The organism is Streptomyces sp. B6B3, from assembly GCF_039871525.1.
Taxonomy (GTDB): Bacteria; Actinomycetota; Actinomycetes; order Streptomycetales; family Streptomycetaceae; genus Streptomyces.
The window spans coordinates 1-56,764 of record NZ_JBDPLU010000011.1 but is presented as its reverse complement, the minus strand read 5'-3'; the positions used below and the strand labels follow the sequence as shown (position 1 = coordinate 56,764).

The following is a 56,764-nucleotide window of genomic DNA, read 5'->3' as shown; positions in this document are numbered from 1 at the left end:
GGCTCGCTTGAGGATGGTCTGCCGCACCGTCGTCGCCAACTGCGTGGCGTGTTCCAGGCAGGCCATGGCCAGCAGGTGCAGGCGGATCCGGTATCGCTCTTCCCGGTCGCCGCGTTCGACGAGCTGTGTCAGCAGGTCGCCCCGCTGGATCGGCTGGGCGTGGGCCACGGCCATTCGCACCACGTCCTCCCACTGGTCCTCATGGGCCCGCTCGACCAGCATCGGGAAGTGCTGCCACTCCACGATCTCCCGGGCGCCGAGGTAGTCCTGGAAGGTGCGGTGAACGAAGTCCACGGCCCCGGGCCCCGGCTCGCGCAGCACGCCCGACCGCTCGAGCAGATGCCGGAGCACCTCGTGCGCGGAGCCAAGCTCCGCGCCGCGATGGATGAGCGGTAGTGCTCGATCGAGAACCGAGGTCGCCACGTCGGCGGTCATCTCCGACCTACCGTTGGTGATCAGCCAGAAGGCGAGCTTCTGGAGCAACGAGATCTGCGTCTCCGCGTCCAGCTCCACCCGACCGCGCGGCGGGTCAGGACGCTCCCGGTCGCGCCGCTCCAGCAGCATCGACAGCGCCGCGTCGTACAACGCCTTGCGCCCGTGTGGCAGGTGACCGTTCCGCTCCCGGTGCAGGGCGCAGATCATCGCGCACATCAGCGGGTTGGTCGCGAGCGTGCTGAGGTCGTTCCGCCGGTGCACGAGGTCCAGCAGGGCCCGTTCCACCTCATCTTTCACACCGGCTGCCCGATGCCAGCGGTGCACGAACGCCCGCACGTCGGCGCCGTTCATCGGCGCCAGCGAGTACTCCGCGAAGCCTTCCCTGGCCAGCCAGTCGTCCGGCACGGCGGACGGGCGGGCGGTGACCAACCACAGGCTGCCCGGGTAGGCGTTCTTCAGGCCGCGCAGCCAGCGTCGCGCGGCGTCGCGTTCGTTCTCCGGAATCTCGTCGATGCCGTCCACGAGCAGCAGCGCCCGGCCGGCCGTGAGGATCCTGTCCATCCAGCCGTCGGGCTGCCCGGCGGCTAGTGGGCAGTCCATGGCGGTCAGGAACCGGTCCGGCGTGGGCAGCCGGGCACCGTCCCGGGTCAGGGTGCGCAACGCCAGCACGAGCGGGACACGCCCGATCAGGTGCGTCATGCCCTCCCGAACGTCCGCACGCGCGGCTGTCACGGCCAGCCTCTGCACCAGCGTCGTCTTGCCCGACCCGGCCAGGCCGCGCAGCAGCACCCGCTCCTGCCCGCTGAGCGCCCGCTCCGCCCGCTGCGGCGCTGGCTCGTCGGCACGCTCCGGGTCCCGGCCGCGCACCTCCAGGCTGAGGTACGCGTCGTCGAGCGGCCACTCCCGCTCCTGGCGGAGGTCGAGACCGTAGATGGTGAGCCGGCCGTGCTCCTGCTGGACGTACGCGGCGTACCGGCTCTCGAAGGCGGCGTCCTCGGCGGACCGTAGCGGCACGCGTTCGAGCAGCAGATCCATCCGGGCGGTCAGGTCGTTGAGCTGCCGGCTCTGCTCGACGAGGGTGCGGGCGACGAACGTGGAGCGCTGGGTGAAGAAGTTCAGCACGTGCAGACAGGCCAACTCCAGCAGCCGGTCGTGCAGGTGTCTCGCGGCGGCGGACACGTACCGGTCGCCGCGCCGCTGGAGCCGCCGCGCTAGCTCCTCGTGCCCGAGCCGCACCGCTTGGACGTCGTCCATGTCCAGCTCGCCGAGACACATCAGGGAGCGGGCCAGCAGGCCGGCCGCCTCCCGCTGATGGTCGGGCGAGGGGGCGTCGTGCGGCCCCATCTCGCGGAGGGCCCGGTGGACCAGTTCCTCACTGAGCTTGTGCACATCTCGCTCGACCAGTTCGCGCTTTTCGGCCCCGAATGACACCAGCTTTGACAGCTTCACGGGCTGCTCCACGAGCCCGGCCCCCGCCCCGTCCTGCCGGAACAGCCGCTTGACCAACGGCACGAACGCACCCGACGCGACCCGCAGCCCGACTCCCCCAAAGTCCATGCCAGCCAGGGTAGATGCGGGCCGCCGAACGGCGCCGGGTTCGCGTGGGGTCAGTCACCCGTCACCTCTGCTCAGGCGGTTCGTCTCGCTCAGCCGGTTCGCCTCGCGGACCTTCCGCCGCAGCTCCCCGTCGGCCAAGGCGTCGACGAGTCGGCGGGCGTCGGCGACCGGGAGAGGTTGGATCACCACGGTGGGGCGGAGGCCGACCGTCGCCGGCTGGACGTTGGCGTCGATGCCGAGCGTCGCGAGCAGGTCGCGCAGCCGTGCCGCCGTGTCCTCCTGGGTGTGGCCGGTGCTTGTCATGAGGGGTGGCCTCCCGTTCGTCCGCTCTACGCGGCGTGCTGGCGCAGTCACTAGCTGAACAGGGAGCAGGTAGAATCGTCACCTTTGAACGGCGTTTCTTCACGTCGGGGGGCGAAGGCGTCGGACATCGCGTGCAGGGTGGGAGGTCAGCGGGTGGGGACGAGTGTGTCCGAGGAGAACTTGAACGACCTGGCGCACTTCGGTGTGGAGGTCAGGGAGGCCAGGAAGGGGCGGAAGCTCACGCAGCGGCAGTTGGGGAGGTCTGCCGGGAAGTACACCGAGAGCTACGTCAGCAAGGTTGAGGCTGGCGCGATTCTGTGCAGCGAGAGGTTCGCGTGCGGCTGCGATCTGGTCTTCACCACGAACGGGCTCTTCGCGCGCATGCGGGAGCGGATCGTGAAGCGCGGCGATCCTTCGTGGTTCCGGCCGTACGCCCGGATGGAGCGCGAGGCTGTTTCGATCCTCGACTACAGCGCGGGGCTGATCATGGGCCTGCTGCAGACCGCCGAATATGCAGAGGCCGTCTTCCGTGCCCAGAATCCGCGTCTGAGTGATGAGGAGGTGAGCGTGCGAGTCGCCTCTCGGCTGCGTCGTCGGGAGGTGATGTCCCGCGAGGTGCCCCCGCTCCTGTGGGTCATCCTGCACGAGAGCTGTCTCCGCACGAGAGTCGGAGGTGACGAGGTCATGGCCGAGCAGCTCAGGCACCTCCTGGCCGAGGTCCAGTCGCCTCACGTCACCGTCCAGGTGCTGCGCTTCGGCGCCACGCCCCCGGCGGCGGACAGCTTCACGCTGCTCCGGTTCAAGGACCGCAGCACGATGGCGTATGCCGACACCCTGATGTCCGGGCAGATGACCGATGAAATCGGGTCGGTCACCATGGCTGACGAAGTCTATGATCGGCTCAGAGCGGAGGCCCTGCCTCCTGCCGAATCCCTTGCCCTGATCGGCGAGTACGTGGAGGGCTACACCCGATGAGCGTCATATTCGACTTCTCACAACGGGAATGGGAGAAGTCCAGCTACAGCAATGGCAGCGGCGGCCAGTGCCTGGAGTTCGTCCGCAACGACTCCGGGCTCGTCCCGGTTCGGGACAGCAAGAATCCGACCACGGCCCTGGTGATCCCCGCCGCCGCCTGGTCCGCGTTCGTCGACGGCCTCAGGCACGTCGTTCCGCCGCGTTCGTGATCAGCCGCCACAGCTCACCGGGGTCTGCGGTCACCCCCAGCGCGCCCAATTCCCTGGCTCGTGTCACGCGAGCCGGGGTGACCCGGCCGGTGTAGAAGATCACGGGCCCGGTGTAGCGGTGCTCGTTCCTGAGGCGTTCGACGTTGGTGAATCCGGCCTCGGGATCCGTCCCCCGACCGATGTCGGAGATGACGAGGTCACGGCGTTCGAGGGCCAGGTACTCGTCCGCCGACGCTTCGTCACGAACGATGACCACGCTTGCCCCGACCGTGCGCAGGGCATGGGCCTCGCCCTCGACGCTGTCGGGGTTGTCGTCGATCCACAGGATGCGCAGGCCTCGCAGTTGTGGATGCGAGGGTCGTGGCCTGGCGGTCTCGTCCGGGACCGTTCGCCCCGCCGCCGCGCCGACGGGGGGCGAGATCGCTGAGGACAGGGGCTGCTGGCGCAGGCGCTGGATGAGATCCGCGGCGCCGGGTAGTTCCAGGAGGTCATCGACCAGCGAGGTGAACCCACGGTCGGCGGCCAGCGCTGGGAAGACCTCTGGAAGCTGCGATTCCAACTCCTCCAGGTTCTCGGCCCACGTCTCGGGGTCCGTGGACGACGGCGGCCGCACCTCGTGGTCGGCGAAGAAGCGCACGACGCCCGCCTTCCCGAAGTCCGGTTCCGCGAGCTGCCGCAGGACGCGCCGGACTTCGCGGTAGGCGACGAACTCGGTGAGCACGTCTCCGTACCCGGCGCCGCCGCCGGCCATCATCCGGTAGAACTCCGGGTACAGATGCTGGAGCAGTAAGGTCCGGACCACGGCATCCACGGCCCGGGCGCCCACGCCTCGCCACACGGGGTTGAGGCTCACCTCCAGGACGAGGCCGTTGATGAGTTTCTTGATGCGGCGCGGGTTGCGTTCGCTGCGCTCGGCGATGAGTGAGACGAGGTTCGTGTTGAGCAGCGCGTGGATGCCGGAGTCGTGTGCGCAGCGACGGACGAAGTGCTCGATGCCCATCTCGTCCGGCACGGGGATGCGGTAGCTGGTCTGGAAGATCTTCTCCATGAACGCCGAGCCCGCCGGGGACAGGTCGCTCAGCAGGCCGTTGGCGGCCAGCGCCGACCGGTCGCAGCCGATGACGAACGCCAGCCCCGGCACGTCCAGGTAGACCTTCACCGCCTCGCACACGGCGAGCACGGTCTCGGCGGAGCACCGGTCCAGGTCGTCGACGAACACCACCAGCAGTCGGCGCGTCCCGGAGGCGCCCGACCGCGCCCACTCCTGGGCGAGTTGCCTGAGCGCGTCGCGCATCTCGTTGCGCCGCTGCGGGTCCTCGGAGAGGTTCCGCCACAGCTCGTCCACCGTCCCAGCCGCCCCGAGCGGGCCAGCCACCAGTGTGGACAGGGCGCGAGCGAGCCCGACCAGGGCCGTGTTCTCGGAGACCCGGCGCAGGGCCCGGCGCAGGATGCGGCGGTCGAAGCGCAGCAGTACGGACTTGATCAGCCCTTCCAGCACGTCCCCGCCGGTGGAGGTCCAGGCGTTGTACCAGACGGTCTGGGTCTCCGGGGCCCGTCTCAGGTGCGCGTCGACGAGCCGCATCAGGCTGCTCTTGCCCGTGCCCCAGCCGGCGTCCACCGCCAGCGTGAAGGGTGTCGCCTCCCGGGAGGCGAGCAGCAGGCCGGCGAGTTGGTCCGCCACGCGGCCGGCGCCCAGCAGATCGGAGGTGGCGTCGCCGACCGGTTCGTCGTTCAGTAACGAGACCCGCTGTGCCTCCGGCTCGGTCATGGCCGCCCCCGTCCCCCGCGTGCCGACGAAACGTGGCCCATCGTAGGGCCGGGTGTGCGGAGTGAGGGGTGGCCTAGGATCCGCTGCATGGACTGGGGGACGCTGATCGGGACGGCGCTCGGTGCCGTGGTCGGGGTGGGGTCCGCCGTGGTGGCCGAGCGGTCGCGGTGGAAGCGGGAGTTCGTCACGCGCGAGCGGGCCGTCCGGCGGGAGCTCTACGGCGAGTACCTCGCCGCCTTGTCCCGCACCCGTAACGAGCTGCGGAGCGTGGCGCGGTCGCCGTCCACGCCGGCCGCCGAGCGGGCCCGGCTGGCGAGCGAGAGCTTCCGTTCCGGCGGCGCGTACGAGCTGCGCTACCAGATGGCGATCACCGCGCCGGAGTCCGTGGCCGGGCCGTCCGAGCGGGCGCTGCTCGCGTTGCGCACCCTGAACGACCGGCTCGAAGCCGGCGACGACCACACCGACGCGACCTGGTCCGACGCCCACGAGGCGTTCACGGAGGCGTTGGCCGCCCTCCGCACCGCGATGCGCGCCGATCTCGGCACCGACACGGGAGGGGACGGCTAGGGCGCCCAGCGCCCGGGTCTCACTCCAGGGTCAGCGCCACCTCGTCGATCTCGTCGCCGCGCGCCTGCGCGAAGATCCGGCCGCGCCCGGTGATGGTGAAGCCGCACTTCTCCAGCACCCGAAGGGAGCCGGCGTTGTCCGCCGCCGCGTGTGCGTGCAGTGGCCGCGCCGGCTCCAGAGCGATGAGCTCTCTCAGCGCCGCACTGGCAACCCCGCGCCCCCAGTACGCGGAAGCGATCCAGTAGGTGACCTCGCGCTCGTCGGGCGGCCCGAACACCGCCGCATGCCCGGCCACCGCGTCGTCCGCCAGCACGGTCCGCACCGTGACCGCGGAATTGGCACGCACCTTCGCCCAATGCGCGTCGAACAACTCTCGGTCGTAGTGGTACGTGCGGGTGACCGCGGCCATTCGCTGTGCTGTCGGTTCACTGATGTGCGCCCAGAAGAGGGCCACGTCGCTGTCCAACACCTCGCGCAGAGTGATCTTCATATCGCCTGGCCCTCCGCTGACTGCCGCCGCTCGCTCCGTCGAACCTACCGGCGATGAGTTTCGCCGTCGGCTCCGGTTCGCCGGCCTGACGGACCGTCTCCACCTGACGCCGGGCGCGGTGACCGTCTTCCGTTCGGGGAACGTCCTGCTGCGCTACCGCCCACCCGGCCGCGACGAGGCGTAGCCGGGCGGTGGGGTCACGTCCGGTTCGGCGTCCTCGTCGAAACGGCCCAGGAAACGCGGACCGGCGCCGCTGGCCGGGCCGACGCTCAGCAGATCGTTGAGCAGCTGCCCGACGCCCCTGGGCCGCACCGTCTCCGCGGTGGTCGCCAGAGCGCCGCGCGACCACCAGCGGTGGCCGTGGCACGCCTCCACCTGCTCGAACCGCATCGCGGCCGCCTCCTCGGGCAGCACCCGGACCGGCCGGTACTCCTCGTACTGGTCGAAGCGGTGGCCGTCGACCGTGAAGAGCGCCTCCCGCGTCCAGACGACGGGCCCCAGCCGGTGCGCCGGCAGGCGCAGGCCCGTCTCCTCGCGCACCTCCCGCAGCGCCGCCGTCACGTAGTCCTCCCCGGCCTCGACGCCTCCGCCCACGGTGAACCACCACCGTGCCCCGGGAGCGCGCGGGTCGCGCCCGCACAGCAGGAGCAGCCGGTCGTCCTCGTCGAGCATCAGGAGCCGGGAGGTCCGTCGCCGCGTCACCATGCCCAACGACCCTACGCGCGCTCTGGCGTCACCTGTCCGTCGACCTGGGGTGTCGGGGCGAGGCGAACGTGATCCAGAGCGTGTGCTTGTCCTCGTCCAGCGCGTACCAGACAGCGGCCGCCGGCGGTCACCTCGAACTGGTACTGCGGTAGGGCACGCCCGCCGACTCGGGCGCTGGCCAGGTCCCCGCGCAGCGGGTGGTGCCGTCCCGTACGCGAGGCCGGGTGCGGGCCGGCGCGAAGACGGTCGAAGCAGTCCCGGGTGTTGCTCGCGGCCTGGCGGCAGAGTTCTTCCCAGCCGGTGGCCGCTGCCTGACTGGCGAAGCGCACGTCCCATTCATCGTGGACGGGTGGTGGTGAGACCCGGTCCCCCCTCTTGGGCGTCACGCAGTCTCCTCCGCAGGCGTCACCGGCGGAAGGTCGGGGTCAGGCTCAAAGCTCTGGCTGAGCTGGGCGTGCAGTTCGGGGTCGGAGTGGATCTCCGCCGTGTGCTTCCATTCCACGATCACCTGGTGCAGCGCCGTGAAGCGCTGGATCTCGGCGCAGGCTCGTGCGGTCTCGACGAACTCGACCAGGAACTCGCGCACCGCGTCCTCTGGGAGGAACCGCACCCAGGGGAAGATTTCCGGCAGCGTCAGCAGCAGGCCACGCGCCGCCTCGTCCCGCTTGACGAGCGCGGCGAACGTGCGTGTCAGCAGGTCAGCGTCGTCGCTCTGCGCCCTGTCCCTGCCCGCGGTGGTCAGTATGAGGTCCTCGGCACCACGTCTCGCCAGTCGCACGGCGTCGTTCGTGGCCAGCTCCGCCGTGACCTGGTTCGGCTGCTGTAGGAGCTTCGACCAGGGGACGGTGACGGTAGTCATACTCTGAGTGTGCTTTGAAGTAGTTAGCAAGTCAAGCGGCACTCTGTCTCGGCTGGCCCGACCTTCGTTGCCGGCCGGTTCTGCCCGCGGCGGGCCGATGAGATCGCGCGGGGCGGCGGGTCTACCCGTCAGGTAGGGCTCGTCAGGTGTGGAGGTCGGTCATGGGACAGGTTGTCGTGGACATCACGGTGTCGGTGGACGGGTACGTCACGGCTCCGGGGGCGGATCTGGAGCACGGGCTCGGGGTGGGGGGTGAGCCGCTGCACGACTGGGTGATGGACGGGACGGACGCCGACCGTCGGGTGCTGGACACGGCGTTCCACGGCACGGGCGCCGTCGTGATGGGGCGCCGGCTCTTCGACATCGTCGACGGGCCGCACGGCTGGCGCGACGACCTGGGGTACGGCGGCGAGCAGGACCAGTCGAACCCGCCGCCGTACTTCGTCGTCACCCACCGGGCGCCGGAGACGATGCGGCTCAGGGGCGACTTCACCTTCGTCACCGACGGCGTGGCGGCCGCCGTGCGGCAGGCCAGGGCCGCCGCCGGCGAGAAGACGGTCGTGGTGATGGGCGGTGCCGACGTGTGCACCCAGGTCGTGGACGCGGGCCTGGCCGACGTGGTCCACCTGCACGTCGCGCCGCTCCTCCTCGGCGGCGGCACCCGGCTCTTCGACCACCTGCCGAATGCGCCGGTCTCCCTGCGGATCGCCGACGTGGTCAGCACCCCGCACGCGACCCACATCAGCTACGAGGTGCGCAACCGCTAGCCGAGCGAGGCCGTGTCGCGGCCAGCGCGCCCGCCGGCGTAAGAATCGGCGTTCCCGAGGCACAGGTCCCTGCGACAGGAGGGCCTTCGGGTGCCGACGGATCGCGACCGGACCGAGTGGTTCGAGGAGACGTACGACGCGACGCGGCACGCCGTGGCCGGCACCCTGCGCCGCACCACGGCCGAGCGGAGGCGGACGGCGGCCGAGCGGGAGGCGGTGCGACTCGTCGCCGGGGGGCCGTGACGGTGGGGGCCGCGGGGGTCTGGGGCGGGCTCCAGGGCGTCGGGGCGTCGGGCGGCGGGACCGACGCGGCGGGTCGGCAACCTTTCCCGCGGTGGCGGCGACGAACGGGATGAGGAGTAACACCGGCCGCCGTGAGGCGTGGAAGGGAGCGGTTCGCTGTGCACAGGCTCTGGGCACGGAGTTCGCTGACGTTCGCCCTCGCGGTGGTCGGGGCGGTCGGTCTGGGCGGGGTGGTCGACACCGGGGCCGCCCAGGCCGCCGCCGATCCCTGGCAGGACGAGCCGATCGGCTGGGCCACGGCGAACGGCGGCACCACGGGCGGCGCGGGCGCCGCCGAGGACGCCGTACACGTCGTGGACACCCGTGCGGAACTCGTCACCGCGCTGGACAACGGCGGGTCCCCGGACGAGCCCAAGATCATCTACGTCGACGGCGCGATCCACGGCAACGAGACCGACGACGGCGAGCTGCTCGACGACCAGGACTACGCGCCCGGCTGGGACCTCGACCGCTACATGGCCTGCTTCGGGCCCGATGGCACGGAGTGGAGCGACGACCGGCACGAGTGGTGCGAGGAACAGGCCGCGTTGCGGGTCGACGGCTCGGGAGCGCAGAAGCAGCAGATCCAGCTGGAGGTGCCGAGCAACACCACGCTGGTCGGCATCGGCGACGACGCCCAACTGCTCGGCGTCTACCTGTCCGTCCGGCTCGGCCAGAACATCGTCGTGCGCAACCTCGAACTGGAGGCGCCCACCGACCACTTTCCCTCCTGGGACCCGTGGGACGGCGACAACGGCTCGTGGAACGCCCGGTTCGACGCGCTGTCGATCGTGACCGGATCGAACATCTGGATCGACCACTGCACCTTCACGGACGGACGGTTCCCGAACAGCGAGGCGCCCGAGGGCTTCCACGGCGAGCCGGTGGAGCGGCACGACGGGCTGCTGGACATCGAGGACGGCACGGACTACGTCACCGTCTCGTACAGCGAGTTCGTCGACCACGCCAAGACGGCGCTGATCGGCTCGGGCGACGGACAGGGCGACAAGGACCGGGGCCACCTCAAGGTCACCCTCCACCACAACCTCTTCGACGACAGCGCCCAGCGCAGCCCGCGGGTCCGCTTCGGCCCGGTCCACTCGTTCAACAACTACTTCACCGGCAGCACCGACGACCCCGACTATCCGATGGTCAGCGAGGAACTCGGCGGCAGCGACTACTTCCTCGGCATGGGCCTGGAGTCGATGATCGTGTCGGAGTACAACGCCTTCGAGTACGCCGGCGAGGGCGCCAGCGCCGACATCGTGCTGGACAACCTGAACGGCCACCAGTTCCGCGACTCGGGATCCTGGTTCAACGGCGATCCGGTGGACGTCAGCGCCGTCGCGGAGCGGAAGTTCGAGGCGGCCTCGGCCGAGGCGATCGCGGCGGCCGAGCAGGCCGGCACCGAACCGCCGGCGTGGGCGCTGGAGGAGTTCACCACGGACGTGGGCTGGGACCCGGCCGCGGAGTACGCCTACCAGCCGCAGACCACCTCGGCGGACGAGGTCCGCGACACCGTGCTGGCCGAGGCGGGCGCCGGGGTGCTGCCGATCACGGAGCCCTGACGCCGGCGCGATGTGATGATGTCGGGATGGCACGAAACGAGCGGGCGGCCGAGGCCCTGATCATCGTCGACGCGCAGGTGGCGTTCGTCGTGGGCGTCACGGGCGCGGCGGAGCACGATCCTGTCCCGGGCGCGGAGGCGCTCCTGGAACGGCTCGGCGAGCTGCGCGCGCGGGCGCGGCAGGCGCGGGCGCTGGTGGTGCAGCTGCAGAACGACGGCCCGCTCGGCGCGCCCGACGAGCCGAACACGCCCGGGTGGGACCTGGGCCTGCCGGCCGAGGAGGGTCCCGACGAGGTCGTGGTCCGCAAGACCGCCGACGACGGTTTCCAGGGCACGGGCCTGGCGGAGCTGCTGGCCGCGCGCGGCGTGCGCCGGCTCGCGATCTGCGGCGTGATGTCCGACATGTGCGTCGCCGCGACCGCCCGCGGCGCCCTGGCCCGTGGCTTCGAGGTGCTGCTGCCGCACGACGCGCACGGCACCTACGATGTCCCGGCCGCACCGGAGCTCGACGAGCCGCCCGTCCCGGCCCGCACCGTCTCCCGGGTGGCGGAGTGGTCCCTCGGCGACCAGATCGAGCTCGTACGGCGGGCGGCGGACGTGGCGTTCGAGCCGGCCGCGATCCCAGACGGTCAGTAGCGGCTGATCGGGGGGACCGTGACGGCGACATGCTCCGGCAGCCGTTCGGCGTTCGTGTCTCCTTCGCCCAGCACTCGCACCTCGCGCAGTTCGTCGAGCGACGCCAGCGGCGTCAGGTCGGTGAACGAGATGCGTGGCGCGTTGAGCGTCACCCGTCGTAGCCCCGGGAAGATTCTCGGCACATCGGACAGGTCGGCGTCGCCGCGGCGCGTCGTGGCGTGGAGAGTCTCCAGTTCAGGCAGCGCCTCGCCGTGCGTGGCCAGCGCGCGGAGCTGAGCCGGGTTGAGGGTGAGCTCCGCGAGGTGGGGAAGCTCCGCGACGGCGCGCCAGTCCGCCGCGCCCGGCACGTGCTCCAGTCGCTGAAGGCCCAGATGACGCAACGAGGGCCAGTCGTCGAGCCCGGTCAGCTTCCTGGTCTGCGGCGGAAGGTGGAGTCCGGTCAGCGGGGCAGCTACGGGAAGGAAGTTCAGATCATCACCGAAGGCGCCACTGACCAGGTCGAGCGAGTGCAGTCCCGGCAACGCGTCGAGGCCGGAGAGGTCGCGCAGCCCCACGTTGTCCGTGAGGCGCAGCCGATGCAGCGGCAGTCCGACGAGTGGTGACAGGTCAGAGACCAGCGGGACGTCGGAGAGATGCAGGATGCCGAGGGCTGGGAAGGACTGGAGAAAGCCGACGCTCGCGACGCGGTGGTTCCACAGCAGGGCCACGGAGGTGAGGGGCTTCCCCTCCAGAGCCGCCGCGATGTCATCCACAGCATGGTGGCCGTGCAGCCACACGAAGGGATGGCCCGGCAGGTTCCGGAGCAGGCGGAGCTGCTCCGGCGTCTGCGCGGACAGGCAGGAGCCGGATTCCACCGGCAACTGGGCGAGCACCTCCGCCATGTAGCGGGCCGGGTCGACGTCGGGCCATCGCAGCGCGAGGTGTTCGCGCACCACGAAGGACGGATGCCGGCTGAACCCCGCGAGTCGGGCGACGGCGGCATCCGTCCCGATCTGGAGCGTGGTCTGCACCACGGCGCCTGCCTCGTCGTCCGTCAGCCCGTCTGGTCCCGGCAGCAGCTCCAGCACGATCGGGCCGAGTGCGGCGAGCGCCACCGACTCCCTCGTCGTCCGGGGCGGCAGCACGGCCGCCGCCCGCCGTTCCACCGCCTCCCGCACCTCCGGCTCCAGCCGCGTCGCGTGCTCCAGACAGGCCATCGCCAGCAGGTGGAGCCGGACGCGGTGTTTCGCGTGACGGTCGCCACGTTCGACCAGGGCCGTGAGCAGCGACGCCCGCTCGTCGGGGCGGGCGTGGGCCACCGCCATCCGGATCACGTCTTCCCACTGGTCCAGATGCGCGTTGTCCACCAGCAGCGGCAGGTCGCGCTCCTCCACCGCCTCCAACGCACCCAGGTAGTCCTGGAAGGTGCGGTGCACGAACTCCACCGCGCCGGGGCCCGGCTCGCGCAGTAGGCCGGAGCGTTCCACCAGGTGGCGCAGCACCGCCGCTGGCGTGCCCTGGTCCGCCACGAACCGCATCGAGGGCAGCACCCGGGCGAGCAGGTCGTGCGCCACCTCCTGGTCCAGCTCGGCGCGGCCGTTGCGGATCAGCCAGTACGCCAGCTTCTGCAGCAGCAGCGTCTGGGCCTCCGCGTCCAGCTCCAGGTCGCCCGGGTCCACGCCCCGCTCCCGGTCGCGGCGTTCCAGGAGCATCAGCAGCGCCGCGTCGTACAGCGCCTTCCGGCCGCGCGGCAGATAGCCGCGGCGCTCCCGGTGCAGGGCGCAGATCAGGCCGCACATGAGCGGGTTGGTGGCCAGCCGGCCCAGGTCCGGCTTGGTGCGGATCGCGTCCAGCAGCGCCGTCTCGTCCGGGCCCTCGGCGTCCGAAACGCCCGCCGCCCGGTGCCAGCGGTGCACGAACGCCGCGACGTCGTCCCCGCCCATCCGGGCCAGCGACAGCTCCGCGAAGCCGTCGCGGGCCAGCCAGTCGTCGCGGACGGCGGACGGGCGGGCGGTGACCAGGCACGGATTGCCGGGGTAGGCGGCGAGCAGCTCACGCAGCCAGCGGCGGGCCGGCTCCCGTTCCGGCTCGGGGATCTCGTCGATGCCGTCGATCAGCAGCACGCCGCGCCCCGCGGCCAGCACCCGGTCCGGCCAGCCGGTCGGCTGCGCGCCCGCGATCGGGCAGGACACGGCCGACAGGAACGCGTCGGGCGCCGGTAGCTCCCGGCCGCCGCGGGTGAGCGTGCGCAGCGGCAGCACGAACGGCACCCGGCCCAGCAGGTGGGTCTGGCCGCCGTCGAGGGTGTCTTGCCGGGCGGTGGTGATGGCCAGCCACTGGACCAGCGTCGTCTTGCCCGAGCCCGCCTCGCCGCGCAGCAGCACCCGTTCCCGGCCGGCCAGCGCCCGTTCCGCCGGTTCCGGCTGGGGCGCGCCCCGGGGCGCGTCGGGGTCCGCGCCGGCGTGCACGTTCGGCTCGCGCTCCGTGGCCTGGAGCGTGAGGTACGCGGCGTTCAGCGGCCATTCCCGGGCCGCGTGCAGGTCGACGCCGTAGATGGTCAGCTGGCTGTGCCGGTTCAGGACGTAGCGGGCGTAGCGGCCCTCGAAGGTGGTGTCGGCGGCCGACAGCGGCGGCACCCGCTCCACCAGCAGGTCGACGCGCCGGACCAGCTCGTCGAGCTGCCGGGTCTGCTCCACCAGGGTGCGGGCGACGAACGTGGACCGCTGGGTGAAGAAGTTCAGGATGTGCACGCAGACGCTGTGCAGCAGCGACTGGTAGAGCGCGTCCGCCGCCGCGGAGAGGTGCGCCGGGTACACCAGGCGCTCCGCCAGGCCCCAGGCGCCGAGCCGGACCGCCTGCACGTCGTCCATGGTCAGTGTCCCGAGGGTGCCGAACGAGGCGGCGAGGGCGTCCGCCACCTCCCGCTGCTCCTCGGTGCCGGGAGCGTCGTGCGGGCCGGCGGCGCGCACCGCGCGGGCCACCAGCTCGGTGCTCAGCCTCCGCAGGTCGTCGTCGCTCAGCGTCCGCTGTTCGCCCCGGAACGTGACCAGCGCGGAGATCCGGACCGGCCGGTCCACCAGTCCTGCGCCCGGTCCCTCGGGCCGGAAGAGCCGCTTGACCAGCGGTACGACGGCGCTGGACGCGAGCCGCAGCCCGATGCCCCCCATCTCCATGACGTCAGCGTAGGACAACGGGCCCACGCGCCGGGCGCGTTCGCCGCTGCGGTCGCGGAGTCGGGGAGGGCCGCGCAGGATGGGGAGGGAGGTGAGTGGCCGATGCGGCACCAGATACGCGCCGAGTACGCGGACACCGAGACGCGCGCGGAGGACGACCCGGGGCGGCGCGGCCGTGACGAGGGCCCCGCGGTGAAGACCTGGCACATGGTGCGCGAGGACGAGCCGGCGGCGATGTGCGGGCGGGCGTTGACGCCCGACGCCGCGGTGCTGTCCGAGGAGGAGTGGGGCCGCACCGACGAGTCGTTCTGCCACACCTGCGGCGCCCTCTACCTGCGCGAGGTGCCCTGACCGGGCTTTGTCATACTGCGCCGATGACCGCAGAGAACACCATGGGTCCCGGGGACAGGGCCGGGGACAGGGCCGACTGGGAGCGCCGCGTCGTGGAGCTGTGGGACTCCCTCGACGACGACACTGACGAGGCCGCGTTCCGCGCCGCCATGGCCGGGCTGGTCGCCGAGCTGCCGGCGGACGATCCGGTGGGGCACTTCGAGATGGCCTCGGCCTACGACTCGACGGGCGGCGAGGCGGAGGCGGCCGAGCACTACCGGCGGGCGCTGGACGGCGGCCTGGGGGACGTCGACCCGTACCGGCGGAGCCGCACCGCCGTGCAGTACGCCAGCACCCTGCGCAACCTCGGCCGCGTCGAGGAGGGCATCGCGCTGCTCCGGGCGGAGCCGCCGGGCGGCGAGCTGGGCGACGCGGTGGCCGCGGTGCTGGCGCTGTCGCTGACCGACGCGGGGCGGGAGCGGGAGGCCGTGGTCCTGCTGCTGCACGCGCTGAGCGACCACCTGCCGCGCTACCAGCGCTCCATGCACCGTTACGCGGACGCGCTGCTCGCCGACTGACCGGCGGGTGCGGGTCGCGGCCCGCGGTCCGGCCCGTTGTCAGTGCCCTCCGGCACACTGCCTGGCATGGACCAGAACGACCAGCAGCCGGGACGGCCCGGAGACGTTGTCCTCGGGGCCGACGGGCTGCCGCGCTGCCCGTGGGGCGTCACGCCCGACGACTACCGCGAGTATCACGACACGGAGTGGGGCCGGCCGGTGCGCGGCGACGACGCCCTGTTCGAGCGGCTGTGCCTGGAGGCGTTCCAGTCGGGCCTGTCGTGGCTGACGATCCTGCGCCGCAGGGAGGGCTTCCGCGCCGCCTTCGCCGGTTTCGAGATCGCCAAGGTCGCGACCTTCGACGACGAGGACGCCGCCCGGCTGCTCACCGACCCCGGCATCATCAGGAACCGCCTGAAGATCCAGGCCACCCTCGCCAACGCCCGGGTCGCCGCCGAATGGCCCGAGGGGGAGCTGACCGAGCTGATCTGGTCCCACGCCCCGGCCGCCGGCCAGGACCGGCCGGCGCCGCGCCGGATGTCCGACATCCCGCCGACCACGCCGGAGTCGATAGCGCTCTCCAAGGAGCTGAAGCGGCGCGGCCTCCGCTTCGTCGGCCCGACCACGGCGTACGCGCTGATGCAGGCCTGCGGCCTGGTCAACGACCACCTCGCCGACTGCCACGCCCGCGAGCTGTCCTGACGGACGGTCCACCGGCGACGGACCTGCGGTCCCTCCCGCCCGGGCGAGGCGCTGCGCCCCCACCACCTGCCGGCGCTTCCCGGCGCCGCCGGCGGAACGACAACGCGGGTGCGGCTGGGCGGCCCGATCTGTGGAAACTTTCCGCCGTCGGGGGCGGACCGACACCCGGGCGGCCGGGTGCCGGCCGCGGGTCCCCGCCGGTGCCGAGCCGGGAAGGCTACCGCGTGCCGGGGAGGCGGTAGCGGCCGTCGGGGAGGCGTTCGGCGAGGCCGTCGGTGACCAGGCCGGCCAGCGCCCGGGTCCGCTGCTCCGGGTCGTGCCACACGCGGTCGAGCACGGACTGCGGGACCGGCGCCGGGGCGGTGCGCAGCACGGCGAGCAGCTTCCCGCGCACCTGGCGGTCCGTGCCGGCGTAGGTCTGGCCGCGACGCGGCGGGCCCTGGTGCGCCGGGGAGCCGGCGCGCCGCCAGGCGCAGGCGGAGGCGATGGGGCACCCCTCGCACTTCGGGTTCCGCGCGGTGCACAGCAGCGCGCCCAGTTCCATGGTGGCCGCCGCCCAACTGGCCGCCGTGGCCTCGTCCTCCGGCAGCAGCATCCGGGCCAGTTTCCGTTCGGCCGCGGTCGAGGCGTTCGGCGGGTACTCGCTGCCGGTGACCGCGCGGGCGAACACCCGGCGGACGTTGGTGTCGAGCACCGCGTGCCGCTGCCCGTAGGCGAACGACGCCACCGCGGCGGCCGTGTACTCGCCGACGCCGGGCAGCGCCAGCAGCTGGTGGTGGTCGCGGGGCACCTCGCCGCCGTGCCGCTCCACCATCGCGGCGGCGGCGCCGTGCAGGCGCAGTGCCCGCCGCGGATAGCCGAGCCGGCCCCAGGCGCGCACCGCCTCGCCCGGCGCCTCCGCGGCCAGGTCGGCCGGCCGCGGCCAGCGGGCGAGCCACTCCTGATAGACCGGCAGCACCCGGCTGACCGGCGTCTGCTGAAGCATGAACTCGCTGACCATGACGCCCCACGCGCCGGCCTCGGGCCGCCGCCACGGGAGGTCCCGGGCGTGCGCGGCGAACCAGTCGATGACGGGGGCGTGCAGGGTGGCGGGCTCGACCGGCTGCTGGGCGTCGGGCGCCGCCCCGGTCGGCTCGGGCGTCGCCGCGTTCGAGGCCGCGGTCGCAGTGGCGCTGGTGGTCGCAGTCGTGGTAGTCATCGCATGGCGATCCTGGCATGTTCGGCCCACGGCACAAAGCCGCACGGACCGCATGTTGGTATGAGAACGTGCCCTGTTAACCGGCAGGCGGGGCCTGGCGCCCCGGCTGAAGTCTCGTAAGGTTTCCGCGTGGGATCTCTGCGCACTCCGGTCGGGCCTCTGCCGTCGTCGATCTACTGGCGTCGCAGGCTCGTGGTGCTGCTGCTGATCGCGGTGATCGTGCTGCTCGTCCTCTGGGCGCTGCGCCCGGGCGGCGACTCCGGGTCCTCGGACGGGGACGGCGACGCGAACGGCCCCGCCGAGTCGATCACCCCTGGTCCCACTCCCTCGGAGTCCTTCATAGACGAACGGCCCGGCGGCCGGGAGACGCCGACGGACGACGCGTCCGGCGATCCGGGCGGCGCGGAGGGCGGGGACGAGGGCGCCGATGGCGGCAGCGGCGGCGGCTCCACCGGCGGAGACGGCGGGACGGGCGAGGAGGACGGCGCCACCGGCGGCGCCGGCACGGCCGGCGGGGGCGGTTCCGGCGGCGAGTCCGTCACCGGGCTGCCGGAGTGCGGCCAGGACGACGTGACGCTGGCCCTCAGCACCGACGAGAACGAGTACGCCCTGGACGAGAAGCCGGAGATAAGGCTCACCGTGACCAGCGCGGCGGGCGTCTCCTGTCGGGTGGACTTCGGCTACGGCGGGCTGACCATCACCCTCACCGACGCCGAGAACGAGCAGGTGTGGTCCTCCGCCGAATGCCCGTCCGGCGACGCCTCGGCGCCGGCGGCCGTGCCCGCGGGCGGCAGCACCACCCACACCCTGACCTGGGACCGCCGCCACAGCACGGACGACTGCGCGGATCCCTCAGGCCCGGCCGCGGCGGCCGGCACCTATCTGGCCGAGGCGCAGCTCGCCGGCTTCTCGACGGTGCCGCAGGTTCCGTTCAGCCTCGACAACGACTGAGCCGCCCCGGGCGGCCCGGGGAGCGCGACGGCGGGGTCAGACGTACCGTTCGAGGATCGAGGACTCGGCCAGCCGGGAGAGGCCCTCCCTGACCGAACGGGCCCGCGTCTCGCCGACCCCGTCCACCGCCTGGAGATCGTCCACGCTGGCCGCGAGCAGCTTCTGCAGCCCGCCGAAGTGGTCCACCAGCCGGTCGATGACCAGCCCGGGCAGCCGCGGCACCTTGGCCAGCAGGCGGAAGCCGCGCGGCGAGACCGAGGAGTCCATCGACTCGGGCGTCGCGCTGTACCCGAGGGCGCGGGCCACCGTGGGCAGTTCGAGCAGCTCGGGGTGGCTGAGCCCGTCCAGCTCGGCCAGCGCGGTGCCGACCCGGCGGGACCGCTTGCCGCCGGAGTCCGGGAGGTAGTCCCTGACGATCAGCTGCCGCTCCGGCTCCACCCCCGCGATCAGCTCGTCCAGCTGCAACGACAGCAGCCGTCCGTCGGTGCCGAGCTCCACCACGTACTCGGCGATCTCGGCGGCGATCCGGCGCACCATCTCCAGCCGCTGCGCCACCGCCGCGACGTCGCGGACGGTCACCAGGTCCTCGATCTCCAGGGCGGAGAGCGTGCCGGTCACCTCGTCCAGGCGCAGCTTGTACCGCTCCAGGGTGGCCAGGGCCTGGTTCGCGCGGGACAGGATGGCGCCCGAGTCCTCCAGCACCCGGCGCTGGCCGTCCAGGTAGAGCGCGACCAGCCGCATCGAGCGGCTGACCGACACCACGGGGAAGCCGGTCTGGATCGACACCCGCTGCGCCGTGCGGTGCCGGGTGCCGGTCTCCTCGGTCGGGATGGTCGGATCGGGCACCAGCTGCACCCCGGCCCTGACGATCTTGGCGATGTCCCGGTCGACGATCACCGCGCCGTCCAGCTTGCACAGCTCACGCAGCCGGGTCGCGGTGAACTCCACGTCCAGCACGAAGCCGCCGGTACACAGCGACTCCACGGTGCGGTCGACGCCGAGGACGATCAGGCCACCGGTGTTCCCCCGCAGGACCCGCTCCAGGCCGTCCCGCAGCTGGGTGCCCGGGGCGACGGCGCTCAGCGCGGCGCGCACCGCCGGACGGTCGCTGGCTGCCATGCGATCCTCCGGTACCGATTCCAGTGGGCACCCAGTGGACGATATCCAATGGACGAATCTGCCCTTTGTGCCCATGAGTCTACCGGCGCATCTCAGCCAGCCGTTCGACTTCCGCCCTCGGCCGTCCCGGCAGCACCCGCAGGGCCTCGCCTATGTCGGCCACCTCGAGTACCCGCATCCCAGGCGGAATCTCGCCGGAGTCGGCCGGCACCAGCGCGTGCGTGAAGCCGAGCCGGGAGGCCTCCGCCAGCCGCCGCTGCACGCCGGTGACCCGTCGCACCTCCCCGGCCAGGCCCACCTCGCCGATCGCCACCAGGTTCTTCGGCAGCGGGGTGTCGCTGGCCGCGCTGGCCAGCGCCAGCGCCACGGCGAGGTCCGCCGCCGGCTCGGTGAGCCGCACCCCGCCCACCGTCGCGGTGTAGATGTCGTTCTTGCCGAGCGCCGAGATCTGGCCACGCTGCTCCAGCACCGCGAGCATCATCGACACCCGGGACGTCTCCAGGCCCGAGGTGGTGCGCCGGGGCGACGGGATCTGGCTGTCCACGGTCAGCGACTGCACCTCGGCCACCAGTGGCCGGCGCCCCTCCAGGGTGACGGTCAGGCAGGTGCCGGGTACCGGCTCGTCGCGCCGGGTGAGGAAAAGCCCGGACGGGTCGGCGAGCGAGGTGATGCCCGCGTCGTGCAGCTCGAAGCAGCCCACCTCGTCGGTCGCGCCATAGCGGTTCTTCACGCCGCGGACCAGCCGCAGCCTGGCGTGCCGGTCGCCCTCGAAGTGCAGCACCACGTCCACCAGATGCTCCAGCAGCCGCGGGCCGGCGATCGCGCCGTCCTTGGTGACGTGCCCGACCAGCACGGTGGACATGCCGCGCTCCTTGGAGGCGCGGATCAACGCCCCCGCCACCTCGCGCACCTGGGCCATCCCGCCGGGCGCGCCGTCCACCTCCGCCGAGGCCACCGTCTGCACCGAGTCCAGCACCAGCAACGCCGGCTTCACCGCGTCCAGATGGCCGAGCACCGAGCCCAGGTCCGTCTCGGCCGCGAGATACAGCTCGTCGTGCAGGGCGCCGATGCGGTCCGCGCGCAGCCGCACCTGTCCGGCGGACTCCTCGCCCGTCACGTACAGCGTGCGGTGCTCGGGCGACGCGGCCTTGGCCGCGACGTCGAGCAGCAGGGTGGACTTGCCCACGCCGGGCTCGCCGGCGAGCAGCACCACCGCACCCGGCACCAGACCGCCGCCGAGCACCCGGTCCAGCTCCGGCACCCCGGTGCCCCTGGCGGTCACCCGCCGCCCGTCCACCTGGCCGATCGGCACGGCCGGAACGGCCACCCGGGCGGCCGGCGCGGTGCGCACCGCGGGCGTGCTGCCCTGCTCCTCGATGGTGCCCCAGGCGTGGCATTCGGGGCAGCGGCCGAGCCACTTCGCGGTGGTCCAGCCGCATTCGGTGCAGCGGTAGGCGGGACGGTCAGCTTTGCGGGCCATGCGCGGAACGCTACCGGGAGACACTGACAGCCCGACCCCTCCGGGCCCGTTCACCCCGCTGCTTCCCGGCCGCTTCCCGGCCGCGTTACCGACCTCGTCACGGCCCCGTCACGGGCCTCGTTACCGGTCCCAACGGCCGCCGCGTCCACGCTACTCCGGCGGATCACCCGATCGGGGGAAGATGGGGCCGGTGGCTTCGGCCGGCGACCACCGGGCGCCTACCGTCGCCGCGTGAAGACCCGCAGCCGCGCCGCCCGCCCACCCCGCCGTGGTGGCGCGCCCGACGCCCCGCCGGCCGCCGGCGCACACGGCGCCGCGCCGTCAGGCACCCCGCACCGTGACGTGCCGCCGCCCGCCAGGTCGTCCACCGAGCCGCGGCGGCCCGCGGGGACCGCCCACGCCGGCGCGCCCGGGGAGCCGACGGCCGGCGGCGCCGCACCGGCCGGCGACGGCCGGTCCGGGGCCTACCAGGACGCCCATCTCGACGGGCTGTTCAGCTACTGCCTGTCCATCATGTGCGAGCACGACGCGGCCACCGCGGCGTTGGGCGAGGCGTTGGCGCTGGCCGAGCGGCAGCACGAGCGCGGCCGGGCGCCCGCCGACCCCGCGCTGGCCCGCTCCTGGCTGTACGCGCTGGCCCGGTGGTCCTGCCTTCGCCGGCTGGCCGCCGGCGAAGGGGCCGGGTCGGGTCCCGCCGTTCCGCGGGCCAGCGGCGAGGACGCCGGCCGGCGGCGCCGCGAGCTGGCGGCGCTGGCCTGGCCTGAGGCCGCGGGCACCACGCACGAGCAGCGCGAGGCGCTGGAGCTCGCGGTGCGGCACCAGTTGGCGCCGCCGGAGGTGGCCCGGGTGCTCCGGCTGTCCGAGGACGCCGCGCGGGCGCTGCTGACCGACGCCGCCCGCGAGGTGGAGCGGACGCGCGGCGCGCTGGCCGCCGTGGAGCGCGGCGGCTGCCCGGCCGCCGCCGCGCTCTCGGGCGACGACCGGCGGCTGCTCCTCGGTTCGCGGCTGCGCGGCGAGCTCGTGCGGCACGTGGACGCCTGCCCGTCCTGCCGGCTGGTCGCCCAGCGGGCCATCGTCAGCGCGGACTGGCCGGGCTCCCCGGGCGCGGCGGCGCCGGCGGCCGCGCTGGCCAGGGGCACCGCCGCGCCGGGCGCGGGGAGCGTCGCCGGTGCGGCCGGCCCGCGGGACGGCGGCGGCCCGGCCCGGCTGGCGGTGCTGTCCGCGCCCCGCTCGGCGGTGCACGCGGCGCGGCTGGCCGTGCGCCGCGCCCGCGCGCAGCACACGCCCCGGTTCGACCGCGCCGGCTTCCCGCTGCCCGACCGGGACCGGGCCGCCCGCCGGGAGCGGCTGCGCAGCCGGGCGGTGACCACGACCGTGGTGGCGACGGTGCTGGCCGCGCCCGCGCTGGCGCTGTGGGCCGCGTACCGGGCGGCGCCGGTGACGGGCGATCCGTTGGGCCCGGACACGGACGGCGCGGCGCTGGCCGTCGAGGACGGTGGCGACGCCCTGGCGCCGGACGATCAGGACGCGGACGGGTACCTGGACGCCGGGACGGGGGAGACCGCCGAGGGAGGCGCCGCGGGGGAGGGCCAGTCGGGCGGCACGGCCGGCGGGGACACGGAGAGCGGCGGGAGCGGGGGCTCCTCGGGCGGGGACGACACCGGGGCGGCCTCGGGAGCCGGCTCCGGCGGCGGCGAGGCTGCGGGCGCGGGGGAGGCGGGCGCCTCGGGCGGCGCCGCGACCGGGTCGGGCGGCGCCGGACAGCCGGGGGCGGGCCGGCTGGTAGCGCAGGCGGAGCCCACGGAGACCGGCGCGCGGATCACGCTGACCGCCTCCGGCGACGCGCCGGTGACGTGGACGGCTGTCTCCGACGCCGACTGGCTGCTGCTGAGCCGGACGTCGGGCACTCTGCTGCCGGGCGAGACGGCCGTCGTGGACGTGGTCGTGGACCGGGAGCGGGAGCCGGCGGGCCCCTGGTCGGGGCGGATCACCGTGGCGCCGGCCAACACCGTGGTCACGGTCGAGGGCACCGGCGCGTCCGAGCAGCCGGATCCCGACCCGTCCACGCCGCCGGCCGAGCAGCCCACGGACCCCGGTCCCTCACCCGCCGCAGCCTCCGGCGGTTGAGCGGTACACCCCGGCGGTCGCGGGTCAGCGTGGCGGGGTCAGGCGAACGGGGCGCCCGCGAGGTGGTGCTGCACCACCGGCGCCAGGCGTCGGATCAGCACCTCGGCCTCGGTGCTGGCCACCGGCTCGGCCCGCAGCACGTAGCGCAGCATCATCACGCCGACGAGCTGCGCCGCCGCCAGTTCGGCCCGCAGCCGGCCGTCGGGGCCCAGCCCGTCCGCCACCCGGGACAGCAGGTTGGCCGTGACGAACTCGCGGAAGATCCGGGCCGCCGTCTCGTTGTTGACCGCGGAGCGCACGATGGCCAGCAGGGGGCTGCGCGTCACGGGGTTCTCCCAGATCCGGAAGAACGTGCGGGTGAACTGCTCGCCGAACTCGTCGAGGGCGCACACCTGCATGCTGTGCAGCACCCGGGTCGCCGGCTCCGCCGCCAGCGCCACCGCCGCCGAGAAGACCTGCTCCTTGGTGCCGAAGTAGTGGTGCACGAGCGCCGGGTCCACCTCGGCGCCCCGGGCGATGGCCCGGATCGAGGTCTTGTCGTAGCCCCGCTCGGAGAACTCCGCCCGCGCCGAGTTCAGGATCCGCTCGCGCGTGGCCGGTGTCCCGTCCGCCACGTCCGCGCGCCGGGGGCGGCCGCGCCGGCGCGGCGGCTGGGCCGCCGGGGCGTGGCTCATCGACTCTCCCAGTCGGCACCCCAGCGCGCCGTCGCCTTCCGGCCCCGGCGTCCGCGCCGGACGCCGGCGCCGGGGGCGTGCCCGACGGGGGAGGCCAGGTGCAGCCGGGTGAAGGCCAGCGCCTCCGCCAGGTCGGCCTCGCGCTGCACCGACGACGTCGCCCGCCGGGTGTTGACCTCCACCACGACGTGCCCGTCGAAGCCGCGCGCCGCCAGGTGCTCCAGCACCTCCGCGCAGGGCTGCCGGCCGCGCCCCGGGACCAGGTGCTCGTCCTTGCCCGAGCCGCTGCCGTCCGCGATGTGCACGTGCCCCAGCCGGTCTCCCATCCGGCCGAGCATGGCCATCGTGTCGGTCCGCGAGGTGGCGGTGTGCGACAGGTCCAGGGTGAAGTGCCGGTAGTCCTCGTCCGTCGGGTCCCAGCCGGGCGCGTACGCCTGCATCTCCCGGTCGCGGTACCGCCACGGGTACATGTTCTCCACGGCGAAACGGATGTCGGTCTCCTCCGCCATCCGCCACACGCCGGCCACGAAGCGCCGGGCGTAGGCCCGCTGCCAGCGGAACGGCGGATGCACCACGACGGTGGACGCGCCGAGCCGCTCGGCCGCCTCCCTGGCCCGGCTCAGCTTCCGCCACGGGTCGGTCGACCACACGCGCTGGGTGACCAGGAGGCACGGGGCGTGCACCGCGAGGACCGGCACCCCGTGCTGGTCGGCCAGCCGGTTCAGCGCGTCGATGTCCTGGCTGACCGGGTCGGTCCACACCATCACCTCGACCCCGTCGTAGCCGAGCCGGCCGGCTATCTCGAACGCCGCCTCGGTGTTCTCGGGATAGACGGAGGCCGTTGAGAGCGCCACCCGCGCGTCCGGAATGCGTGCCCGTGTCTGGTCTGCCACGCCAGCAAGCCTACGGGGCGCCCGGCGCGCCACCGCTCCGGCGAACCCGTGGCCTGGCTTGACACGGACGGTCATGACGAGAATTATTCATCGCATGATGAATAAAAGCCAGCGGGAACCGGCCGCCGCCGTGCGGGGGCACGGCCTGAGCGTGGTGCGCGGCAGCCGGCAGGTGCTGCGGGAGCTGGACTTCGACGTGCGGCGCGGCAGTGTCACCGGCCTGCTCGGCCCCTCGGGCTGCGGCAAGACGACGCTGATGCGCGCCATCGTCGGCGCCCAGGCGAGGGTCACCGGCACCCTGGAGGTGCTCGGTCGCCCGGCCGGCAGCGCGGAGTTGCGCAGCCTGATCGGCTACGTCACGCAGGCGCCCTCGATCTACAACGACCTGAAGGTCCGCCAGAACCTGGACTACTACGCGGCGGTGCTCGGCGTCCCCCACGCGGAGCGCGCCGAGCAGGTCGCCCAGGCGCTCGACGACGTGGACCTGACCTCGCACGCCGACGCGCTGTGCGCAAACCTTTCCGGCGGCCAGCGCTCCCGCGTCTCGCTCGCCGTCGCGCTGCTCGGCACGCCCGAACTGCTGGTCCTCGACGAGCCCACCGTCGGCCTGGACCCGGTGCTCCGCCGCGACCTGTGGAACCTCTTCCACCGCATCGCCGCCGAGCGCGAGGCCACGCTGCTGATCTCCTCGCACGTGATGGACGAGGCGGACCGCTGCCAGCGGCTGCTGCTGATGCGGAACGGTCGGATCCTCGCCGACGACACCCCGGAGGCGCTGCGCGCCGTCACCGGCGGCGGCACCGTCGAGGACGCCTTCCTGCACCTCGTCGACGCGGACCGGGAACGGGAGCACGCCCGGCAGGACCGGCAGGACCGGCAGGACCGGCAGGACCGGCAGGACCGGCAGGACCGAAAGGAAGGTGTCTGAACATGAGCCTGTCCCGCACCACCGCCACCGCCCGCCGGGTGCTCCGGCAGCTCAGCCACGACCGGCGCACGGTCGCGCTGCTCCTGCTGGTGCCGGTGTTCCTGCTGACGCTGCTCTACTACGTCTACGACTCCGACCCGGGCGCGTTCGACTTCATCGGCTCGTCGCTGCTCGGCATCTTCCCGATGATCACGATGTTCCTCGTCACCTCGATCGCCACGCTCCGGGAGCGGACCCAGGGCACGCTGGAACGGCTGCTGGTGATGCCCCTCGGCAAGGGCGACCTCATCGCCGGGTACGCGCTGGCGTTCGGCGTCTTCGCGGTGCTCCAGGCGAGCGTCGCGACCGGCGTCGCGCTGTGGTTCCTCGACCTCGACGTGCAGGGGTCGCCGTGGCTGCTGCTGGTGGTGGCCCTGCTGAACGCGCTGCTCGGCACGGCGCTCGGCCTGTTCGTCTCCGCCTTCGCGGCGTCGGAGTTCCAGGCGGTGCAGTTCCTGCCGGCGATCATCTTCCCGCAGCTGCTGCTGTGCGGGCTCTTCGCGCCGCGGGAGAGTATGCAGCCGGTGCTGGAGTACGCCTCGAACGTGCTGCCGATGTCGTACTCGGTGGACGGCATGAACGAGGTGCTGCGCAGCAGCGAGATCACCGGCGACTACGTGCGCGACCTGATCATCGTCGCCGGCGTCGCCCTCGGCGTCCTCACCCTCGGCGCGGCCACCCTCCGCCGCAGGACCGCCTGACGGCGGGTCCCCGGCGCCCTGTGGCCGCTCCGCGACACGACGGCCCCCACCCGCCGGCCGGCCCGCCCACCTCGACCGGGAGCGTCGGCCGCCGGCACCCACCCATGGCGCCCCCCGGCCGCGGCCACAGGCGGCTGCCCGCCGCGGGCCGCCCGCCGGCGGCTCGCCTCGGCGCGCCTCCGGCCGGGGTGTGGCTGATCGCGTCAGGCGGTCTGCTGTGTGAGCTGTAGGGCGGCTGTCGGCGCGCGCCGGAGGCTCCGCTTCGCCGCGCCTCCGGTCGGGGTGTGGCTGGTGCGCGTCAGGAGGCTTGCTGTCCGGCGTTGGCCGGCCGCGGGCACAGTCGACGCCTTCTGCGGCGCGTGCGGTGGCCTCCTGTCGTGCTGCCGCACCTCGCCGCGCGTCCGGCCGGGGCACGGCCGCCGTGCGTCAGGCGGCCTGCTGCCCGGCGTTCGCTGTGGGCTGGCCGCTGGCGTGTGCCGAGGGCTCCCGCGGTGTGGGGTGTGCGGTGGCTTGCCATCGGGCTGCCCTGCCGTGTGCGGTGTCGGCCGCGTGCCCGTCGTGGGGCCGCTGCGCGTCGGGCGCCGGCGTGCGGCGGTGGTGCCGCAGTGGCGGCTGGCGGTGCGCGATGAGGGCCGGCAGGGCCGTCGTGCCGGGCCGGCGCGGCGCCCGTCGTGCCGCGCCGGCCTGGTCGAGACCCCGCCGTCAGGCGGTTCGCATGCTGTCGAGGCGGCGCAGGATCACGCCCTCGCGGAGCGCCCAGGGGCAGATCTCCAGCGTCTCGACGCCGAAGAGGTCCATCGCCGCCTCCGCCACCACCGCGCCCGCCAGCAGCTGGCGCGCCCGGCCCTCCGAGACGCCCTGCAGCTCCTGCCGCTCCTGCACCGTCATCTCGGCCAGCTTCTGACCCCAGGTGCGCAGGTCGTCCCGGCCCAGCTCGCGTCGCACGTACAGTCCCTCGGCGGAGCGGGCGGCGCCCGCGATGCGCGCGAGCTGCTTGAACGTCTTGGACGTCGCCACCACCCGGTCCGGCGGCCCGATCCGGTTGAACCGGCCGACCACCTTCGCCACCTCCGACCGGACCGCGCGGCGCAGCGCGCGGACGTCGGACGGGGACGGGGGGTCGCCGGGCAGCCGGTCGTTCGTGAGCCGGCCCGCGCCCAGCGGCAGCGAGACCGCGACGTCGGGCTCCTCGTCGATGCCGAGCGCGATCTCCAGCGAGCCGCCGCCGATGTCGAACAGCAGCAGCCGCCCGGCCGACCAGCCCTGCCACCGCCGGGCGGCGAGGAACGTCAGCCGCGCCTCGTCCTCACCGGACAGCACGGTCAACTCCACGCCGGTCTCTCGCACCACCCTTTCGAGCACGGTGTCGGCGTTGCTCGCCTCCCGCACGGCGGAGGTGGCGAACTTCAGCACCTCGGCCACGCCGTGGTCCTCGGCGACCTCCATCGCCTCCCTGACGGTCTCCGTCAGCCGGTCCACGCCGTCGTCGTCGATCGCCCCGTCGTCGTCCAGGAGTTCGGCCAGCCGAAGCTCCGCCTTGTGTGAGTAGGCCGGCAACGGACGCGCCCCCGGGTGCGCGTCGACCACCAGCAGGTGGACCGTGTTGGATCCGACGTCCAGAACGCCCAGTCTCATGGGGGTCCACGCTACTCCCCGCTCTACCCTGGCGGTGTGGCGAAGAAGACGAAGAGGGAGAAGCCGGGCGCGCGGTGGCGCTACCAGGAGCCGTTCGACGGCGAGCGGCGCCGCGCGGTCGGCGACGAGGTGCCGCTCGCCTTCCCCCGGGCGTGGGTGGAGTTTCCGGATCCGGGCGATCCGGAGCAGGTGTTCCGCTGTGACCTGACCTGGTTGACCTCCCGCTGGCAGTGCGTCTTCGGCCGCGGCTGCCAGGGCATCGCCGGCGACCGGGTCGAGGAGGGCTGCTGCACGCTGGGGGCGCACTTCTCGGACGAGGACGACGAGCGCCGGGTGGCGGAGCATGTGACGCGGCTCACACCCGAGCTGTGGCAGTTCCACGCCGAGGGCAACGGCAGGCGCGGCTGGGTGGAGGACGGCGAGGCGAGCGAGGACGACGAGGACGGTGAGGGGGACGGGGACGACGGGGAGGACGAGGACGAGGGGCCCGAGCGGCGCACCCGCCGCGTGGAGGGCGCGTGCATCTTCCACAACCGCCCCGGCTTCCCCGCCGGCGCGGGCTGCGCGCTGCACCTGCTGGCGCTGCGCGAGGGTCGCGAGCCGCTGGAGACCAAGCCGGACGTGTGCTGGCAGCTTCCGGTGCGCCGCACGTTCGAGTGGGTCGAGCAGCCGGACGGCGAACAACTGCTGTACGTCACGATCGGCGAGTACGACCGCCGCGGCTGGGGCCCGGGCGGCCACGACCTGCACTGGTGGTGCACGGGCGCGCCCAGCGCGCACGGTGCCGGCGAGCCGCTGTACCTCACGTACCGGCCCGAGCTGACCGAGATGATGGGCAAGGCGGGCTACGACGCCCTCGCCGACCACTGCGCCCGCCGGCTCGCCGCCCAGCTCCCCCTCCTCGCCCCCCATCCGGCCGACCCGCACTGACGCGTTGCGCTTGCCGCTACCGCTTCGGCTGCGTTGTCGGGGTGTGGGCGGCGCGCCGACCCGCTGGTTGCGTCCGGGTGGGCTGTTCGGCGCGGCCCGTGTCGTGGCGTGCCTCACGGTGCGCGATCGGGTGGCCGGAGGCGTGGCCTCGTGCTCCACAGCGGGTGATTCGCCGTCGGCCGGCGGCCCCGCCGCGCTGACGTGGTCGCCCGCGGCCCGGTCCCGGCCGGTCCGCGCGGCAAGCGCGTCGTGCCGCTGTCTCGGATCGCGATATCTCCGTCCCGTAAGCCGGGCGAGAGGCGTAGCCTCGGTGCGTAGTCGCAAGCCTCGCAGCCTCGAGTCAGGGAGCAGAACCATGGCGACACTGAGGTCCCGCACCGTCACCCACGGCCGCAACATGGCGGGCGCCCGCGCCCTCCTCAGGGCTGCCGGCGTAGCGCGCGAGGACTTCGGCAAGCCGATCATCGCCGTGGCGAACAGCTTCACCGAGTTCGTGCCGGGTCACACCCACCTGCAGCCGGTCGGCCGGATCGTCTCCGAGGCGATCGCCGCGGCCGGTGGCATCCCGCGCGAGTTCAACACCATCGCCGTGGACGACGGCATCGCCATGGGCCACGGCGGCATGCTCTACTCGCTGCCGTCCCGGGACCTGATCGCCGACTCCGTGGAGTACATGACCGAGGCGCACTGCGCCGACGCGCTCATCTGCATCTCCAACTGCGACAAGATCACCCCGGGCATGCTGATGGCGGCGCTCCGCCTGAACATCCCGACCGTCTTCGTCTCCGGCGGCCCCATGGAGGCCGGCAAGACCACCCTCGTCGACGGCACGGTCCGGTCCAACCTCGACCTGGTCCACGCCATGTCCGAGGCGGTCTCCACCGACACCTCCGACGAGGACCTGCTGCGCATCGAGGAGGCCGCCTGCCCGACCTGCGGCTCCTGTTCCGGCATGTTCACCGCGAACTCGATGAACTGCCTGGTCGAGGCGCTCGGCCTGGCCCTGCCCGGGAACGGTTCGGTGCTCGCCACCCACACCGCCCGCCGGGAGCTGTACGAGGCGGCGGGCCGCACCGTCGTCGAGATCACCCGGCGCCACTACGAGCAGGACGACGCCACCGTGCTGCCGCGCGCCATCGCCTCCCGCACCGCGTTCGAGAACGCGATGGCGCTGGACGTGGCCATGGGCGGCTCGACCAACACCGTGCTGCACCTGCTGGCCGCCGCGCACGAGGCGGAGCTGGACTTCGCCATGGCCGACATCGACGCCGTCTCCCGCCGGGTGCCGTGCGTCTGCAAGGTCGCGCCCAACGGCGCGTACCACATGGAGGACGTGCACCGGGCGGGCGGCATTCCGGCCATCCTCGGCGAGATGTACCGGGGCGGCCTGCTGAACGAGGACGTGCACACCGTGCACAGCCCCTCGCTGGCCGACTGGCTCAAGACCTGGGACATCCGCGGCGGCTCCCCGTCGGCCGAGGCGGTCGAGCTGTTCCACGCGGCGCCCGGCTGTGTCCGGTCCGCCAGCGCGTTCTCCCAGTCCGAGCGCTGGGAGAGCCTGGACACGGACGCCGCCGGCGGCTGCATCAGGGACGTGGCCCACGCGTACTCGGCCGACGGCGGCCTGGCGGTGCTCTACGGCAACCTCGCCGAGGACGGCTGCGTGGTGAAGACGGCCGGCGTGGACGAGTCGATCTGGACGTTCGAGGGCCCCGCCGTGGTGGTGGAGTCCCAGGAGCAGGCGGTCGAGGCGATCCTGGAGAAGCGGGTCGCGCCGGGCGACGTGGTCGTCGTTCGCTACGAGGGTCCGAAGGGCGGCCCGGGCATGCAGGAGATGCTCTACCCCACGGCGTTCCTGAAGGGCCGAGGCCTCGGCAAGCAGTGCGCGCTGGTCACCGACGGCCGGTTCTCGGGTGGCACCTCGGGCCTGTCCATCGGCCACGTCTCGCCCGAGGCGGCGGCCGGCGGCACCATCGCGCTGGTCCGCGACGGCGACCCGATCCGCATCGACATCCCGGGCCGGACCATCGAGCTCAGGGTCGGCGAGGAGGAGCTGGCCGCCCGCCGGGCCGCCCTGGAGGGGCGGTACGAGCCGGCGGCGCGGGAACGGAAGGTCTCGCGGGCGCTGCGCGCGTACGCGGCGATGGCCACCAGCGCGGACAAGGGCGCCGTGCGGAACGTGGACCTGCTCGGCGGCTAGCGGCGGCCCGGCGGCCGGCGGCCGGACCCACAGGGCCACGGGGCGGCGGCTACCGCAGGGCGGACAGCTCGGTGGCGTACAGCGTGTTGCCCAGCGTCACGACGTAGGCCCGGCCGTCGACGATGGCCGGCGCCGGTGGCCAGGCGTCGCTGCCCGGGCCCGGCGTGCCCGGATGGGCCTCGCCCCGGCGCAGCACCTCGCCGTCCCGGGCGTCGACCTCGTACAGCCGGCCCTCGACGTCGGAGAGGTACAGCCTGCCCTCCGAAACGGCCGGCTCCGAGGCCGTCTCCACGCCCGTCGCCCGCGTCCACAGCACCTCGCCGGACCGCGCGTCGACCGCCGTGATCCGGCCGCCGGTGTCCGACGCGTACATCACGCCGTCGGCCACCACGCTGCGCGGGTCGGCCGGCGACGGCAGCTCGGTGCGGGTCCACGTGTCGGTCTGCAGGTCGAGGCGGAGCAGGGCGCTGACGACGGGCAGATCCGGGTCGAACTCCTGGAAGTACACCGCCTCCGCGTCCATGCCGAACGGCTCCAGCATGCCGCGGGCCTCGTCGGGCGGCCGGCGGGGCCCGGCCCACAGCTCCCGGCCCTCCGCGTCGAGCAGCATCAGCTGCGGATCGGCGCCCGTCTCGTCCGCGCGGCTCTCCACCAGCACCTGGGTCCCGCTGCTGACGGTGGCGGTGAGGTAGCGGCCCGGGGCCTCCCAGCTGCCCACCGGGACCGGCTCGTCGCGCCGGTAGAAGCGCAGCGTGCTGTCGCCGTTCTGGACCACCAGGCTGCCGCGGACGGTCGCCATGCTGCCGGTCAGCTCGGGCGCGTCGATCTCCCACACCACGTCGCCCGACGCGTCCAGCGCCACGACGCCCTTGTCGGAGTGGGCGAAGACGAGCGCCTCCTCACCGCCGTGGATCGCGCTCGGCGCGAGCGGCGCGTCCCGCGGACCGTTGTGCCACCACAGCTCCTTCCCGGTGGCGGCGTCGAGGACCACCGTCAGCCCGCCGCCCGAGGTGCACAGCAGGCCGATGTCCTCCGCCTCCGCCGTGGTGCACCGGAAGTCCTCCGTGGCGGCGTCCCGCACCCCGAGGTCCTGGAGGTCCAGCTCCCAGGGCCGGAACGCGGCGGTTTCCGACCGTCCGTCCTCCGTCGGGCCGTCGGTGGCGTTCCCGTCGGCCTCGCCCGGGGCGGTGACCAGCCAGACGCCCACCCCGGCCGCCACCACGACGGCCAGCGCCGCCGCGACCCACGCCGCCAGGCGCCGACGGGCGCGCGGCCGGGAAGGCGCCCGCGTGCGCGCCGGCTCCTGGCGCGGCTCCGTGGCGTCCGGCGGGAGGACCGACGAGCCCTCCGTGGCACCCTCGCCGTCGACCCGCGCGTCGCCGTGAGTCCGCGCGTCGCTGTCCGCCCGGGCCGCCATCCGCAGCACGGCCGCCACGGTGGGGCGGCGCTCCGGGTCCTTGGCCAGGCAGCGGACCACCAGGTCGTGGAGTGGTTCCGGCACGTCGTCGAGGCGCGGCCGCTCGTGCACCACGCGGTACGCCACCGCCAGCGGGTCGCTCCCCGGCATCTCGCCCGACTCGAACGGGCTGCGCCCGGTCGCCGCGAACGCCACCACGGCCCCGAGCGCGAAGACGTCGGCCGCCTCCGTCACCTCACCGTCGCCGGTCAGCTGCTCCGGCGCCATGAACGGCGGCGAGCCCAGCACCGCGCCGCTCTCGGTCAGCCGGCGGGAGGCGGCCAGCGCCCGGGAGATGCCGAAGTCGATGACCCGCACGCCGTCCTCGGCGAGCAGCACGTTGCCCGGCTTCAGGTCCCGGTGCACCAGCCCGCAGCGGTGGATGTCCTGGAGCGCCTCGGCCAGTTGCGCCCCCACCCGCGCCGCGCTCCGGGCGTCCAGCGGTCCCTCGTGGTCGATCCGGTCGGTGAGCGAGCCGCCCGGCACGTACAGGGTGGCCAGCCACGGCGGGCTCCCCTCCGGGTCGGCGTCCACCACCGGCGCCGTGAACGCCCCGCTCACCCGCCGGGCCGCCGCCACCTCGCGGTGGAAGCGGGCGCGGAAGCCGGGGTCCTCGGCGTAGTCGCGGCGGATCACCTTCACCGCCACCTGCCGTCCGGCGACGGTCCTGGCCAGGTAGACCACGCCCATGCCGCCGCTGCCCAGGCGGCGTTCCAGCAGGTAGTCGCCCAGCCGCTCGGGCACGTCGGAACCACCCGTCGAGGCGTGTTCCCTGCCCATGTCGTCTTCCCCCGAAGGTCGGCGTCGTACGGTATGCCCGATGCTGCCCGTTGCCGGAACACAGCGTAACGGGCGCGCGGGGGACGGATCCGGTGAGCGTCAACCCGGAGGGAATCCGTACTCCCACCGTGCGCCGGCGCGCTCCGTTGGTCTCGACCGCGTGACAAGCTCGGCACGGACCGGCCGTCCGGCGCCCTCACCGACAGTGGTGCCCGCCATAATCGTTCGTATGTCCACTGTGTCGCAGACCCCGCCGGAGGTGGCGCCCGAGAACGCGCCCCGGCCCGCGTCGATTCGCTTCTACGGCACCAGCTGGGTCGAGCGTTCCGGCGGGTACCTGCCGCGCCGCGTCGGCCTCGGACTGGTCGCCCTGCTGCTCGCCGCCGGCGCGGCCGGGCTGCTCACGTTCGTCTACGCCGGGCTCAGCGGCTCGGGCACCGCCGGCTGGCTGCGCGCCCTGGTGGTGCTCGCCCTCGCGATGTGCACCGCCATGGCCTTCCTGCGCACCTGGGGCGGCTACACCCGCCCGCGGGGCGGGGCCGAGGTCGACGAGTCGGCGTTCCGCAGCATCAAGGTGGTGGGCTGCGTCGGTGTCTTCCTGGCGTACGCGCTGCGCACCGCCGTGGAGGCGCCGGGGGAGCGGCTGCGTCGGCAGGAGTACGACGCGGCCGTCGAGCGACACCGCCGGCTGGTCGCCAAGCGCTCGCGGAACCCGTCCCGCCGCGGCGGTAAGGGCGGAGGCCGGCGCTCCTGAACGCCGGTCCCGCCTCAGGGGATTCCCTGAGCGGACCCTGAGCGGCCCCCGACATGTGTCAGCTTCCGTTGACAGGTGACGAGCGCCGCTGCGAGGCTTGCCGCATCGGGGACGCACCGAGAACGGAAGGGGGCTCGTTGCGCGACAGGGACTCGGCCCCGACCGGCGAGGAAATGCTCCGGGTGTTGGCGGCGCTCGGCAATCCGCACCGCATGCGGATCATCGCCGCGCTCGCCGCCCGACGGAACTACGTGAGCCGGCTGGCCCGCGAGATCGGCATGAGCCGCCCGCTGCTGCACATGCACCTCGCGCGGCTCGAGGCGGCGGGGCTCATCGTCGGCTCCCTGGAGCTGTCCGACGACGGCAAGGCCATGCGGTACTTCGAGGTGGCCCCGTTCATCTTCGAACTGAGCCCGGAGAGCATCACCAACGCCGCCGAGACCCTTCCGGCCGCCGACCGGCCGGACGAGCCCGGCGCCCCCGGCAGACAGAGCGAGCACAGCGAACAGAGCGAGCGGAAGAGGACGTGACGTGAAGGACTCGACGGTCACCGTGGCAGACCAGGACTACGCCGGCGTCCTGGCGGCCGGATTCGGCACCGCCGGCGTCTTCGCGCTGCTCATCGTCGTCGTCTGGCAGATAGCCGCGACCTGGCGCGCCCGGATGCTGATGACGCGCGAGGTCGAGTACAAGAAGCTGGCGTCGAAGTACGCGGAACTGCTGGAGGACAACACCGCGATCCTCCAGCGGTACACCGACGAACTGGCCGACACCCGGAAGTCCCTCGCCTCGATGGAACGGATGATGCGCGAGGTCGAGTAGGCCGCAGCGGCGGCCGAGGAGGAAGGAGAACCGACCATGCCCAGCCTGAGCAGGCTCGTGCGCCGTCTGCTCCCCACCCGTCCCACCCGCCCGTTACTGCCCCGTCCCCGCGGCGAGTACGCGAACGACGGCTTCCCCGTGGTCCATCCCCGTGGTGTAAGGGAGCCCGAGCGGGAAAACTGACCGCTCATGACCACCTCACCCGACTTCGCCTCGTCGTTCAACGCCATCGCCGCCGAGTACGCCGCCGCTCGCCCCGGTTATCCGCCGGAGCTCTTCGACACCGTCGAGGAACTCGCCGGCCGACCGCTCACCGGGGCCGACGTACTCGACGTCGGCGCCGGCACCGGCATCGGCACCCGCCTGCTGTGCGAGCGCGGCGCCCGCGTCACCGCCGCGGAACCCGGCGCCGGCATGGCCGCCCAGCTGCTCACCAGCACCCCCGACATCACGCTCGTCCGCGGCAGCGGCGACGCCCTGCCGTTCGCCGACGCCTCCTTCGACCTGGTGTGCTACGCACAGGCCTGGCACTGGACCAACCCCGCCCGTTCCGTCCCCGAGGCGCTGCGCGTGCTGCGCCCCGGCGGCGCCTTCGCCCTCTGGTGGAACGTCGTCGACCGCTCCGTGGACTGGGTCCGCGAACAGGACGAGCGGCTCGCCCGGCTCAAGGACCGGCGTGGCCCCGACGACCTCACCGCGCGCGCCCCGCGACTGGTCCAGGACGTCGACCCCGGCCTGCTGCCCGCCTACCGCGAGGTGCGGTGGTCCCGCACCGTCCCGCTGACCACGCACCTGGCCAACCTGGCCACCCACTCCTTCCTGGCGGTTCGGCCCCCGGCGGAGCAGCGGGCCATCGTGGACGCCGAGCGCGCCGTGCTGACCAGCATCTTTCCGGAGGGCGAGGTGACCGAGCCGTACACCGTCCGGCTCACCGTGGTACCCCGAAGGGGCACGGAACGCTCCTGGGCCGGCGCTATACCGTGTCCGTGAGGAAGTCCGTCCCGACAGGTTCGACACGAGACCACGACCACGAACACGACCGGATCGCGAGGCAAGGTGAGTCGCCCATGACCCAGAAGATCGCTGTCCTCGGCGCCGGAAAGATCGGCGAGGCCCTGCTCGGCGGCATGCTGCGTGCCGGCCGGGACCGGGCCGACCTGCTGGTCACCGCGCGCCGCCAGGAGCGCGCCGCGGCCCTCAGGGAGCGGCACGGCGTCGAGGTCGTCGGCAACGCGGAGGCCGCGAAGACCGCGGACACGCTGATCCTCACCGTCAAACCCCAGGACATGGCCGCGCTGCTGGACGAGCTGGCCCCGCACACCCCCGCCGACCGGCTGGTCATCACCGCGGCGGCCGGGATCACCACGGCCTCCGTGGAGGCCCGCCTGACGCCCGGGATCCCGGTGGTCCGGGTGATGCCGAACACGCCGGCGCTGGTGGACCAGGCGATGTCCGTCATCTCCGGGGGCAGCCACGCCACGGACGAGGACCTGGCACACGCGGAGGAGATCTTCGGCGGCGTGGGCAAGACGCTCCGGCTGCCGGAGTCCCAGCAGGACGCGGCGACCGCGCTGTCCGGTTCGGGGCCCGCGTACTTCTACTACCTGGTGGAGGCGATGACCGACGCGGGGATCCTGCTCGGGCTGCCGCGCGACAAGGCGCACGACCTGATCGTGCAGGCGGCGATCGGGGCGTCGGTGATGCTGCGGGACAGCGGCGAGCACCCCGTGACCCTGCGGGAGGCGGTCACGTCGCCGGGCGGCACCACCATCAGCGCGATCCGGGAGCTGGAGAACCACGGGGTGCGCGCCGCGCTCATCTCGGCCCTGGAGGCGGCCCGCGACCGCAGCCGCGAACTCGCCTCCGGCGCATAGCCGCCACCCCCTACGGGGGTGCCGGCACCCGAACCCGCACCCCCCTGCGGCCGTCGCCCCCCGCCCTGCGGGCGGGCCTCTGCCTGCGGCGGCGCCGCGCCTTGCGGGCGGCCTTCTGCCCTGCGGGCAGTGCTCTGCTTCGCGGGCGGAGTCCCGACGGGGGTGACGGCACCCTCAGTCCTGCGGACAGCGCTTCGCCCTGCGGGCGGGCCTCTGCCTGCGGCGGCGCCGCGCCGTGCGGGTGGCGTTTTGCTCTGCGGGCAGTGCCGTGCTTCGCGGGCGGAGACCCGCGTTGGGGGACGGCACCCTCTACCCGCGCCCCTGCGGGCAGGGCTGTGCCCTGTGGGTGGTCCTCTGCCTGCGGCGGCGCCGCGCCTTGCGGGCGTCGCCCCGATTCTGCGGGCGGCGCCGTGCTTCGCGGGCGGAGTCCCGCCTCGGCGCCCCCTGCGGGCCGGCACTCCGCCCCGCGGGCGCCCTGAGTCGTGCGGGCGGTGCTGTGCCCTGTGGGCAGTGCCCTCTTCGCGGGCAGCGCCTTGCCCTGGGCGGCAGCCCGCCCCGTGGGACGGGGCGGGCCCGCGGCTCCCCGGGTAGGGGGAACGCGCGGGCCCGGACCGTCCGGTTCCGTGACGGGTAGTCACTCCGTCGCGATGGCGCCCAGGACGTTCATCCGGCCGGCGCGGAAGGCCGGGACCAGGGCGGCTATCAGGCCGACCACCGCCGAACCGGCGAAGACCGTGCCGATCGTCGGCCACGGGATCTCCAGCACCCCGAAGCCCGACTCCGCCAGCAGCTGCTGCGCCGTCCAGCCCCACGCCAGGCCCATGCCCAGCCCCAGCAGCGCGCCGAAGAGGGCGATGACCACCGACTCCAGCCGGACCATCCGGCGCAGCTGGCGGCGGGAGAGGCCGATGGCCCGCATCAGGCCGATCTCCCGGGTCCGCTCGATGACCGAGAGCGCCAGGGTGTTCACCACGCCCAGGATCGCCACGATGATCGCCAGCGCCAGCAGCCCGTACACCAGGTTGAGCACGCCGCCGATCTCGTCCTCCATCAGCTGCTTGTAGTCCTCCTGGTCGCGGACGTCGTACTGCGGGTAGTCCCGCAGGCTGTCCTTGAGCGCCGCGTGGACCGCCGCCTTCTGGCCCGGGTCGGCCTTGGCGAACACCACGAAGTTCAGCGGCATCTGGTCCGCCGGCAGATGCGCCCGCGCGGTCTCGGTGCTCATGTACATCGCGCCCTGGTCGAAGAGCGTGTCCTCGGAGGTGATCGCGCCCAGCGTCAGCGTGGCACGGTCGCCGCCCACGAACCGCGCCGTCAGCTCGTCGCCGACCGACAGGTCGTGCTCCTCGGCGTATCCCTCGCTCACCGCCAGGTGGCCGGGCTGGTACGCGTCCGCCAGCTCGCCGGCCACCGTCACCGCCCGCAGGTCCTCCGCGTACGTCGGATCGGCCGCGACGATCTCCTCGTTCGAGCTCCGGCCGTCCGGCGTCGTCAGCTTCAGGTTGACGCCGCGGTACTCCGTCACGTGGGCCAGGCCCGGCGTGTCCCTGATGGCCGCCACCGCCTGCGGGGTGATCAGGCCGCTTCCCGAGGACTCGATGATGAAGTCCGCGCCGACCGAGCGGTCCAGCTGGTCGGAGGCCGAGGCCACCACCGAGGAGGCGACCACGGACAGCGAGCCGACCAGGGCCAGGCCGATCATCAGCGCGCCGGCCGTCGCGCCGGTGCGGCGCGGGTTGCGCAGGGCGTTGCGGCCGGCCATCCGGCCCACCGAGCCGAAGACCCGCAGCACCACCGCGTTGAGCACCCGCACCACCACGGACGCCAGCAGCGGCCCGACGACGATCGCGCCGACCAGCGTCAGCAGCAGCCCACCCATCAGGTACGGGGCGCCGTCCGACGCCTCGCCGGCCGTCCCGGCCGCCCACAGCGCGGCCGCTCCGCCGCCGACCAGCAGCAGGCCGAGCACCGCCCGCAGCCTGCCCGGGCGGCCGTCGCCGGGCGCCGCGCCGCCCGCGCCCGCCTCGCGCAGCGCCGCCATCGGCGAGACCCGCCCGGCGCGCCGCGCCGGCAGCCAGGCCGCCAGCAGGGTGGACACGACGCCGACCACGAGGCCGACGATCGGCGTGGCCGGGTTGACGGTCAGCTGCTCCGTGGAGAGGTTGATCCCCGACGACTGCATCAGCGACATCAGGCCGACGGCCAGGCCGATGCCGGCGCCGACGCCGAGCACCGAGCCGATGACGCCGAGCAGCAGCGCCTCGACCAGCACCGTGCGGCCGGTCTGCCGGCGGCTGGCGCCGACGGCCCGCATCAGGCCGATCTCCCGGGTGCGCTGGGCGACCAGCATGGAGAAGGTGTTGACGATGAGGAAGATCCCCACCAGCACCGCCACCCCGGCGAAGCCGAGCATCGCGTAGCGGGTGATGTCGAGGAACGACCCCACCTCGTTGGTCATCGACTCGGTGGACTCCTCCCGGGTGTGCACCTGGAGCTCCGAGTCCGGGCCGAGCTCCGCCGCGATCCGCCGCTTGAGCTCGGCGTCGCTGACCCCGTCGGCCGCGTTCACGTGCACCGCGCTGACCAGGTCGGAGCCGCCGAGCAGCGTCTCGCGGGCGGCGGCCGGTTCCATCAGCAGGTACGCGGCGCCCGGGTTGGTGCCCTCGAACTCGGCCAGTCCGGTGACCCGCACGGGCGTGGTGCCGGACATCGTGATCAGCCTGAGTTCGTCGCCGACCGCGATGTCGTTGCTCTCGGCCGTGTCGGCGTCGATCAGCGCCTCGTTCGGTCCCGAGGGCGCGTCGCCCTCGGCGAGGTTCATGGTGTCCTCGGCGACCGGGCCCCAGTCACCGCCGAACGTCGGCGCGCCGGCCGGCGAGTCGACGCTCTCGCCGTGCCCGTCCACGATCGACACGGCCTCGTTGATGACCATGCCGTTCGCCTCGGCGACGCCGTCGACGCCGGCGAGCCGCTCGACGAGCGAGGCGGGCAGCGTCTCGGGACGGCCGGTGTCGTTGGCGTTGTCCCGCTCCTCCGGCTCCACCGTCACGTCGGAGCTGATGGAGGTGAAGAACTTGTCGAAGGTCGCGCTGAGCGTGTCGCTGAACACCAGGCTGCCGCAGACGAACGCCACCGAGATCATGACGGCGACGCCGGAGAGCAGCATCCGCGCCTTGTGGGAGAAGAAGCTCCGCAGGGACGTCTTCAGGACGGTCATGACACGCGTCCCCGCGCGTCGAAGCGCCGCATGCGGTCCAGCACCAGGTCGGCGGTCGGGTGGTACATGTCGTCCACCACCCGGCCGTCCGCCAGGTACAGGACCCGGTCGGCGTAGGCGGCGGCGACGGGGTCGTGGGTGACCATCACGATGGTCTGGCCGAGCTCGTCCACGCTCTTCCGCAGGAAGCCCAGCACCTCGGCACCGGCCCGGGAGTCGAGGTTCCCCGTCGGCTCGTCCCCGAAGATGATCTCCGGACGCGCCGCCAACGCCCGCGCCACCGCCACCCGCTGCTGCTGCCCACCCGACAGCTCGTTCGGCCGGTGCCGCAGCCGGTCCCGCAGCCCGACCGTGTCGATCACCCGGTCCAACCACGCCTGATCCGGCTTACGCCCCGCGATGTCCATCGGCAACGTGATGTTCTCCGCCGCGTTCAACGTCGGCAGCAGGTTGAACGCCTGGAAGATGAACCCCACGTTGTCCCGCCGCAGCCGCGTCAGCTTCTTGTCCCGAAGCCCCGTGACCTCCGTCCCCGCGATCCAGATCCGCCCCGAGGTCACCGTGTCCAACCCCGCCAGGCAGTGCATCAACGTCGACTTACCCGACCCCGAAGGCCCCATGATCGCCGTGAACGCCCCCCGCGCCACGTCGATACTCACCCCGTCCAACGCCACCACCCGGGTCTCCCCCGACCCGTACGCCTTGACCACACCCTCCGCCCGCGCGGCAACCGCTGCCGTCACTCGGGGCGGAATCGGAACTGTCGCCGTCACGGTCCGTCTCCTCTGCTGAGCCGCTCGCTCTCACCCTTCTGGGTACGAGACAACGGTGCCGTTCAGCGGGGGTGCGGCACGATGGTGCGCAGCGCCGTATCGGACCGGGGGATTACCCCACCCTGCTGCCCCCGACAGTCCCCCGGGGCCCCTCCGGCGCCTCGCCGGAAGCCTGGTCCACACCGTCGCCGGACGCCGAGCCCATCGCGTACATCCGGGAGATCACGTCCTCGATGTCGGGCTCGCGCAGCGACAGGTCGAGCAGCGGGTACCGCGCCGCCACGTCGGCCACCAGCGGGGCCGCGCTGGCCGTCGCCGGGAACGCCAGCCACTGCCGGGGGCCGTCCACCCGGACCGTCCGCGCCCCGGGGACGTCGATGGGCGGCACTTCCCGCTCCAGGTCGACCACGAGCGTCCGCTCGCTCTCGCCCACCTCGTGCAGTCCGGACAGCGGCCCGTCGTACATCAGCCGCCCGTGGTCGATCACCATCACCCGCGAGCAGAGCTGTTCGATGTCGGTCAGATCGTGCGTGGTCAGCAGCACGGTGGTGCCGCGCTCGGCGTTCAGGTCGGCGAGGAACCCGCGCACCCTCGCCTTGCTGACCACGTCCAGGCCGATGGTCGGCTCGTCCAGGTACAGCACCTCGGGGTCGTGCAGCAGCGCCGCCGCGATGTCGCCGCGCATCCGCTGGCCCAGCGACAGCTGCCGCACCGGCACGTCGAGCAGCGGCGCCAGCTCCAGCAGCTCCACGCACCGGTCGAGGTTCTCGGCGAACCGCCGCTCCGGCACCCGGTAGATGCGGCGCACCAGCTGGTACGAGTCCTTCAGCGGCAGGTCCCACCACAGCGTCGTGCGCTGCCCGAACACCACCCCGATGCGCCGGGCGAGCCGGGTGCGGTCCCGTGCCGGGTCGATGCCGGCGACCCGCAGCCGGCCGCCGCTGGGGGTCAGGATGCCGGTCAGCATCTTGATCGTGGTCGACTTGCCCGCGCCGTTCGGGCCGATATAGCCGACCATCTCGCCGCGCCGCACCCGGAACGAGATCCCGTCCACGGCGCGGACCTCGCGGCGTTCCCGGCGCAGCCTGCCGGCCTTCACCCGGACCTGGAACACCTTCTCCAGGTCCGCCAGCTCGATCAGCACGTCGTCCGCGACCTCGTCGGCCATCTTCTCCGTCTCGTTCACCGTGATCAGCTCCCCGTGCTCCGATAGCTCCGCACCCCGGCCCGCCAGGCCAGCGCGGCGACGCCGCACATCAGCACCGCGACCACCGGGGAGAGGAAGTCCACCCACGCCGGCAGACCCAGCGGGTCGTCCCGGCCCAGCAGCCACAGCACCGGCAGCCAGTTGACGAACGCCAGCGGCACGACGAACGTCACCCCACTCACCAGCTCCCTGGCGAAGATCGTCGGCGGGTACTTGAGCAGGTTGTTGCCGCCGTAGGTGAAGGAGTTCTGCACCTGCGCCGCGTCCTGGGCGACGAACTGGAACGCGCCGCCCAGCGTCCAGATCGCCCCGAAGATCAGCGAACCGCTGACCAGCATCACGGGCAGCCAGACCACCCGTGCCACCGTCCAGTCCACGTCCACCTGGGTCAGCGCCCAGACCAGCACCACCAGGGCCTGGGCGACGCGGCCCAGCCGACGCAGCGCGAAGCGGTCCGCGGCGACCTGCGCGAACACCGGCACCGGGCGGACCAGCAGCGTGTCCAACGTGCCGTCCCGGATCCGGCCGCCGAGCGTGTCCATGCTGCCCAGCAGCAGGTCGGCGACGCCGAGCGCGACACTCGACGTGCCGTACAGCAGGGCCGCCTCGCCGACCGTGAAACCGCCCAGCGTGTCCACCTGCGAGAACATGAGCGCGACGGCCACGAAGTCCAGGGCGCTGCCGGCCGCGTTGCCGATCGTGGTCAGCGCGAACGACGTTCGGTAGGCCATCGTCGAACGCACCCACATCCGGACGATCAGGCCGTACGCCCGCAGTGCCCGCGCCGCCTCACCCACCCTGAACCACCACCTTCCGGGTGGCCGCCGCCATGACCGCCCGGCCCACCGCCAGCAGCACCAGCGCCCAACCGGCCTGGAACGCCAACGCCGTCAGCACGTCCATCCCCTCGTGCCGCCCCAGCAGCACGTCCGCCGGGACCTGGACGATCGCCGCCCAGGGCAGCCACTGGACGCTGTCCCCGAACGAACCGGGGAAGACGGTGAGCGGCAGCGTCATTCCCGAGAAGAACGTGGTCAGCAGCACGGAGACCATGGCCACCCCGGTGGCGTCCAGCAGCCAGAACGCGGACAGCGCCACCAGGAACCGGATGCCGAAGCTGACCAGCACGCCCAGCGCCACCGAGCACAGGAACCACACCCAGGTCAACGGGCTGACCGGGAGCGCGAGCTCGAACGCGAGGGCGCCCACGAGCATCGGCGCCACCCCGCGGCCCAGGAGTTCGAACCCGGCGCGGCCCAGGTCGGAGGCCAGCCACCAGAGCTGGAAGTCGACCGGCCGGTAGATGTCGACGGCCACGTCCCCGCTGCGGATCCGCTCCTGCAACTCGTGGCCGAAGCCCTGCCCGAACACCGCCATCGTGGCCAGCAGCGCCTGGCCCGTCCACACGAAGGTGAGTGCCTGCGCCTCGTCGTAGCCGCCGAGCCGGGGCCGTTCGGCCCACAGGGCCGTGAAGGCGAAACTGAGCACGAATCCGAATACCGTGTTGGTGAAAACCCCGGCCGCCGTGGCTACTCGGTACGTCGCGTAACGCCTGAATCCACTGATCGCAACGGCTCCATACACAAGCAGGCGAGCCTAGACCCGGATTCGTCCGGCGGACCACCGGGTTTTCTCGATTTACTTGTGGGTCGCCTGGTGCCAGCATCAGGGCATGGCGTACAAGATTCGACGGACCTGCCGCGAGGACTGGCGGGAGCTGCGGGAGTTGCGGCTGGCCGCCCTCGCGGATCCCGTGGCCCCGGTGGCGTTCTTCGAGCGCCACGAGAAGGCGGCGCGGCTGCCGCAGCGGGACTGGGAGCGACGCGCGTCGGGGGATCACGACGGCACGGTCACCTTCATAGGCGAGGACGAGAACGGGCGCTGGGGCGGCATGCTCGCCGTCTTCCTCACCACCCGCTTCGCGCGCGTGATCAGCGTCTACATGCTGCCCGAGCACCGCGGCACCGGCCTGGCCGGGGAGCTGCTGCGGACGGCCATAGCCTGGGCCGGCGGCCGCGAGGTGCGGCTGCACGTCCACGAGAACAACCCGCGCGCCGCCCGCTTCTACGCCGCCATGGGCTTCCAACCGACGGGCGAGAGCGACGCCGACCCCCGCGACCCCTCGGTGCGCACCTACGAACTGGGCTTCAAGCCCGGCTAGCCGCCGTCGACGACGGCGAGCCGCGGCTGGTCCGTGGTGACGGCCTCGGCGAAGGCGTTGCGCAGACCCGCCGTCTCCTTGTGGTCGCCCACCACGTACAGCGTGCCGCCCTCGCCCGAGACGTTGTCCAACGACAGGGCGTCCACCCGGCCCGGGGAACAGGACTGGCGGATGTGCAGCTGGTCCAGGCCGGCCAGCGCCCGGCCGATCAGCGCCAGGCCGGCGTCCCGGCGTCCCGGATGCGTGGTGAGCGTGCTCTCCAGCTCCATCGACGCGCCCGGCGCGACCCGGGAGTTGCCGCGCAGGATCTTGCCCGGCTCCGCGGCGGCCCGGCCGTGGCCCGACGGCGCGCCGTGCGCCCAGCGCAGCACCTGCTGGATCGGTTCGCCGGCCAGCGCGGCGGCGTGCAGATAGCAGCGCAGCAGCGTCTCGGCGGTCTCCGCGTCGAGCTGGAAGACGGGTTCGGTGGGACGCACCGGCGCGAGCAGCGCCGCGGCCCGGCGCCGGGCCACGGGCATCTCCTCACAACCGCGCTGCGGCGCCCACCGCAGGCGCACCGGCGCGTCCGTGGCGTGGCCCGGATCGTAGACGTGCACCGGGCCGAGCTTGCCGCGCTGCCGGGCGGTCCGGGTCCACAGCCGGCCGTCCGGATCGATGACCAGCACTCCCTCCGGTGCCCGCAGCACCTCGGCGACGGCCTCCCGCGCGCCGGCCCCGCCGCTGGAGCCGTGTCCGACCGCCGCCGCCGCGACGAATCCGGCTCCGCCGGTCGCCGCCGCCTCGGGCAGCGGCTCGGGCAGCGGCTCGACGGGCTGCTCCGGAGCCACCGGCGGCGCAGCCGCGGCGCCCCCAGCCGAACCAGCCGAACCAGCCGACCCTGCCGAACCGGCGGCGACCGGCCCGTGGTCGCCGGGCGCTCCGGGCGCGTGCCCGTGTCCCTGCCGTCCGCCCTGCCCGCCGCGGTCCTCCGGCCGGCCGGGCAGCGGGACCTCGGGGCCGGACGCGGCCGTCGCGGGGCGCTGCTCCCACCCCGCCGCCTCCGTCGGCTCCGGCCCGAGGGCGTCCGACGCCCGGCCGCGCGGCCGGGCGACCGGCGGCGCCTCGTCCGCCATCTCCCCGCGCGGATCGCGCTTCCCGCGATCCGCGCGTCGCGCTCGCCAACTCGCCACCCGGAACGCGATCCACAGCGCCGAGGAGAAGAGGACCATCAGCTGGGCCAGGAACGTCAGCCACAGCATCGTCCCGCTGGGCAGGTCCTCCGCCGACGCGTTGGGCCACGCCTCGGCCACGTCCCGCGGCGCCGTCAGGAACGACCGCACGGCCGTGCCGGTGTCCACGAACGCGACGCCCTCCGGCCACCGCCCGTGCGCGATCAACCCGCCCAGCTCGGTCGAGCTCCAGGTCAACGTGGCCAGGCTGATCAGCAGCAGCACGCCGCCCACCAGCAGCCCGTCCGGCACCCCGCCGCCGCGCCGCTCGGGCCGCTGGCCCGAGGGCCGCTGCCGCGCGCCCGGCTCGTACGACGTCACCGCTTCTCCCCGACTTCCGCCCGACCGACCTTCGGGTAGTCGACTACCCGACTCCCTGCCGCTTCTCGAAGGCCGCGACCCGGGCCTCCGTCTCCGCCTCGAAGAGATCATCCCGCTCCCCGTGGCCCTCCTCCAGGGCGAGCGGCTCTTCGGGTCCGTGCACCGCCCGGGCCATCGTCTCCAGCGCCGCCGCCGACTCGGTCATCGCCCGGTCCGTGAAGACCAGCGGCCGCTCCGCCTCGGTGACCAGATGCTTGACCACCTGGACGTTGCCGTTGACGTCCCAGACCGCCATGCCGGGGGTGAGCGTCGGGATGATCTCCACCGCCCAGCGCGGCAGGCCGAGCACCTGCCCCGTGGCCCGTGCCTCGTCGGACTTCTGGGCGTAGATCGTGCGGGTGGAGGCCATCTTCAGGATCGCCGCCGCCTCCTTGGCCGCGGCGCCGTCCACCACGTCGGACAGATGGTGCACCACGGCCACGAAGGACAGGCCGAGCCGCCGCCCGAACTTCAGCAGCCGCTGGAACAGCTGGGCCACCGACGGGGAGTTGATGATGTGCCAGGCCTCCTCGACCAGGAAGATGCGCTTCCGCCGGTCCGGCCTGATCCAGGTGTGCTCCAGCCACACCCCGACGATCGCCATCAGGATCGGCATCGCGATCGAGTTCCGGTCGATGTGCGAGAGGTCGAAGATGATCAGCGGCGCGTCCAGGTCGATCCCGACCGTCGTCGGCCCGTCGAACATGCCGCGCAGGTCGCCGTCGACCAGCCGGTCGAGCACCAGCGCCACGTCGAGCCCCCAGGCCCGGACGTCCTCCAGCTCCACGTTCATCGCCTCGGCCGACTCCGGGCGCGGGTGCCGCAGCCGCTCCACGATGTCCGTCAGGATCGGCTGGCGGCCCGTCGTCGTCTGGTTCACGTAGGCGTGCGCGACCTTCAGCGCGAACCCGGAGCGCTCGTCCAGCGGGCGGCCGAGCGCCACCTCGATGATGGTGCGCAGCAGCGCCAGCTGACCCGTCGTGGTGATCGCCGGATCCAGCGGATTGAGCCGCACGTTGCCGCTCTGCGCACCCACCGGGTCCAGCCGGATCGGCGTGATGCCCAGCTGCTCGGCGACCAGGTTCCACTCGCCGACGCCGTCCTCGCCCTGCGCGTCGAGCACCACCACCTGCCGCTCGCGGAACCGCAGCTGGCGCAGCACGTACGACTTCTCCAGCGCCGACTTGCCGTTCCCCGACTCGCCCAGCACCAGCCAGTGCGGCGCGGGCAGCTGCTGCCCGTAGAGCTGGAACGGGTCGTAGATGTACCCCTTGCCGGAGTACACCTCGCGGCCGATGATCACCCCGGAGTCGCCGAGCCCGGGGGCCGCGGTGGGCAGGTACACGGCCTGCGCCTGCCCGGTGGAGGTGCGCACCGGCAGCCGGGCCGTCTCGGTCTTGCCGAACAGCAGACTGGTGAACGCCTCGGTGATGGCGCTCAGCGGATCCCGCGGCGGCATGCTGCACCTCCTCCTTCAGCGTCGGACACCCCAGCCACCCTCGCCACCCTCAGCGCCTGATGCCCGTGGCGAAGGGCAGCGTGTTCACGAACGCCCGGTGGTGCTCACGGTCGCACCACTCGAGCTTCAAATAGGATTTACCCGCCGAGGCGCGGATCGTGCGCTTGTCTCTGGCAAGTGCTTCCGGATTCGGCGAGGACACGGTGAGGTACCCCACCAGGTTCACCCCCGCCGCGCCGGACGCCAGGTCGTCACCGCGCTGGTCCACCCTGCTGTGCGCGGCCACGTCCCGAGGGTCCACCGTACGATTCATCTTTGCCGCGCGCGACGCCTCGGCCGCGTCGTTGGTCTTCTCCGTCAGCATCCGCTCGATGGCGATCTCGGTCGGCTCCAGGTCCATGCAGACCGCCACGGTGCGGATCACGTCGGGCGTGTGCACCAGCAGCGGGGCCAGGAAGTTGACCCCGACCGGCGTCATCGGCCACTCCTTGACCCAGGCGGTGGCGTGACACCACGGCTCCCGGGTGTCCGACTCCCTGGTCTTCGCCTGCAGGTACGTCGGCTGCCTGGCATCCAACTCGGCCGGCCAGGCGTTGCGTTGCGACATCGCCTGGATGTGGTCGATCGGATGGTCCGGGTCGTACATCGAGTGCACCAGCGAGGCCAGCCTGGCCTCCCCGAGCGGCTGCCGCACCCGGATGTCCGCCTCCGTCAGCCGGGCGCAGATGTCCGTCAGCTCCCGCGCCATGATCACGGCCAGCGCCTCGTCCTGCGACATCCTGCGCCGCTCCCGCGACGCCCGCGCGGCCTTGGCGATGGCCTGCGCCTCGTTGCTCAGCTCCCGCGAATGGTGCATGCACGCCACCAGGTACGCCCGGTGCTGCTCGCTGGAGGTGGACACCATCGACTGGAGCTGGTCGTACGACTCCCTTATCCAGCGGGGCGCGCCCGTGTCGCCGCGCTCCAGCACGTCGTTGGCGTGCGCGTCGGGGTCGGCCGGCAGCGTGCGGGCCAGCATCTGCAGCCGCGTCACGTGCCCGTCGCCGTTCGCCACATGCTTCAGCAGCGTCCCGAACCGCTCGACCAGCGCCTCCTGGTCCTCGCTGTCCCGCAGCCCGACGCCAGGACCCTCGATCTCGATGGCGGCGGTGATGGTCTTCTTGTCCGGGTGCAGCAGGATCGCGATCTCGTCAGGGCCGAACGCCGTGGCCAGCCAGTTGACCCGGCCGACGCCGGGCGGCGTGCCGATCTCGACCTCCCGCCCGTCGAGCGTGATGCCCGCCTCGGGCGCGCCGGAACGGTACCTGGCGCCACGCCGCAGCATGCGCCTGAAGGAACGCGACACCTCGAACCACCTGTAGAACGTGCGGCCGTTGTACGGCACGTACACCGCCGCGAGGGCCAGCATCGGGAACCCGACAAGACCCACGATCCGGACCGTCAGCACCGGGATCAACAGGCCGCTCATCATGCCGAAGAAGGCGCCCAGCACGATGAGCGCGATCTCCCCGGTCTCCCGGTTCTTCCCCACCAGGGCCTGCGGGCGTGCCCGCCCGATCAGGTACGTGCGGCGCCGGTGCGTGAACGGCTGCGTCGGCGCGGTCACCCGTCACCACCCCCGCGCCGGCCCTGCCGCGGCGCCCGGCCCCCGCCCGCCTGGCCGCCGCGGCTCCCGCGGGTGCTGTGCGCGGCGACGCCGCTCGCGATGTTGTTGTTGGCCGGCCGGGAACCGCCACCGCCGGCCGCCCCCGACCCGGCGCCCGCGCCGGCTCCGCCGCCCCCACCGCCGCCGCGCGCGCCGTGCGTGCTCATGCCCTGCCGCAGGGTGTGCGCGGTGGAGGACACGGCCACGGCGCCCGCCCGGCTCGCGGTGTCCTGCCGCATCGCCCGCTGGCTGACGATCTCGTCGCCGAACCCGGGCACGAAGCGGTAGATCATGGCCGAGGCGAAGATCGCCAGCAGGATGATGGCGAGCCCGGAGATGATCGCCGAGGCGGCCGTCGGCTCGTCTGACTCCGCGTTGGTCAGCGCGCCCGCGAGGCCCAGCACGATGGCGATCACCGGCTTGATGAGGATCACCGCGATCATCAGCCCGGCCCACCGCCTGACGTGGCCCCAGAGGTTCTTGTCCACCAGCCCGGCGTACACGGCGGTGCCCAGCATCGCGCCCACGTACAGCATGGCCGCCCGGATCGTCAGCTCAAGGAACAGCACGCCGGCGGCCAGGATCGACACCAGCGACACCACGATCAGCATGATCGGTCCGCCGCCGATGTCCTCGCCCGACTCCAGCGCCGCCTGGAAGTCCCCGAAGAACGCCTCCGAGTTGTCCCCCGTCCCGGCGACGATCGCGTCCGTCACGCTGTCGGTCGCCCCCACCACCACGTACAGCGCGAGCGGGGTGAACGCCGAGGCCATGACGCACAGCCAGAGAAACCCGATCGCCTCACTGATGGCGGTGGTCAGCGGCACCCCACGGATCGCGCGCTTGACGATGGCGAGCAGCCACAGGATCAGGGTCAGCACGGTGGAGGCGGCGAAGACGACCGCGTACTGCCGCAGGAACGCGGCGTTGGTGAAGTCGACGTTGGTGGTGTCGGACACCAACTCCGACAGCTCACCGACGATCCACGCGGCGGCGTCGGCACACCCCTGCGCCAACGAGGACAACGGATCCAACGTCGAACTGTACGAGTCGTCCCCGGACCCCCCACCCCCACCACTCCCCGGATCCTCCCCCTCGCAGTAGTCCTGCGCGGGGCCGCGGATCAGGTCACAGGGGTCGTCTTCGTCGTCCGGGGCGGCCCAGGCCCGCGGGGCGAGCCCGACAGCGAGACCGAGGGACCCCGCGACGACGGCCGCGAGTCCGGCGATGCGACGACGAGGGCTAGCGCGCATACGTGAACCCTCCGAATTCCTGGACCGCTTCAGACATCTCGTCCGACGTGGAGGCGCGCTGGTCACGCGCGACCGGCACGGGACCGTCCTCCTGGGCGAAGTCGGTGACCCTCCAGTCGCCGTCGACCCAGGCCAGCTCATAGGTGCTGGTGTACCAGCTCTCGGTCACCGGGCTCGTCGACTCGGTGCCCGCGAGGCCGAACAGCGACGAGTACCAGACCTCGACGGTCGCGCCGGTCTCCGCGAACTCGACGACTCTGGTGCCGACCGGCACGATGCGGGAGACGAAGGTCATGTCCTCCGGCGCCTCACCGCTTTCCGTCAGCCCGATGCTCGTGAGGAAGTCCGGGTCGGTGTACGCCGCCTCCAGATCCGAGGCGCGGGCGGCGGCGACGTCGGGAGAGTAGACCGCGTCGACGATCGCCTGCCGCTCCTCGGGATTGAACATGCCCTCGCCGCCGAGGGCGACCGCGTAGTTCGCCGCCGCGCTCTCCGCGCCCTGTTCCGTTTGGGCGAAGCCGGAGGGGATGCCGTTCATCGTGCCGTCGACCGGCTGTTCGCCGGTGGGCGCGGTGGGTTGGGTCTGGGCGTCGGACTGGTCGTCCGTGCCGTCGTCGCCGTCGCCGCCCGTCTGGTTCGCGAAGACGATCGCCGCCAGCAGCAGCACGACCACGGCGACGATCGTGGCCAGGCTGCGTTTGGGCGACGCGGGCTGACGGGGCGTCGCCTCCTCGTCCTCGGGCAGGCGGGTGCGGGTCTGTGCGGGGGCGCGGCGGGCGCGCGGGTCCTCGTAGTCGTCGCCGTAACTCATGCTCGCGCCCCCTTAGACTGCGCCGAGTCTATGCCTGCCTCACTCGACGTTAGCGCCCTCCACTGACGTCGGCTCTCTGAGAAACCGGTTGGCGGCCCGGTTCCGTATAGATATGCCACAGATCACGTCGTTGGACGGCGGCGCACGGCAGGCGCTCAGCGGCGCGCACGGGGGAGCAGCGGCACCAACAGCAGTGCGACCAGGGTGATCAGACCTCCCGCCAGGAACGCGTCGGCGTACCCCGCTTCGGGTCCGGTACCCGCCGCGCCCGACGTGGCGAAGGCCCCGAGCACGGACAGGCCGAGCACCGCGCCCATCTGCCGGGAGGTGTTGACCAGCCCCGAGACGCCGCCCCCGTCGGCCTTCGCGACCCCGGTGGTGGCCGTGTCGGTCAGAGACGTCATCAGCACGGCGGTGCCCGCGGCCATCGGCACCGCCGGCCCGAGTATGGCCGAGAGGAAGGTGCCGTCCGCGTCCAGCACCGCGCTCTGCCACAGGAAGCCGCCCGCCGTGAGCAGGCCGCCCAGCACGGTCAGCACGCGGCTGCCGAGCCGGGCCATCAGCGGGGCCGCGAGCTGCGAGCCGATGATCACCGCCGCCGTGTGGGGCAGGAACGCCACGCCGGTGCGCACCGCGCTGTAGTCCAGCACGTTCTGCATGTAGAGGGTGAGGAAGTACCACATCGCGAAGGCGCCGACCATGCTGACGAGCGTCACCAGGTTGCCGACGGCGACGCTGCGGACGCGGAAGAGGCGCAGCGGCATCAACGGGTGCCTGCTGCGGGCCTCGACGGCCACGAACGCGCCCAGCGCCGCCAGACCGCCGAGTATCGGCACCAGGGCCTCGGCGGTGGTCCAGCCGGCGGACTCGGTCTCGCCGATGCCGTACGCCACCGCGGCGACGCCCGCGGTGACCAGCACCGCCCCCGGCAGGTCCAGGCCGGGCCGGTCGGCGCCGGTGCGCGGCTCGCGCAGCCGGAGCAGCACGACGAGGCCGACGAGCAGCCCGATCGGCACGTTGATCAGCAACACCCAGCGCCAGGAGGCGTAGTCGGTCAGCGCCCCGCCGATCAGCCCGCCGGTCGCCCCGCCGCCGGCGCCGACGGCGGTCCAGACGGCGATGGCCCGGGTGCGGGCGGCGCCCTCGGGGAAGGTGCTGGTGAGCAGCGACAGGGTGACCGGCGCCAGCAGCGCCGCGCCCACGCCCTGGGCCGCCCGCGCGGCGATGAGCGTGCCGCCGTCCTGGGCCAGGCCGCCGGCGAGGCTGGCGGCGCTGAACAGGGCGAGGCCCGCCAGGTAGATCCGCTTGCTGCCGAGCAGGTCGGACAGCCGCCCGCCGAGCAGCAGGAAGCCCGCGAACGTGACGGCGTAGCCGTTGACGACCCACTGCAGGGAGGACGAGGTGAGGTGCAGGTCGTCGCGCATGCTGGGCAGCGCGACGTTCACCACGGAGATGTCGAGGACCACGAGGAACTGGCCGACGAAGGAGGCCAGGAGCACGGGCCAGGCACCGGGTCGACGCAGCCCCGAGGGGCGGTCCGGGACTACGGCTGCCGGTTCGGTGGCGGCATTGGTGACGGTCATGGCCGCATCATCCGACGCATATCACCCTCGCCGGATCGGCCACGGGACGCGTCCTGGTCCCGTCCTTACGTCCTACGCACCGACCTAGGCACGACGGCCCAACCCTCTGTTCCCGAGAAGCGCACCGCCCGCCAATGCCGTTGGCGGTGCGGCAACGACACGGCTGGATGACCGGGGCCCGAAGGAGGAAGGAGGAAGGCCGGGAAGAACAACATGTGCTCCACCCGCTCCGCGTATGCGGCGCCCCCATCCCTCACAGACTTCTCGTTCACCTTTCCGCCCGAACCGCAGTGGGTGCGCAGCGCCCGCGAGGCCGTCCGGGCGGCGCTCGCGCCCACCGCGCCCGGCGGGGCGGACCTCGTCGAGATCGCCACCCTGCTCACCTCGGAGCTGGTCACCAACGCCTTCGTCGCCTCGGTCCACAGCGTCGCCCCGGCTCCCATCGCGCTTCACGCGGAATGGACCCGCAGGGGAGCCGTACGCGTACTCGTCCACGACCGGGCGCCGGGGACTCCACTCGTTCCTGACCACCTGCCCGACGCGGACGACGAGGGCGGGCGCGGACTGCTCTTGCTCACCCTCCACGCCACCGAATGGGGCGTGTGCCACCACGCGCCGGGGCCCGGAAAGTTGGTCTGGTTCACGCTGGGCGACAAGCCGTGAAGGCGCGCCGTCGCCTCATGTTCCACACCGGGCAGTTACGCGCGGCCGCCGCGCTCCTTCAGCGGTGGACCCGAACGCGCATCGACCTTCCCGGCCAACCGCGGCCGCCGCAGGGCAGACGCCTCGGCCTGCTCCGCAACCTCGAACGGCAACTCCGCCCTGCCCTACCGCCCTCCACCTCGTCACGGTCCAGGGCGCTGCCGTCGAACTCCCGAAGCAGCCAGGCGGCTTCCTGATCCCGGACCTGATCGTCTGCCCAGCTGGCTTCCTCCTCTCCGACGAACGCCTCATCCATCCCCGCGCCGTACCTCTCGCCGTACTGATCGGCGACGACCGGCGCCCGCCGTTACCGGACATCGGAGCGCTGCTCGTCATCGACCCCCACCGCGCGCGATGGGCCCTGTACCCCCACGCCAACCCTTCGACCACCGGCCACCTCGGCACATCCCTTCCTCTGCCACCACCCCTCGCTCCCCACCACCTGAACACGACGGGGCTTCGTTACCCGCCCGGGAACGGCCCGCCCAGGCGGAAGCGGACCGCATGAGCCCTTCGCCGGGCGTCGGGCGCCTCGCTCGTACGGAACAGCGCGGACAACTCCGGCGGTCCCCACCGGCCGGCCGCGTAGGCCGGCTGGTCTCGCGGGTGTCCGCGCACAAGGTGTTGCCCGGTGTCGTGAGCGAGGTGTCCCGTCAATCGGGACGCGATGCGCACGACGCGTTCCGGTTGAGGCCGGCAACCTTCTCCGGCTGATTACGCAGTCCTTTGACCGTTACGGGGTCCTCGACGCCGTTTTCCACCTCGCGTGAAGAATCGGTGACAGCACCCGACTCACACTGGTGCTCCGAAGCTGCGCTGGCTAGGTTCCTCTCGGCGCCTGGTGACGCTCAGCCAGGCTACGCATCGGTACCGCGCCGGGGAGGGGAGCCTCGGGCGGGAGGGGAGTGAGTGCTGCCATGGGTGATTACCGTTCCGCAGACCCGGACAAACTCGAAGAGTTAGCCGACAAGTTATGGACCAGTGGCGATGGTGGAGCCTACGGAAGCCTCGCCAACTTCATGGACCGCGCCCGCGCCCTGGACGCATCGGGAGAACTCTCGCGATTACAGCCGCTGCTGGAGTGGTTACGAGACGCCGCCCAGCAGATGCGCGAGGGCGCCCGGATTCTGCGTGGTGGCGAGGAGGAGTACCGCGAGCCGATCCCTGGGTACGTCGACTCCGACGATGACGACTCCGGCGTCCAGGCCGAGTGGAACTTCGAGGTCAGCAACCAGTTCCACGCCGATCAGTTCCTCGACATCGCCAACCAGGAGGAGCTCAGCGAGCAGGACATCTCCCAACTCCAGGGACTGGCATCGGTGGCGGACGAGCAGTCCGACTTCGCGTCATACCTGGTCGACGAGATCGGCATGGAGGCGTTCTTGGACCTCTGGCAGCGGGTGGACCATGCCTCTGCCGACATGAGCGAAACCGCCCAGGACGACGCGGAGGCCCTGCGGACCTCCATGGGCAACATCCTCAACGCGGCGATGTGGGTCCCCGGAGATCTGGAACCCGGCACGGACGCCTACCAGAACTGGGTGGACACCACGGTTCAGGGCCAGCGCTACGAGGAGCGCCTGGACGCCTTCAACCTCGCGGGCGCCCAGCAGTTAGGCACGGGACAGGACTCGTCGCTGGGCTATGACGTCGCCCTGGACCTGCTGGAGCGCTCCGAACTCCCGATCGACGCGGAGTTCTTCATGCAGACCATGACCCATCTCAGTGCGCCCTACCAGGGATCGGCGGACACCTGCGTCGTCTGGCCCAGAGACGTTCCCGAGCGCTTGGCCACCATTGCCGCGGGCAGCAGTCCACAGGAGACGCTGGAGTGGTGGAACGACCTGACAGCGGAGAACCAGGACGCACTGGTCGCGATGGCCCCAGGGGCCATCGGCAACATTGACGGCGTTCCCTCCGCGGTGCGGGACGAGGCCAACCGTCTGTACCTCCCCATGCTCATCGAGGAGCTGGAGGGCCGGGACGACGCCGACTCACAACGGAAGCTCGAAGGGCTGCTGGCGGTCCAGGAGCAAATGGCTGAAGAAACCGATCCCCCCATGTTTCTGCTTGGTATCGGCGACGAAGGAAACGGGCGGGCCATCGTCTCCTTCGGAAACCCGGACACGGCTGACAACGTATCTGCGTACGTGCCCGGATTGAACACGAGATTGGACGCAGGTTTCAGCGATACCATGGATCGCGCGCTTCAGACAGCGGAAACTGCCAGAGATCTCGACTCGTTGGCCGACACTGCCTCGATTGTATGGCTTGGCTACGACGCCCCCATCGTCGGCGACAGTGCGGGAATGTCGCCGTTGGGTACTGGTGGTTGGGGGTTGCCGGAAAATCTGGATGTGATGAGCGACGAGCATGCTCGGGAGGGTGCGCCCGCTTACCAAAAGTTTCTTGAAGGCATCAACGTGACGAGCCTGCAAGATGATCCCCACGTCACCGCGATAGGTCATTCGTACGGCTCGCTCACCCTTGCAATGGCCACTCAGGAGGCGGGCGGAGTGAACGCCGACGACATCATCATTCTGGGGAGCCCTGGCCTGGGGGTGGATAGTGCTGAAGATCTCGGAGTGGGGGCTGAACACGTCTATGTCGGGGCTGCGGACAACGACGTGGTCACTCGCCTTCCATCTCCTGAGGAAGCTGCACTCGGCGGTGCTGGTGCACTACTAGGTCTTACTCAGCCCTTGGGCCCCATCTTTGGCGCGGATGTGGGTGGACAAATTGCCGACTGGAATGACAATGAAATCTGGTTCGGCAGGGATCCGGCCAGTGAATCCTTCGGTGCTCAGCGCTTCCTCGTTGATGATGGTCCTCCGATCGTGGGAGGCTGGTTCGAGGCTCATTCGAACTACTTCAACCCGCAGATCGATGGTGAATCGGCGCTGAATATCGCAAGGGTTGTGACAGGAAACGGTGAAGCAATCACTCCTGAGGAGCCTCGATGAGAAATGCAACTTTTGCTCTGCTCCTGGTTTTGATTGCGGGATGCGGTATCGGCTCATCGCCGGAGCAAGGGGGCGAGGACTTGGAAAATACTAGCATGCGGGATGCGGCTATTCGCGCTGATGGGATCCTCGACGGAGTTATCGCGGCAATTGATCCTCCCGTCCAGTGGGAGCACGTTCCATCGTTCGATTCTGTATGCTCAGACGACCCTCGCGGTCTCCCGTACGAGACAGGAGCAGTGGTCCGAAAGAGGGCCGTCACCACAATCGTTTCGGATTCGGCGCGTCAAGAATTTCTGGACCAGGTCAAAGCGTACTGGGAAAGTCGAGACTTTGTCATCACCAGTGAGAACACGAGCAGGTTGCCTTCCATTCACGCAAGCACGCCCGAGGATTATCGACTCGGCGTGTTCATTAACACGATAGGACAGGTTTACTTCGATATCGCAACACCTTGCTTCAAAGTGTCCGAAGTTCCACCCCCCCAGAGCGGCCCCGCATACACGGGAGAGCGTGCTCCGGAGCCGAGCATCGAATCGGACTACTGGTCGCGTTGAGTCTTCGGACGATGGTTCGGGCCTCGTCGACGGGGAGGAGTCTCACTCCCCCGCGGGATGGGGCGCGCACGATGTGGTCCGGTTGGGCTTGGGCAGCCCGGGCCGGGTCGGAGGCTTCGACGTTCACCCCTCCGTGGGTCCGGGGGCGACGGAGTTGTCCTCGCGAGTGAGTGGGTGGGCCGGGTCGGATTGCGCTCTCGATTCCGGGTCGCGGGGCTCCTCCTCCCGCGTCGCCTGGTCGTCGCTGGGCTGGGGGGTGACCGGCGGGGACTGGTCGGGTTCGGGCGTCTGCGTCTCCCCTGAGGGTCCCCCGGACGGTGGGGCGACCGGGATCACGGGGGGCGACGGGTGCGGATCCGCCGGGCCGTTGTCGTGGAGGGGTGTGGTGATGAGGGCTGCGATGATCGCGACCACGGCGACGGCGGCGCCGGCCGTGGCGGCGG

General features: G+C 72.6%; 49 protein-coding genes and 1 pseudogene (1 of these 50 cut by a window edge). 24 read left to right on the top strand and 26 right to left on the bottom strand.

The genetic code is table 11. The annotated features are described in order from the left end of the window. Window positions 1–1,992 carry the 5' portion of an NACHT domain-containing protein gene (locus tag ABGB06_RS22440; RefSeq protein WP_347592157.1) on the bottom strand. The gene continues 1,134 nt to the left of window position 1, outside the view, so only the first 1,992 of its 3,126 coding nucleotides appear in the window; its start codon is at window positions 1,990–1,992; its stop codon lies off the left edge, out of view. A gap of 54 nt (window positions 1,993–2,046) precedes the next feature. Continuing rightward, complete coding sequence (locus ABGB06_RS22435) at window positions 2,047–2,295, bottom strand: hypothetical protein (protein ID WP_347592155.1); 249 nt, start codon at window positions 2,293–2,295, stop codon at window positions 2,047–2,049. A gap of 165 nt (window positions 2,296–2,460) precedes the next feature. Between ABGB06_RS22435 and ABGB06_RS22430 the strand changes: the two genes are divergently transcribed. Both ABGB06_RS22430 and ABGB06_RS22425 read left to right on the top strand, forming a co-directional pair. Further along, window positions 2,461–3,270, top strand: a complete 810-nt coding sequence (locus tag ABGB06_RS22430; RefSeq protein WP_347592153.1) for a helix-turn-helix transcriptional regulator — start codon at window positions 2,461–2,463, stop codon at window positions 3,268–3,270. Further along, window positions 3,267–3,479 (top strand): DUF397 domain-containing protein, encoded by a 213-nt coding sequence (locus ABGB06_RS22425; RefSeq protein ID WP_347592151.1) that lies wholly within the window; start codon window positions 3,267–3,269, stop codon window positions 3,477–3,479. The genes ABGB06_RS22430 and ABGB06_RS22425 overlap by 4 nt, the downstream gene beginning before the upstream one ends. Here the strand turns inward: ABGB06_RS22425 and ABGB06_RS22420 are convergent. Beyond that, entirely contained in the window at window positions 3,451–5,247 is a 1,797-nt protein-coding gene (locus ABGB06_RS22420; protein WP_347592149.1) for a P-loop NTPase fold protein, read from the bottom strand. The genes ABGB06_RS22425 and ABGB06_RS22420 overlap by 29 nt on opposite strands. A gap of 87 nt (window positions 5,248–5,334) precedes the next feature. Here ABGB06_RS22420 and ABGB06_RS22415 point away from each other — a divergent pair, with 87 nt between their 5' ends. Then, window positions 5,335–5,814, top strand: coding sequence for a hypothetical protein (locus tag ABGB06_RS22415; RefSeq protein ID WP_347592147.1), 480 nt, complete (start codon window positions 5,335–5,337; stop codon window positions 5,812–5,814). Between the two features lie 19 nt (window positions 5,815–5,833). Here ABGB06_RS22415 and ABGB06_RS22410 read toward each other — a convergent pair whose 3' ends face one another. From ABGB06_RS22410 to ABGB06_RS22400, 3 genes are all read right to left on the bottom strand, one after another. After that, window positions 5,834–6,304, bottom strand: a complete 471-nt coding sequence (locus ABGB06_RS22410; RefSeq protein ID WP_347592145.1) for a GNAT family N-acetyltransferase — start codon at window positions 6,302–6,304, stop codon at window positions 5,834–5,836. 153 nt (window positions 6,305–6,457) lie between these two features. Further along, complete coding sequence (locus ABGB06_RS22405) at window positions 6,458–7,009, bottom strand: NUDIX domain-containing protein (protein WP_347592143.1); 552 nt, start codon at window positions 7,007–7,009, stop codon at window positions 6,458–6,460. 382 nt (window positions 7,010–7,391) lie between these two features. Continuing rightward, on the bottom strand, window positions 7,392–7,868 hold the full coding sequence (locus ABGB06_RS22400) for a prevent-host-death family protein (protein ID WP_347592141.1): 477 nt from the start codon (window positions 7,866–7,868) through the stop codon (window positions 7,392–7,394). A gap of 161 nt (window positions 7,869–8,029) precedes the next feature. Here ABGB06_RS22400 and ABGB06_RS22395 point away from each other — a divergent pair, with 161 nt between their 5' ends. From ABGB06_RS22395 to ABGB06_RS22380, 4 genes are all read left to right on the top strand, one after another. After that, window positions 8,030–8,635, top strand: a complete 606-nt coding sequence (locus ABGB06_RS22395; RefSeq protein ID WP_347592139.1) for a dihydrofolate reductase family protein — start codon at window positions 8,030–8,032, stop codon at window positions 8,633–8,635. A gap of 90 nt (window positions 8,636–8,725) precedes the next feature. Then, window positions 8,726–8,878, top strand: a complete 153-nt coding sequence (locus ABGB06_RS22390; RefSeq protein WP_347592137.1) for a hypothetical protein — start codon at window positions 8,726–8,728, stop codon at window positions 8,876–8,878. 158 nt (window positions 8,879–9,036) lie between these two features. Further along, window positions 9,037–10,485: a pectate lyase gene (locus tag ABGB06_RS22385; RefSeq protein ID WP_347592135.1), complete on the top strand. Its 1,449-nt coding sequence runs from the start codon at window positions 9,037–9,039 to the stop codon at window positions 10,483–10,485. 26 nt (window positions 10,486–10,511) lie between these two features. Next, a complete protein-coding gene (locus ABGB06_RS22380; RefSeq protein WP_347592133.1) occupies window positions 10,512–11,120 on the top strand; it encodes an isochorismatase family protein in 609 nt (202 codons plus the stop codon). Here the strand turns inward: ABGB06_RS22380 and ABGB06_RS22375 are convergent. Then, on the bottom strand, window positions 11,114–14,272 hold the full coding sequence (locus ABGB06_RS22375; RefSeq protein ID WP_347592131.1) for an NACHT domain-containing protein: 3,159 nt from the start codon (window positions 14,270–14,272) through the stop codon (window positions 11,114–11,116). The two genes, ABGB06_RS22380 and ABGB06_RS22375, sit on opposite strands and share 7 nt — an antisense overlap. Before the next feature lie 102 nt (window positions 14,273–14,374). Here ABGB06_RS22375 and ABGB06_RS22370 point away from each other — a divergent pair, with 102 nt between their 5' ends. The 3 genes from ABGB06_RS22370 (at window position 14,375) to ABGB06_RS22360 (ending at window position 15,861) form a co-directional block, all read left to right on the top strand. Next, window positions 14,375–14,623 carry a hypothetical protein gene (locus tag ABGB06_RS22370; protein ID WP_347592129.1) on the top strand — a complete coding sequence of 83 codons (249 nt, stop codon included), beginning with the start codon at window positions 14,375–14,377 and terminating at the stop codon, window positions 14,621–14,623. A gap of 23 nt (window positions 14,624–14,646) precedes the next feature. Then, the gene (locus ABGB06_RS22365) at window positions 14,647–15,180 is read left to right on the top strand and encodes a tetratricopeptide repeat protein (RefSeq protein ID WP_347592127.1); all 534 of its coding nucleotides are present in this window, start codon (window positions 14,647–14,649) and stop codon (window positions 15,178–15,180) included. A gap of 66 nt (window positions 15,181–15,246) precedes the next feature. Then, on the top strand, window positions 15,247–15,861 hold the full coding sequence (locus tag ABGB06_RS22360) for a DNA-3-methyladenine glycosylase I (RefSeq protein WP_347592125.1): 615 nt from the start codon (window positions 15,247–15,249) through the stop codon (window positions 15,859–15,861). Window positions 15,862–16,078: 217 nt separating this feature from the next. Here ABGB06_RS22360 and ABGB06_RS22355 read toward each other — a convergent pair whose 3' ends face one another. Continuing rightward, window positions 16,079–17,059: an A/G-specific adenine glycosylase gene (locus tag ABGB06_RS22355; protein WP_347592123.1), complete on the bottom strand. Its 981-nt coding sequence runs from the start codon at window positions 17,057–17,059 to the stop codon at window positions 16,079–16,081. Window positions 17,060–17,188: 129 nt separating this feature from the next. On the opposite strand from ABGB06_RS22355, the gene ABGB06_RS22350 reads away from it, so the two are divergent. Beyond that, entirely contained in the window at window positions 17,189–18,010 is an 822-nt protein-coding gene (locus ABGB06_RS22350; protein WP_347592121.1) for a hypothetical protein, read from the top strand. Between the two features lie 36 nt (window positions 18,011–18,046). Here the strand turns inward: ABGB06_RS22350 and disA are convergent, their stop codons facing one another. Together disA and radA are read right to left on the bottom strand one after the other, a co-directional pair. Next, entirely contained in the window at window positions 18,047–19,129 is a 1,083-nt protein-coding gene (gene disA, locus ABGB06_RS22345) for a DNA integrity scanning diadenylate cyclase DisA (RefSeq protein WP_347592119.1), read from the bottom strand. A gap of 79 nt (window positions 19,130–19,208) precedes the next feature. Next, window positions 19,209–20,609 carry a DNA repair protein RadA gene (radA, locus tag ABGB06_RS22340; protein WP_347592117.1) on the bottom strand — a complete coding sequence of 467 codons (1,401 nt, stop codon included), beginning with the start codon at window positions 20,607–20,609 and terminating at the stop codon, window positions 19,209–19,211. Between the two features lie 231 nt (window positions 20,610–20,840). On the opposite strand from radA, the gene ABGB06_RS22335 reads away from it, so the two are divergent. Continuing rightward, window positions 20,841–22,736 (top strand): sigma-70 family RNA polymerase sigma factor, encoded by a 1,896-nt coding sequence (locus tag ABGB06_RS22335; protein ID WP_347592116.1) that lies wholly within the window; start codon window positions 20,841–20,843, stop codon window positions 22,734–22,736. Window positions 22,737–22,774: 38 nt separating this feature from the next. Here the strand turns inward: ABGB06_RS22335 and ABGB06_RS22330 are convergent, their stop codons facing one another. Continuing rightward, entirely contained in the window at window positions 22,775–23,410 is a 636-nt protein-coding gene (locus ABGB06_RS22330) for a TetR family transcriptional regulator (RefSeq protein ID WP_347592114.1), read from the bottom strand. Then, a complete protein-coding gene (locus ABGB06_RS22325) occupies window positions 23,407–24,303 on the bottom strand; it encodes a sugar phosphate isomerase/epimerase (RefSeq protein WP_347592112.1) in 897 nt (298 codons plus the stop codon). Before ABGB06_RS22325 ends, ABGB06_RS22330 begins: the two co-directional genes overlap by 4 nt. A gap of 94 nt (window positions 24,304–24,397) precedes the next feature. On the opposite strand from ABGB06_RS22325, the gene ABGB06_RS22320 reads away from it, so the two are divergent. Beyond that, a complete protein-coding gene (locus ABGB06_RS22320; RefSeq protein ID WP_347592110.1) occupies window positions 24,398–25,231 on the top strand; it encodes an ABC transporter ATP-binding protein in 834 nt (277 codons plus the stop codon). Window positions 25,232–25,233: 2 nt separating this feature from the next. After that, the gene (locus tag ABGB06_RS22315; protein WP_347592108.1) at window positions 25,234–25,971 is read left to right on the top strand and encodes an ABC transporter permease; all 738 of its coding nucleotides are present in this window, start codon (window positions 25,234–25,236) and stop codon (window positions 25,969–25,971) included. A 702-nt stretch (window positions 25,972–26,673) separates the two neighbouring features. Here ABGB06_RS22315 and ABGB06_RS22310 read toward each other — a convergent pair. After that, complete coding sequence (locus tag ABGB06_RS22310) at window positions 26,674–27,606, bottom strand: Ppx/GppA phosphatase family protein (protein ID WP_347592106.1); 933 nt, start codon at window positions 27,604–27,606, stop codon at window positions 26,674–26,676. A 129-nt stretch (window positions 27,607–27,735) separates the two neighbouring features. Here ABGB06_RS22310 and ABGB06_RS22305 point away from each other — a divergent pair, with 129 nt between their 5' ends. Together ABGB06_RS22305 and ilvD are read left to right on the top strand one after the other, a co-directional pair. Next, window positions 27,736–28,536 carry a hypothetical protein gene (locus ABGB06_RS22305; protein ID WP_347592523.1) on the top strand — a complete coding sequence of 267 codons (801 nt, stop codon included), beginning with the start codon at window positions 27,736–27,738 and terminating at the stop codon, window positions 28,534–28,536. A 355-nt stretch (window positions 28,537–28,891) separates the two neighbouring features. Next, on the top strand, window positions 28,892–30,736 hold the full coding sequence (gene ilvD / locus ABGB06_RS22300) for a dihydroxy-acid dehydratase (RefSeq protein ID WP_347592104.1): 1,845 nt from the start codon (window positions 28,892–28,894) through the stop codon (window positions 30,734–30,736). 49 nt (window positions 30,737–30,785) lie between these two features. Here the strand turns inward: ilvD and ABGB06_RS22295 are convergent, their stop codons facing one another. Continuing rightward, on the bottom strand, window positions 30,786–32,972 hold the full coding sequence (locus ABGB06_RS22295; protein WP_347592102.1) for a serine/threonine-protein kinase: 2,187 nt from the start codon (window positions 32,970–32,972) through the stop codon (window positions 30,786–30,788). A gap of 229 nt (window positions 32,973–33,201) precedes the next feature. Between ABGB06_RS22295 and ABGB06_RS22290 the strand changes: the two genes are divergently transcribed. From ABGB06_RS22290 to proC, 5 genes are all read left to right on the top strand, one after another. Next, entirely contained in the window at window positions 33,202–33,726 is a 525-nt protein-coding gene (locus tag ABGB06_RS22290; RefSeq protein WP_347592100.1) for a hypothetical protein, read from the top strand. A 173-nt stretch (window positions 33,727–33,899) separates the two neighbouring features. Further along, a complete protein-coding gene (locus ABGB06_RS22285; RefSeq protein ID WP_347592521.1) occupies window positions 33,900–34,256 on the top strand; it encodes a winged helix-turn-helix domain-containing protein in 357 nt (118 codons plus the stop codon). A 22-nt stretch (window positions 34,257–34,278) separates the two neighbouring features. Next, entirely contained in the window at window positions 34,279–34,548 is a 270-nt protein-coding gene (locus ABGB06_RS22280) for a hypothetical protein (protein ID WP_347592519.1), read from the top strand. Window positions 34,549–34,737: 189 nt separating this feature from the next. Continuing rightward, window positions 34,738–35,538, top strand: a complete 801-nt coding sequence (locus tag ABGB06_RS22275) for a class I SAM-dependent methyltransferase (RefSeq protein ID WP_347592098.1) — start codon at window positions 34,738–34,740, stop codon at window positions 35,536–35,538. A gap of 77 nt (window positions 35,539–35,615) precedes the next feature. Further along, window positions 35,616–36,422, top strand: coding sequence for a pyrroline-5-carboxylate reductase (proC, locus tag ABGB06_RS22270; protein ID WP_347592096.1), 807 nt, complete (start codon window positions 35,616–35,618; stop codon window positions 36,420–36,422). Between the two features lie 634 nt (window positions 36,423–37,056). Here the strand turns inward: proC and ABGB06_RS22265 are convergent. From ABGB06_RS22265 to ABGB06_RS22245, 5 genes are all read right to left on the bottom strand, one after another. Further along, window positions 37,057–39,639: an FtsX-like permease family protein gene (locus tag ABGB06_RS22265; RefSeq protein ID WP_347592094.1), complete on the bottom strand. Its 2,583-nt coding sequence runs from the start codon at window positions 39,637–39,639 to the stop codon at window positions 37,057–37,059. Next, window positions 39,636–40,382, bottom strand: a complete 747-nt coding sequence (locus tag ABGB06_RS22260) for an ABC transporter ATP-binding protein (protein WP_347592092.1) — start codon at window positions 40,380–40,382, stop codon at window positions 39,636–39,638. The genes ABGB06_RS22265 and ABGB06_RS22260 overlap by 4 nt, the downstream gene beginning before the upstream one ends. Window positions 40,383–40,524: 142 nt before the next feature. Continuing rightward, window positions 40,525–41,580: an ATP-binding cassette domain-containing protein gene (locus ABGB06_RS22255; RefSeq protein ID WP_347592517.1), complete on the bottom strand. Its 1,056-nt coding sequence runs from the start codon at window positions 41,578–41,580 to the stop codon at window positions 40,525–40,527. 23 nt (window positions 41,581–41,603) lie between these two features. Continuing rightward, a complete protein-coding gene (locus ABGB06_RS22250; RefSeq protein WP_347592515.1) occupies window positions 41,604–42,368 on the bottom strand; it encodes an ABC transporter permease in 765 nt (254 codons plus the stop codon). Between the two features lie 40 nt (window positions 42,369–42,408). Then, a complete protein-coding gene (locus tag ABGB06_RS22245; protein WP_347592513.1) occupies window positions 42,409–43,209 on the bottom strand; it encodes an ABC-2 family transporter protein in 801 nt (266 codons plus the stop codon). A gap of 82 nt (window positions 43,210–43,291) precedes the next feature. Here ABGB06_RS22245 and ABGB06_RS22240 point away from each other — a divergent pair, with 82 nt between their 5' ends. Then, on the top strand, window positions 43,292–43,780 hold the full coding sequence (locus ABGB06_RS22240) for a GNAT family N-acetyltransferase (RefSeq protein WP_347592090.1): 489 nt from the start codon (window positions 43,292–43,294) through the stop codon (window positions 43,778–43,780). Here the strand turns inward: ABGB06_RS22240 and ABGB06_RS22235 are convergent. The 6 genes from ABGB06_RS22235 to ABGB06_RS22210 form a co-directional block, all read right to left on the bottom strand. Further along, entirely contained in the window at window positions 43,777–45,309 is a 1,533-nt protein-coding gene (locus tag ABGB06_RS22235) for a type VI secretion protein (RefSeq protein ID WP_347592088.1), read from the bottom strand. The two genes, ABGB06_RS22240 and ABGB06_RS22235, sit on opposite strands and share 4 nt — an antisense overlap. 43 nt (window positions 45,310–45,352) lie before the next feature. After that, the gene (locus ABGB06_RS22230; RefSeq protein WP_347592086.1) at window positions 45,353–46,807 is read right to left on the bottom strand and encodes an ATP-binding protein; all 1,455 of its coding nucleotides are present in this window, start codon (window positions 46,805–46,807) and stop codon (window positions 45,353–45,355) included. A 49-nt stretch (window positions 46,808–46,856) separates the two neighbouring features. After that, on the bottom strand, window positions 46,857–48,413 hold the full coding sequence (locus tag ABGB06_RS22225) for an SCO6880 family protein (RefSeq protein ID WP_347592084.1): 1,557 nt from the start codon (window positions 48,411–48,413) through the stop codon (window positions 46,857–46,859). Next, on the bottom strand, window positions 48,410–49,705 hold the full coding sequence (locus ABGB06_RS22220) for a hypothetical protein (protein ID WP_347592082.1): 1,296 nt from the start codon (window positions 49,703–49,705) through the stop codon (window positions 48,410–48,412). The genes ABGB06_RS22225 and ABGB06_RS22220 overlap by 4 nt, the downstream gene beginning before the upstream one ends. Further along, window positions 49,695–50,516, bottom strand: a complete 822-nt coding sequence (locus tag ABGB06_RS22215) for a hypothetical protein (RefSeq protein WP_347592080.1) — start codon at window positions 50,514–50,516, stop codon at window positions 49,695–49,697. Before ABGB06_RS22215 ends, ABGB06_RS22220 begins: the two co-directional genes overlap by 11 nt. A 155-nt stretch (window positions 50,517–50,671) precedes the next feature. Beyond that, window positions 50,672–52,099 carry an MFS transporter gene (locus tag ABGB06_RS22210; RefSeq protein ID WP_347592078.1) on the bottom strand — a complete coding sequence of 476 codons (1,428 nt, stop codon included), beginning with the start codon at window positions 52,097–52,099 and terminating at the stop codon, window positions 50,672–50,674. Window positions 52,100–52,312: 213 nt separating this feature from the next. Here ABGB06_RS22210 and ABGB06_RS22205 point away from each other — a divergent pair, with 213 nt between their 5' ends. Together ABGB06_RS22205 and ABGB06_RS22200 are read left to right on the top strand one after the other, a co-directional pair. Beyond that, entirely contained in the window at window positions 52,313–52,762 is a 450-nt protein-coding gene (locus ABGB06_RS22205; protein WP_347592076.1) for an ATP-binding protein, read from the top strand. Between the two features lie 956 nt (window positions 52,763–53,718). Beyond that, the gene (locus tag ABGB06_RS22200; RefSeq protein WP_347592074.1) at window positions 53,719–55,764 is read left to right on the top strand and encodes an alpha/beta hydrolase; all 2,046 of its coding nucleotides are present in this window, start codon (window positions 53,719–53,721) and stop codon (window positions 55,762–55,764) included. 680 nt (window positions 55,765–56,444) lie between these two features. Here ABGB06_RS22200 and ABGB06_RS22195 read toward each other — a convergent pair. Beyond that, window positions 56,445–56,764, bottom strand: a pseudogene (locus ABGB06_RS22195) (hypothetical protein); the annotation flags it as partial.

Bases quoted from the DNA above. Each gene is read 5' to 3' on its own strand.
- ABGB06_RS22215 (WP_347592080.1), bottom strand. From the start codon at position 50,516: ATGAGTTACGGCGACGACTACGAGGACCCGCGCGCCCGCCGCGCCCCC.
- ilvD (WP_347592104.1), top strand. From the start codon at position 28,892: ATGGCGACACTGAGGTCCCGCACCGTCACCCACGGCCGCAACATGGCG.
- ABGB06_RS22330 (WP_347592114.1), bottom strand. From the start codon at position 23,410: ATGAGCCACGCCCCGGCGGCCCAGCCGCCGCGCCGGCGCGGCCGCCCC.
- ABGB06_RS22395 (WP_347592139.1), top strand. From the start codon at position 8,030: ATGGGACAGGTTGTCGTGGACATCACGGTGTCGGTGGACGGGTACGTC.
- ABGB06_RS22405 (WP_347592143.1), bottom strand. From the start codon at position 7,009: ATGGTGACGCGGCGACGGACCTCCCGGCTCCTGATGCTCGACGAGGAC.
- ABGB06_RS22425 (WP_347592151.1), top strand. From the start codon at position 3,267: ATGAGCGTCATATTCGACTTCTCACAACGGGAATGGGAGAAGTCCAGC.
- ABGB06_RS22375 (WP_347592131.1), bottom strand. From the start codon at position 14,272: ATGGAGATGGGGGGCATCGGGCTGCGGCTCGCGTCCAGCGCCGTCGTA.
- ABGB06_RS22265 (WP_347592094.1), bottom strand. From the start codon at position 39,639: ATGACCGTCCTGAAGACGTCCCTGCGGAGCTTCTTCTCCCACAAGGCG.
- ABGB06_RS22205 (WP_347592076.1), top strand. From the start codon at position 52,313: ATGTGCTCCACCCGCTCCGCGTATGCGGCGCCCCCATCCCTCACAGAC.
- ABGB06_RS22315 (WP_347592108.1), top strand. From the start codon at position 25,234: ATGAGCCTGTCCCGCACCACCGCCACCGCCCGCCGGGTGCTCCGGCAG.
- ABGB06_RS22360 (WP_347592125.1), top strand. From the start codon at position 15,247: ATGGACCAGAACGACCAGCAGCCGGGACGGCCCGGAGACGTTGTCCTC.
- ABGB06_RS22365 (WP_347592127.1), top strand. From the start codon at position 14,647: ATGACCGCAGAGAACACCATGGGTCCCGGGGACAGGGCCGGGGACAGG.
- ABGB06_RS22410 (WP_347592145.1), bottom strand. From the start codon at position 6,304: ATGAAGATCACTCTGCGCGAGGTGTTGGACAGCGACGTGGCCCTCTTC.
- proC (WP_347592096.1), top strand. From the start codon at position 35,616: ATGACCCAGAAGATCGCTGTCCTCGGCGCCGGAAAGATCGGCGAGGCC.
- ABGB06_RS22370 (WP_347592129.1), top strand. From the start codon at position 14,375: ATGCGGCACCAGATACGCGCCGAGTACGCGGACACCGAGACGCGCGCG.
- ABGB06_RS22295 (WP_347592102.1), bottom strand. From the start codon at position 32,972: ATGGGCAGGGAACACGCCTCGACGGGTGGTTCCGACGTGCCCGAGCGG.
- ABGB06_RS22255 (WP_347592517.1), bottom strand. From the start codon at position 41,580: ATGGCCGACGAGGTCGCGGACGACGTGCTGATCGAGCTGGCGGACCTG.
- ABGB06_RS22240 (WP_347592090.1), top strand. From the start codon at position 43,292: ATGGCGTACAAGATTCGACGGACCTGCCGCGAGGACTGGCGGGAGCTG.
- ABGB06_RS22285 (WP_347592521.1), top strand. From the start codon at position 33,900: ATGCTCCGGGTGTTGGCGGCGCTCGGCAATCCGCACCGCATGCGGATC.
- ABGB06_RS22380 (WP_347592133.1), top strand. From the start codon at position 10,512: ATGGCACGAAACGAGCGGGCGGCCGAGGCCCTGATCATCGTCGACGCG.
- radA (WP_347592117.1), bottom strand. From the start codon at position 20,609: ATGGCCCGCAAAGCTGACCGTCCCGCCTACCGCTGCACCGAATGCGGC.
- ABGB06_RS22220 (WP_347592082.1), bottom strand. From the start codon at position 49,705: ATGCGCGCTAGCCCTCGTCGTCGCATCGCCGGACTCGCGGCCGTCGTC.
- ABGB06_RS22415 (WP_347592147.1), top strand. From the start codon at position 5,335: ATGGACTGGGGGACGCTGATCGGGACGGCGCTCGGTGCCGTGGTCGGG.
- ABGB06_RS22230 (WP_347592086.1), bottom strand. From the start codon at position 46,807: ATGCCGCCGCGGGATCCGCTGAGCGCCATCACCGAGGCGTTCACCAGT.
- ABGB06_RS22420 (WP_347592149.1), bottom strand. From the start codon at position 5,247: ATGACCGAGCCGGAGGCACAGCGGGTCTCGTTACTGAACGACGAACCG.
- ABGB06_RS22400 (WP_347592141.1), bottom strand. From the start codon at position 7,868: ATGACTACCGTCACCGTCCCCTGGTCGAAGCTCCTACAGCAGCCGAAC.
- ABGB06_RS22250 (WP_347592515.1), bottom strand. From the start codon at position 42,368: ATGTGGGTGCGTTCGACGATGGCCTACCGAACGTCGTTCGCGCTGACC.
- ABGB06_RS22210 (WP_347592078.1), bottom strand. From the start codon at position 52,099: ATGACCGTCACCAATGCCGCCACCGAACCGGCAGCCGTAGTCCCGGAC.
- ABGB06_RS22355 (WP_347592123.1), bottom strand. From the start codon at position 17,059: ATGACTACCACGACTGCGACCACCAGCGCCACTGCGACCGCGGCCTCG.
- ABGB06_RS22200 (WP_347592074.1), top strand. From the start codon at position 53,719: ATGGGTGATTACCGTTCCGCAGACCCGGACAAACTCGAAGAGTTAGCC.
- ABGB06_RS22435 (WP_347592155.1), bottom strand. From the start codon at position 2,295: ATGACAAGCACCGGCCACACCCAGGAGGACACGGCGGCACGGCTGCGC.
- ABGB06_RS22290 (WP_347592100.1), top strand. From the start codon at position 33,202: ATGTCCACTGTGTCGCAGACCCCGCCGGAGGTGGCGCCCGAGAACGCG.
- ABGB06_RS22275 (WP_347592098.1), top strand. From the start codon at position 34,738: ATGACCACCTCACCCGACTTCGCCTCGTCGTTCAACGCCATCGCCGCC.
- ABGB06_RS22310 (WP_347592106.1), bottom strand. From the start codon at position 27,606: ATGAGACTGGGCGTTCTGGACGTCGGATCCAACACGGTCCACCTGCTG.
- disA (WP_347592119.1), bottom strand. From the start codon at position 19,129: ATGGCAGCCAGCGACCGTCCGGCGGTGCGCGCCGCGCTGAGCGCCGTC.
- ABGB06_RS22320 (WP_347592110.1), top strand. From the start codon at position 24,398: ATGATGAATAAAAGCCAGCGGGAACCGGCCGCCGCCGTGCGGGGGCAC.